Source organism: Hymenobacter negativus, from assembly GCF_016056375.1.
GTDB classification, from domain to species: Bacteria; Bacteroidota; Bacteroidia; order Cytophagales; family Hymenobacteraceae; genus Hymenobacter; species Hymenobacter negativus_A.
Window position 1 is genome coordinate 115,343 of sequence record NZ_JAEDAE010000010.1, and the last position, 57,671, is coordinate 173,013.

At 62.8% G+C, this 57,671-nt stretch carries 36 protein-coding genes and 2 riboswitches (1 of these 38 cut by a window edge); of the genes, 15 read left to right on the plus strand and 21 right to left on the minus strand.

Features of this window, described 5'->3' with window-relative positions:
- Positions 1-76: the end of a four-helix bundle copper-binding protein gene (locus tag I7X13_RS18340; protein WP_232342442.1), read on the plus strand. 278 nt of this gene lie to the left of the window's left edge; only the last 76 of its 354 coding nucleotides appear in the window; its start codon lies off the left edge, out of view; its stop codon occupies positions 74-76.
- A gap of 78 nt (positions 77-154) precedes the next feature.
- On the opposite strand, the gene I7X13_RS18345 is transcribed toward I7X13_RS18340, so the two are convergent.
- Positions 155-727, minus strand: coding sequence for a helix-turn-helix domain-containing protein (locus I7X13_RS18345; RefSeq protein WP_198069765.1), 573 nt, complete (start codon positions 725-727; stop codon positions 155-157).
- A gap of 419 nt (positions 728-1,146) precedes the next feature.
- Positions 1,147-1,749 (minus strand): thioredoxin family protein, encoded by a 603-nt coding sequence (locus tag I7X13_RS18350; RefSeq protein WP_198076591.1) that lies wholly within the window; start codon positions 1,747-1,749, stop codon positions 1,147-1,149.
- A 168-nt stretch (positions 1,750-1,917) separates the two neighbouring features.
- Between I7X13_RS18350 and I7X13_RS18355 the strand changes: the two genes are divergently transcribed.
- Complete coding sequence (locus I7X13_RS18355) at positions 1,918-2,190, plus strand: hypothetical protein (protein ID WP_198069762.1); 273 nt, start codon at positions 1,918-1,920, stop codon at positions 2,188-2,190.
- A gap of 107 nt (positions 2,191-2,297) precedes the next feature.
- Here the strand turns inward: I7X13_RS18355 and I7X13_RS18360 are convergent, their stop codons facing one another.
- The 5 genes from I7X13_RS18360 to I7X13_RS18380 form a co-directional block, all read right to left on the minus strand.
- Entirely contained in the window at positions 2,298-3,425 is a 1,128-nt protein-coding gene (locus I7X13_RS18360; protein WP_198069761.1) for a DUF5074 domain-containing protein, read from the minus strand.
- A 43-nt stretch (positions 3,426-3,468) separates the two neighbouring features.
- A complete protein-coding gene (locus tag I7X13_RS18365; RefSeq protein ID WP_198076592.1) occupies positions 3,469-5,460 on the minus strand; it encodes a TonB-dependent receptor plug domain-containing protein in 1,992 nt (663 codons plus the stop codon).
- A gap of 161 nt (positions 5,461-5,621) precedes the next feature.
- Positions 5,622-5,836: riboswitch (cobalamin riboswitch) on the minus strand.
- Positions 5,837-5,906: 70 nt separating this feature from the next.
- Positions 5,907-6,761 carry a transporter gene (locus tag I7X13_RS18370; protein ID WP_198076593.1) on the minus strand — a complete coding sequence of 285 codons (855 nt, stop codon included), beginning with the start codon at positions 6,759-6,761 and terminating at the stop codon, positions 5,907-5,909.
- Between the two features lie 81 nt (positions 6,762-6,842).
- Positions 6,843-9,302 carry a TonB-dependent receptor gene (locus tag I7X13_RS18375; protein WP_198076594.1) on the minus strand — a complete coding sequence of 820 codons (2,460 nt, stop codon included), beginning with the start codon at positions 9,300-9,302 and terminating at the stop codon, positions 6,843-6,845.
- A 187-nt stretch (positions 9,303-9,489) separates the two neighbouring features.
- Positions 9,490-10,854 (minus strand): Nramp family divalent metal transporter, encoded by a 1,365-nt coding sequence (locus I7X13_RS18380; RefSeq protein WP_394368603.1) that lies wholly within the window; start codon positions 10,852-10,854, stop codon positions 9,490-9,492.
- 275 nt (positions 10,855-11,129) lie between these two features.
- Between I7X13_RS18380 and I7X13_RS18385 the strand changes: the two genes are divergently transcribed.
- Positions 11,130-12,125, plus strand: a complete 996-nt coding sequence (locus I7X13_RS18385; RefSeq protein WP_198069756.1) for a cation diffusion facilitator family transporter — start codon at positions 11,130-11,132, stop codon at positions 12,123-12,125.
- Positions 12,126-12,217: 92 nt separating this feature from the next.
- On the opposite strand, the gene I7X13_RS18390 is transcribed toward I7X13_RS18385, so the two are convergent.
- Complete coding sequence (locus I7X13_RS18390) at positions 12,218-14,836, minus strand: gliding motility-associated C-terminal domain-containing protein (RefSeq protein WP_198069755.1); 2,619 nt, start codon at positions 14,834-14,836, stop codon at positions 12,218-12,220.
- A 783-nt stretch (positions 14,837-15,619) separates the two neighbouring features.
- On the opposite strand from I7X13_RS18390, the gene I7X13_RS18395 reads away from it, so the two are divergent.
- Positions 15,620-21,142 (plus strand): fibronectin type III domain-containing protein, encoded by a 5,523-nt coding sequence (locus tag I7X13_RS18395; protein ID WP_198076596.1) that lies wholly within the window; start codon positions 15,620-15,622, stop codon positions 21,140-21,142.
- A 94-nt stretch (positions 21,143-21,236) separates the two neighbouring features.
- On the opposite strand, the gene I7X13_RS18400 is transcribed toward I7X13_RS18395, so the two are convergent.
- Positions 21,237-22,640 (minus strand): PQQ-dependent sugar dehydrogenase, encoded by a 1,404-nt coding sequence (locus tag I7X13_RS18400; protein WP_198076597.1) that lies wholly within the window; start codon positions 22,638-22,640, stop codon positions 21,237-21,239.
- A gap of 134 nt (positions 22,641-22,774) precedes the next feature.
- On the opposite strand from I7X13_RS18400, the gene I7X13_RS18405 reads away from it, so the two are divergent.
- Complete coding sequence (locus I7X13_RS18405) at positions 22,775-23,233, plus strand: GNAT family N-acetyltransferase (protein ID WP_198076598.1); 459 nt, start codon at positions 22,775-22,777, stop codon at positions 23,231-23,233.
- A gap of 4 nt (positions 23,234-23,237) precedes the next feature.
- On the opposite strand, the gene I7X13_RS18410 is transcribed toward I7X13_RS18405, so the two are convergent.
- From I7X13_RS18410 to I7X13_RS18425, 4 genes are all read right to left on the minus strand, one after another.
- Positions 23,238-23,849: a DNA-3-methyladenine glycosylase gene (locus I7X13_RS18410; protein WP_198076599.1), complete on the minus strand. Its 612-nt coding sequence runs from the start codon at positions 23,847-23,849 to the stop codon at positions 23,238-23,240.
- 5 nt (positions 23,850-23,854) lie between these two features.
- Positions 23,855-25,807 (minus strand): carboxypeptidase-like regulatory domain-containing protein, encoded by a 1,953-nt coding sequence (locus I7X13_RS18415; protein ID WP_198076600.1) that lies wholly within the window; start codon positions 25,805-25,807, stop codon positions 23,855-23,857.
- 140 nt (positions 25,808-25,947) lie between these two features.
- The gene (locus I7X13_RS18420) at positions 25,948-26,556 is read right to left on the minus strand and encodes a porin family protein (RefSeq protein WP_198076601.1); all 609 of its coding nucleotides are present in this window, start codon (positions 26,554-26,556) and stop codon (positions 25,948-25,950) included.
- A gap of 60 nt (positions 26,557-26,616) precedes the next feature.
- Entirely contained in the window at positions 26,617-27,615 is a 999-nt protein-coding gene (locus tag I7X13_RS18425) for an aspartate-semialdehyde dehydrogenase (RefSeq protein WP_198069748.1), read from the minus strand.
- A gap of 119 nt (positions 27,616-27,734) precedes the next feature.
- Here I7X13_RS18425 and I7X13_RS18430 point away from each other — a divergent pair, with 119 nt between their 5' ends.
- From I7X13_RS18430 to I7X13_RS18440, 3 genes are all read left to right on the plus strand, one after another.
- The gene (locus tag I7X13_RS18430) at positions 27,735-31,151 is read left to right on the plus strand and encodes a lamin tail domain-containing protein (protein WP_198076602.1); all 3,417 of its coding nucleotides are present in this window, start codon (positions 27,735-27,737) and stop codon (positions 31,149-31,151) included.
- Positions 31,152-31,389: 238 nt separating this feature from the next.
- A complete protein-coding gene (locus tag I7X13_RS18435) occupies positions 31,390-32,961 on the plus strand; it encodes a DUF1800 domain-containing protein (RefSeq protein WP_198076603.1) in 1,572 nt (523 codons plus the stop codon).
- A gap of 23 nt (positions 32,962-32,984) precedes the next feature.
- Positions 32,985-34,202: a DUF1501 domain-containing protein gene (locus I7X13_RS18440; RefSeq protein WP_198076604.1), complete on the plus strand. Its 1,218-nt coding sequence runs from the start codon at positions 32,985-32,987 to the stop codon at positions 34,200-34,202.
- 205 nt (positions 34,203-34,407) lie between these two features.
- Here I7X13_RS18440 and I7X13_RS18445 read toward each other — a convergent pair whose 3' ends face one another.
- From I7X13_RS18445 to I7X13_RS18455, 3 genes are all read right to left on the minus strand, one after another.
- Entirely contained in the window at positions 34,408-35,262 is an 855-nt protein-coding gene (locus I7X13_RS18445) for a hypothetical protein (protein WP_233454846.1), read from the minus strand.
- A 342-nt stretch (positions 35,263-35,604) separates the two neighbouring features.
- Complete coding sequence (locus I7X13_RS18450; protein ID WP_198076605.1) at positions 35,605-36,372, minus strand: alpha/beta fold hydrolase; 768 nt, start codon at positions 36,370-36,372, stop codon at positions 35,605-35,607.
- Between the two features lie 36 nt (positions 36,373-36,408).
- The gene (locus I7X13_RS18455; protein WP_198076606.1) at positions 36,409-37,488 is read right to left on the minus strand and encodes a LacI family DNA-binding transcriptional regulator; all 1,080 of its coding nucleotides are present in this window, start codon (positions 37,486-37,488) and stop codon (positions 36,409-36,411) included.
- Positions 37,489-37,692: 204 nt separating this feature from the next.
- Here I7X13_RS18455 and I7X13_RS18460 point away from each other — a divergent pair, with 204 nt between their 5' ends.
- A complete protein-coding gene (locus I7X13_RS18460; RefSeq protein ID WP_198076607.1) occupies positions 37,693-40,518 on the plus strand; it encodes a bifunctional transaldolase/phosoglucose isomerase in 2,826 nt (941 codons plus the stop codon).
- 174 nt (positions 40,519-40,692) lie between these two features.
- Here the strand turns inward: I7X13_RS18460 and I7X13_RS18465 are convergent, their stop codons facing one another.
- Positions 40,693-41,130: a hypothetical protein gene (locus tag I7X13_RS18465; RefSeq protein ID WP_198076608.1), complete on the minus strand. Its 438-nt coding sequence runs from the start codon at positions 41,128-41,130 to the stop codon at positions 40,693-40,695.
- Positions 41,131-41,200: 70 nt separating this feature from the next.
- Positions 41,201-43,144 carry a 1-deoxy-D-xylulose-5-phosphate synthase gene (gene dxs, locus I7X13_RS18470; protein ID WP_198076609.1) on the minus strand — a complete coding sequence of 648 codons (1,944 nt, stop codon included), beginning with the start codon at positions 43,142-43,144 and terminating at the stop codon, positions 41,201-41,203.
- Positions 43,145-43,456: 312 nt separating this feature from the next.
- On the opposite strand from dxs, the gene I7X13_RS18475 reads away from it, so the two are divergent.
- Complete coding sequence (locus tag I7X13_RS18475) at positions 43,457-46,408, plus strand: TonB-dependent receptor domain-containing protein (RefSeq protein ID WP_198076610.1); 2,952 nt, start codon at positions 43,457-43,459, stop codon at positions 46,406-46,408.
- A gap of 139 nt (positions 46,409-46,547) precedes the next feature.
- Positions 46,548-47,630 carry a lysylphosphatidylglycerol synthase transmembrane domain-containing protein gene (locus I7X13_RS18480; RefSeq protein ID WP_198076611.1) on the plus strand — a complete coding sequence of 361 codons (1,083 nt, stop codon included), beginning with the start codon at positions 46,548-46,550 and terminating at the stop codon, positions 47,628-47,630.
- A gap of 83 nt (positions 47,631-47,713) precedes the next feature.
- On the opposite strand, the gene I7X13_RS18485 is transcribed toward I7X13_RS18480, so the two are convergent.
- Complete coding sequence (locus I7X13_RS18485; RefSeq protein ID WP_198076612.1) at positions 47,714-50,257, minus strand: erythromycin esterase family protein; 2,544 nt, start codon at positions 50,255-50,257, stop codon at positions 47,714-47,716.
- A gap of 163 nt (positions 50,258-50,420) precedes the next feature.
- Positions 50,421-50,840 (minus strand): hypothetical protein, encoded by a 420-nt coding sequence (locus I7X13_RS18490; protein ID WP_198076613.1) that lies wholly within the window; start codon positions 50,838-50,840, stop codon positions 50,421-50,423.
- 187 nt (positions 50,841-51,027) lie between these two features.
- Between I7X13_RS18490 and I7X13_RS18495 the strand changes: the two genes are divergently transcribed.
- From I7X13_RS18495 to I7X13_RS18510, 4 genes are all read left to right on the plus strand, one after another.
- Positions 51,028-51,309, plus strand: a complete 282-nt coding sequence (locus I7X13_RS18495) for a LysM peptidoglycan-binding domain-containing protein (protein ID WP_198069735.1) — start codon at positions 51,028-51,030, stop codon at positions 51,307-51,309.
- Positions 51,310-51,623: 314 nt separating this feature from the next.
- A riboswitch (SAM riboswitch) is annotated at positions 51,624-51,739 on the plus strand.
- Positions 51,740-52,129: 390 nt separating this feature from the next.
- A complete protein-coding gene (locus I7X13_RS18500) occupies positions 52,130-53,509 on the plus strand; it encodes an O-acetylhomoserine aminocarboxypropyltransferase/cysteine synthase family protein (RefSeq protein ID WP_198076614.1) in 1,380 nt (459 codons plus the stop codon).
- A 262-nt stretch (positions 53,510-53,771) separates the two neighbouring features.
- Positions 53,772-54,800, plus strand: coding sequence for a homoserine O-acetyltransferase family protein (locus I7X13_RS18505; RefSeq protein WP_198069733.1), 1,029 nt, complete (start codon positions 53,772-53,774; stop codon positions 54,798-54,800).
- A gap of 189 nt (positions 54,801-54,989) precedes the next feature.
- Positions 54,990-56,249, plus strand: a complete 1,260-nt coding sequence (locus I7X13_RS18510) for a homoserine dehydrogenase (RefSeq protein ID WP_198076615.1) — start codon at positions 54,990-54,992, stop codon at positions 56,247-56,249.
- A gap of 77 nt (positions 56,250-56,326) precedes the next feature.
- Here the strand turns inward: I7X13_RS18510 and I7X13_RS18515 are convergent, their stop codons facing one another.
- The gene (locus I7X13_RS18515) at positions 56,327-57,565 is read right to left on the minus strand and encodes an alpha/beta hydrolase (RefSeq protein ID WP_198076616.1); all 1,239 of its coding nucleotides are present in this window, start codon (positions 57,563-57,565) and stop codon (positions 56,327-56,329) included.
- Positions 57,566-57,671 lie beyond the last annotated feature (106 nt).

The window sequence follows — 57,671 nt, forward strand, 5'->3', positions numbered from 1 at the left end:
CAAGCACGAGCACTGCCAGCAGTGCGCCGCTGCCTGCCAGGCCTGCGTGGAAGCCTGCAAAGCCTACGCTGCCTAGCCATACAAAAACTAGCCAAACAAAAAGCGGCTCTCCGAATCGGAGAGCCGCTTTTTGCTGCTATCAGCCTGAATCCTGCTACGCCAGCGCATCGAGCGACATACGCTCGGGCAGCATCAGGCGGCGGAACTCACTTACAGAGTAGCCCGTCACCTGGCGGAACTGGTTGCTCAGGTGCTGGCCGGAGCTGTAGCGCATCTGGTCAGCTATTTGGTTCAGGGTCAGTTCGCCGTAGCTGAGCATTTCCTTCACGCGCTCAATTTTGAGGCGAATGAGGTACTTCTCAATGGTGAGGTGGGCGGTGCGCGAAAACACCTTGCTCAGGTGCGAGTAGGTGGCTGCAAACCGGTCCGTGAGGAAAGCCGAGGTGGTAAGCGGCGAGCGCGCCGTACGCAGGTGTTCCAGGTATTCGGCCAGGGTGCTTTTGATTTGTTCGGTGAGCTGCTCGGCACGGCCGCGCAGCAATTCGAAGCCGGCGGCGTGCAGCAGCGGGGCCAGGTCTTCGGGGTCGGCGGGGGTATTCTCATCGAGTTCGGCCACGCCCAGCGTTACGGCTTTGGGGCGGTAACCAGCGCGCTCCAACAGGTTGTGCACGGCTTCTACGCACCGGGGGCACACCATATTTTTGATGTGCAGTAGGTTAGTTTTCAATGGCTTTAACGTGTTTGGGGCCGCCGTGAAGCAGCCGGTGGAGAAATAGAACGCGCTGCTGATGCGCCGGGGGCCGCCCGACGGGCGCGCGGGGCCGACGTCGAGACTTCGGCCCACCCACGCCCGAACCAATGCGCGGTGGCCCAGGTCACGAAGGGCACCACGGCGAGGAACGTAACGCCCAGCAGCCAAACCAATACGAGAAACGCAAAAAAAAGTCGACTAAAAAAATGGTCGCTTACGCCGAACAAATATCCCACCAGCATTAGTGCCAGCACCAGGCTGACTCCGGCCAGCACGCCCACCCGCCGCCAGGGCCAGGCGGCAACGTGTTTTTGGAGGCGACGGTGCAACGGCAAGGGCATATAATTCGGAATTGGGAAGGTGAAAATAGGGGAAATTTTGATTCAACCCCAATCTTAGCCCAGCAGCGCCAGCAGCTCGTGCTGCATAGCCTGGCCATTATCGGCCTCGTACCACATATTCATGCCCTTTACTACCTGGTTGGTATGCAAAGATTTGTCGGCGTGCAGCTGCTGGCTCAGCCGCTGCGCCTCGGCCGGGCGCGGGCCCCAGGTGCCCAGCTCGGCGCCGGAGGCCGCGTCGTAGCGGATGAGCTTGGGAATGCTGTTTTTGCCGTCGGTCTGGTGGGTGGCCATGAGCTCGGGGTGCTCGGAGCGCAGGGCTACGTGCAAGGCGACGAGGCCCCGGCTTTCTTCGGCCAGATGCGCCAGGATGGGCAGGGTGTGGGCCGTGTCGCCGCACCAGGTTTCGCCCAGCACCAACCAGTGCTCGGGGCGGGGTAGCTGCCGGAGTTTTTCGACCAGCGCGGGCAGCAGCGGGCGGGCGTAGGCGGTGTCGAGGTGCTGCTGGTTCTGGGCAGTGTAGCGGATGAGGCCCGGCAACTGCTCGGGGCCGGTGGTGCGGCCCTCAACGGCCAGCGTACCCATCAGCTCCCGGAACTCCGGATATGTGTAAGTCGACCCAGGCGCGGGCAAGTAAGCGGAAAGTGGATTGGACATCAGACGGATAAGGAAAAATGAAGGGGGAACGCGCAGCCTGGGGCAACCCTGGGCCTGCCCGCGCCGGTACAACCGTACCCGCGCCCAGTGGTTCGGGTTGCGCGCGGGCGGGTTATTTTTCTACCTTGCGGCATCGCTTATCATTTACCCCCTCACCTTCGCTCTTTCATGTCTCTGAAAAACTTCCTCCGCCCGCTCGCCGTGGCCTGCGCCCTCACCGCCACGTTTAGCGCCTGCAGCTCGGGCACCAAAGACGGCGACACCAACGTGGAGCGCGGCTACACCAAGAAAGGCCCCGCCGCCGGCACCGACGGCGTAGCCAACGGCGACTCGGCCACCGCCGGCCTCTCCCGCGACACCACCCACCACGTCACCGGCAAAGACCTGTATAAAGCCGCCGGCGACGCCAAAGACCGCAACCACGACGGCATTGCCGACTAGTTTCCGGCCAATAGGCTTCAAATCAAGGCCCGCAAAAAAGGCCCGCTCCTTCCGGGGCGGGCCTTTTCCATTTTTTGCAGAAGGAAAGGAGAAGTAGCGGAGCAGGCCTAGAAGAATACAAAGCCGTTGGGGGCGGCACCCACCACGGCTTCGTCGATTTTGCTGCCATCGGGCTGGTAGCGCGTCATCTTATCGGCCGAGAACGTGCCCGTGCCTGTGTAAATCGTCCCATTGTCGGGGTCGATGCCCAGGCCATAGAACAGCCCGTTGATGAAGGGCGTACCGGTCAGCGATGGCAGCGCGGCATCGGCGATGCCCAGGCGCACCACGCCGCCCAGGTAGCTAGCGGCATCGGTGGCGCGGAAGTAAAGCTGGTCGCCCGCCGGGTTGGTGTGAATATCGACGGGCACGCGCTGGTTGGAAGCAAACGTGCGCGACGTGCCGCCGCTCGTTGGGTTGGCCGGGTCGAGGCCGTAGAGGCTGCCCGCGGTCGTGTTGGCGTAATCGATTCCCAAGTATTTTCCGTTCGCATCGTAGAGGTAGGCCACGAAGCCGCCGCACAGCACCCACAGGCGGTTGTTTTTGTCGAGCGCGAAGCTGTTGGGGGCGTCGCCCACGGTCAGGGTATTGGTGACGCGGTTGGTAGCAGGGTCGATGACGGTTACCGTGTTGCTGCCGTAGTTGGCTACGAATACCTTACTGCCGGCCATGGTCAGGCGCTCGGGCATGCTCCCGGTGGCAATGCTGTCGACCACCGTGTTGGTAATCAAATCCACTACCTTGATGCCCGCGCGAATCGGGTTGTAGACCGAGTTATAAGTGCCCCATTGCGTTACGTAGGCCCGGCTCGTGCTGATGGGCAGGAAATAGCGGGGGCTGCTGAGCCCGGTCACCACGCCCACGGATTTAAAATCGGGCAGCGACACGACTTCCACTTTGTTCGAGCCGTTCATTACGATGTAGCCGCGCTTGTCGCGCACGGCCATGCTCTGCGTCAGGTTACCCAGCCGGCGGCCGTTCACGCTCTGGAACACGTCGGCCGTCACCGCCTTCGTGCTTTTATCAAACAGCGAAATGGTACCGTTGCCGGTGCCACTGGAAAAAGCGCCTTCGTTGAGGACATAGACATTGTTTTTTTCCGCGGCCGGAGCCACGGTTACTTCCTTGTCGGGGCTGCAACCGGCCAAGCTTAGCAAGGCCAGCGCCGGAGCAATCAGATAGTTGGAAAAACGCATGGAAAAATAAAGAAGAGAAAAATGGGTGGTTGAATACAAGAAATCAGAGCCAGCTCAGGCGCAGGCTAATGCCCAGAGCACGGGGCGGGGCCGGGCGCCCTTCATAGCTCTCGTAGGCGTGGTTGAGGAGGTTGGAGCCTTGCAGCAGCAGCAGCGCTTCGGCTCCGTGCAGGCGCACGGCGTAGCCCACGCTGCCGCCCAGCAGGCCGTAGCCAGGCAGGAAGGTTTGGGCAGTGGCATCGGTGTAGCGGTAGCTGGCGGCGCTGGTGGCAGCAGCCACGCGCCAGGCGTGCCAGGCGTAATCCAGGCTCAGGGTGCCGGTGTGAGCGGGCACGTAAGGCAGCGGCTGGCCTACAGGCACGAGGTCGTCGGGGGTGGCGCGGCGGGTGCGGGCCTGGGTGAAGGCGTAGGCCGCCCGGGCTCCGAGGCGGTGCGCGCCGCGCCGAAGCGTGAGGGCCGTGCTGGCTTCGAGGCCCTGCGTGAGCACCTGGCGCAAGTTGCGCGGCCGCCAGTAGCCTTCGGGGCCGGGCGTCCATTGCACCCAGTCGTCCACCAGTTGGCGGTAGCCGGTTAGCTCGGTTTGCAGGCTGGCGCGGGGCGCAAGCTGGGTGCGGTGCAGCAGCCCAGCCTCGTAGCCCAACCCGACTTCGGGGCGTAGGCTGGGGTTGCCGCCGGGGTTGAAGAACCGTTCGTTGAGCGTGGGGGCGCGGTAGCTGCGGGCTGCACTCGCTTTCAGCGTGAGTGCCTGAGCGGCGGAGTGACTGAATGAATCCGGAGTTACACCATTCGTCCACAGGTCCCATTCCAGGCCAGCGGTGGGCGTGAGGGGGTTGCCCTGGGGCAGGGTGGCCTGGCGCAGGTTGGCGGTGAGGCGCAGGCGGGGCTGCGGGTCGTAGCGCAACAGGGCAAAAGCGGCGGCGCGGTTTTCGGTGGTCAGCGGGCTGGCGTATTCGCGGAAGGTGGTGCTAAAATGCTGCACCTCGGCCCCCACGCGCAGGGAGCCGCGTGCGCCCACGGCGGCCGTGTATTCGGCCTGGCCCTGGGTGGTGCGCACCCGCGAGTCGCTCGTCAGGCCGTCGTCGTGGTAGTTCAGCACGTCCTCAAACGCGGCGGCACGCACCAGCCACTGCGCCCGCGCCGAGGCCTGGTGACGGTAGCTGAGCACCAGTCGGCGGCTTTGGTCGAGCTGCTCGGCGTGGCGGTTGGTACCGGTGGTGATGCCGGGCTGCACCTCGCGGTCGGTATCAGTAAACCACGCGCTGGCCGTGAGCTGGCCGGCCTGGCCCAGGCGCAGGGCCACTTCAGGGGCCAGGCTCCACTGGTGGCGCAGGGCGGCCCCGGCCAGCGTGCGCCGCACCGGCCCGCCAAATTCCTGGGTGGTGTAGGGGTAATTGTTGAGGGCCTGGCGGTAGCTGGCGGCCACGCGCATGGCCACGGCGGCGCTGGCGGTGCTCACCTCCGCGCTGCTGCCGCGCAGGCCAAAGCTGCCGGCATCGACCTGCACGCTGCCCCGCAGGCCGGGCCGCCAGTCGGGCGCCGTGCTCAGGAGCACGGCCCCGCCGATGGCACCGCTGCCGTAGAGGGCGGCGGCCGGGCCGGGCTGCACGGCCAGGCCGCTGTTGGCCCCCACGGGCAACAGGGCAAAGTCGTTCTGGCCCAGGGTGGGCAGCATGATGTTCAGGCCGTTCCAGAGCACGGCCGTTTGCTGGGCCGAGGTGCCCCGCATGCTGATGGAAGCCAGTTGGCCCGGTCCGTAGCTTTTGATGTATAGCGGGGTGCGGTCCTGCAGCAGCTCGGCCACGGTGCCGTTGCGGTACTGGCTCAGGGTAGCGGAGTCGGCTTCGTAGTGGCGGCTGCCGGTGGCAAACCGCTCGGGGCCCACGGCGCGCACGTTCACCTCGGCCAGCCGGTGCAGCCGCCGGCTGAGCCGAGCCGAATCGGGCGGCGCGGCACGCGGCTGCTGGGCACGGGCCGCAGGGGCTCCGGCCAGCAATCCGCCGACTGCCGCTAACCAGGTGAATAAAAGACAACGCATCCGAATCAAATTTTCGATTAAGAAAATTCGATTCAAAATCTGTCGAAAGCCCTCTTCAAACGAAGAGAACCAGCACCAGACCGAGGCCGAAAAACAGTGGTGAAACGGGCCTGCCGAAACCGGCCCCTGTTCTCTTTCTCCATTCGTCCTCCGCGAATGCTGAACCTGTGAATGCCCGGGCAGGTCTCCTGGCTTGCTTCGCCGAGCAGGCAGCCTTCCCATTTAGTCGATTGATAATCAATCAGCAAACAGTGGCATTCGTGGCCCGCTCCGATGTGAAGCGTACAGTTGCGGGGACAGCTCCGGCATTGAACCGGATTCCCTTTTCAGCCGCGCCCCGCGCTTGGGGTCTGGCACCTTGACGAGGCAAAGGTACGGGAAGGACAGTTAGCAGTGAACAGTTCGCAATTATGGCCTTTGCTCACTGCTCACTGTTCACTGAATTATCACCGGCGCAGCGTGAAGCCAACGAAGTACTGGTGGTCGCTCAGGTTGTTCAGGGCGAGGTGCGTGCCGAAATCGAGTTGGAGATTGTCGGTGACTTTGATGATGGGAGCAATATTAGTGGAGGCCTGCCAGCGGCGCTGTTCGGTATTCCACTGCGTCACCCCTTCGATGACCATGCCCAGCTTTTTGGCAAAATCCCACTCTATAGCGGCCGAGGGCATGAGGCCGAGGTAACGGCTACCCTGCTCGCGGTCGTAGTTGAGGTCGGTTTCGAGCTGGGCTTCAAGATTTATTTTATCGCTTAGCTCCACGTCGATGGGCAGCACGACGCCGTACTCGGGGGCCCCGTCGCCTACCTGCCCGCCGGTAGGCAGGCGCACGTAGCCGATAACCGACATGGCCAGCTTGCCGGCCTGGTCGTCGCCGAGGAAGTTGTGCTTCACGCGCACCGTCAGGTCGCCAAAGCCGGCGTGGCGCTCCTGCCACTCGTCGGAACCAGCGGGGCGCTGTTTGGCCACGCTGTAGATGGGCACTTCGAGCTGCACGTCGGTGCGGCGGCTCAGGCCCAGCTTGAGCATGGTGTAGGCGGCGTGCAGCTCGCGGGTTTTGTCGTCGTTGCCACTGCCACTGTTCAGCAGGCGCAAGCCGTCTACCTCCAGCTGGGCGTGGCCGGCATCCACGGTAAACGGACTTTCGGTGATGCCGGGACGGTCGGGTTGCAGCTCGCGCAGGCGGTTGCGCGGCACGGGCTTGCGCCAGCTGAAATGGGCCGAGTCGTAAGGAGAGCTTTTAGCCGGAGCTTGGGCCCAACTGAGCGAAGGCAACAGCAGAAGTAAGAGAAAAAAGTGCTTCATGGGCGCATCTACGCAGAAAATGAACCGTGGTGGCATTTTCTGAACACTATGTTAGCCCAAGCCCGACAGCAGCCTTCGGTTCTAAAACGGCACCAGCATTTTCACCGCCACGTTCCGGCCAGGGTTGTAGATGCCCGAGCGGCCGTTGGGCGCAGCCGCGTAGTATTCGAAGTATTTAAGGCGGTTGAGGTGGGCCTGGTAGGCGGTATCGAACACGTTGTCGACCTGCACAATGAGCTGCACCACCGGCCGGCCGCCGGCAGTAGCCAGGGTGGTGCCCGCCCCCAGGCCCAGCAGGGCGTAGCCGGCCGTAGCGGTTTCGGTATTGTCGAGGGCGTAGAAGTGGTTTTGGCGGGCGCTGCCGTCCACCGTGGCCCGGAAGTAGGTGCCCGTGAGGCGGCCCTGGCCGCTGGGCAGCGTGGCACGCACTTCGGAGCGGGCACGTAGTGGGGGGATGAGCGGCAGGTAGCGGGCGGATTCGCCCTGGCGTTCGAGCAGCTTGGCATCGGCGTTCTGGCCGTTCACGAAGGCCACGCTGTTGTTGAGCGCCAGCCACGGCAGGGCGGCGGGCCGCCAGTTCAGGGTCGCCTCCAGGCCGAACAGCCGGGCGGCCGACTGCTGGAACTGGTAGGTGGTGTTGCCGGGCACGATGACGACCGGCTGCCCGGCCTCGTTCAGCAAGCGCCCCTGATAAATGAAGTTCTGCACGTAGTTGTGGAACACTTCCACCGAGGCATCGAGCGTGGTTTGGTGCCAGAGCACGCCCACGTCCTGCTGCCAGCTGAACTCGGGCCGGAAGTCGCGGTTGCCGAGGTACACGATGTGCGCGCCGGGGTCGAGGCCATTGGAGCCGGTTTCGGGGATGTTGGGGGCGCGGTAGCCCCGGGCCAGGTTGGCGCGCAGCGTGAGCTGTGCGCTGGCCACGTAGCTCGCCCCCACGCTAGCCGATACGCCCTGGTAGCGCTGCCGAAACGCCGGAAACGGCAGTTCCGCCCCCACCGCGCCGGGCCCGGCCGCGCCCACAAAGCCGGTGGCCGGGTTGGGGGCCAGGTGGAAATCATTCCAGGTCACGAGGCGGGTATCGTAGCGCAGGCCGCCGCTCAGCTCCAGCTTGCCCAGGGGCTTTTTCAGCAGCAGGAAGCCGCCCGCGTCCAGCAGGTTGTAATCGGGAATAGGGAAGTCGGTGGCGTTCTGGTGGCGGTTGAGCTGGCCCATGCCGTTGCTACCCAGGCTGATTTGCAGGCCCTGCCAGTCGGGCAGGTGGTAGCGCACATCGTAGGTGTAGGTGGTGAGGCGCAGGGCCAGGCCGGGCTGCCCGGGCGCGGTGGGGTGGTTGAATTCCTCCCGCGTGTTCTGCTGCGCGCCCAGCAGCAGGTGCAGCTCGCCCCCGCTCAGGTGCAGTTGCGTTCGGGTGAATACCCGATAGTGCCGGATGCGCTGGTGCAGCGGGCCGATGGCGTAGGAATTCAACTCGTCATCGCTCACCAGCGGCCGGCTTTTGACATCATCCAGCCCGCTCTCCGCCACCTGCCGGGTGAAACGGCGGCTGAGCGAGTCGCGGCTGCCGTCGGGGATTTCCTGCCGGTTGTCGTAGAGCGTGAGGTACCAGTGCGAGCTGCCCCATACCTTGCTCACGCCAGCCATTCCAGTCAGCGTCAGCTCCCGAAAGCCCGTGTTGTACACCGCACCGTCTAAGCTATTGCGGTAGTCGCGGGCCAGACGGTGGCTGGCGCGGAAACTGGTTTGGAAACCACTTTTCTGATAGTTCAGTCCCAGCGAATTCCCCACCAAACCATTAGCCGATTGGTACTCGTTGAGTGCTTCGCCCCGGAGCCGGCCCTCGGGGCCGCTGGGCAGGGCGGGCAGCAGGTTCACCACGCCGGCCACGGCATCGGAGCCGTAGAGCAGGCTGGCAGGGCCTTTCACCACTTCCACGCGCTCAATGTCGTAGCCGTCCACCTCCACGCCGTGCTCGTCACCCCATTGCTGGCCTTCCTGCCGCAGGCCGTTGTAAAGGGTCAGCACGCGGTTGTAGCCCAGCCCCCGGATGAATGGCTTAGAAACGTTGGGCCCGGTGGTGACGGCGCTCAGGCCGGGAATGCCGCGCACGGCTGCGTCAATCACGTTGGTGTTGGCATTGAGGCTGATTTCGCGGCGGCTGAGCGTGGCAATGGGCACGGGGCTGCGCCGAATTTCGGTGGCCCGGCTCACGCCCGTCACCACCACTTCGCCGAGGTCAGCGGCCGCAGCTTGCAACAGGAAATCAACCGTTTGGGGCTGGCCGGCGGTTACCTCAGCGCGCTGCTCTATCGGCGCAAAGCCCACGGCGCTGGCCCGCAGGCGCACCGCCCCGGCCGGCACGCCGGTTAGCTCGTAATGGCCCGCCGCGTCGGCTACGGCTCCCAGCGTGGTGCCCACCACCGCTACACTGGCAAACGGCACCGGCTGGTGAGTGGCACCACGCACTATACCATTAAGAGTAGATAACTGAGCAAAAGTCAGTTGCGGCAATAAAAAAATCAGTGTCAATAATATTTTCATAAATATTTTATTAGATATAAATGGACGCAGTGATTCTGTGCCGCAAAAGGTGCGGGTGCTAAGGGTGAAGCCCAATGCTGATTGGAATGGGAGATGAACTACGACGGCGAGTTATCTACCCGCCTCACCCATTGGCTCGCTACCTACGATTTCGCGCACAAGCTGAGGCCAACAGGACTACAAGAAATTATCCGGCAAAGAAGGTTTGCCAGAGCAAAAACACGTTGAGGATGATGATGATACCGGACACTACCCAGGCCACCATTTTCACCCACGGCCGGTTCACAAACACGCCCATCTTCGCCTTGCTACTGGTGAACAACACCAAAGGCACTACCGCAAAGCTGAGCTGGAATGATAGAATTACCTGGCTGAGCACCAGCAGTTGCCCGGTGCCCTTTTCGCCGTAGAGCAGGGCCACTATCAGGGCGGGTATCACGGCAATGAGCCGCGTAATAAGCCGCCGCACCCAAGGCTTTAGCTTCAAATCGAGGAAGCCTTCCATTACAATCTGGCCGGCCAGCGTGCCGGTCAGCGTCGAATTCTGGCCCGAAGCCAGCAAGGCGATGGCAAACAAGGCGCTGGCCGCGCCCGCGCCCAGCACCGGTGTAAGCAGCTTGTGGGCATCGGCGATGTCGGCCACGTCTTCGTGGCCCTTGCCGTGAAAGGCCGCTGCCGCCGTCACCAGAATGGCCGCATTCACAAAAAACGCCAGAAACAGCGCCACCGTCGAGTCGATGGTGGCGAACTTGATGGCCGAGCGTTTGCCGGCCTCGTCCTGCGGGAAAGCCCGCGTTTGCACGATGCTGGAGTGTAAGTACAGGTTGTGCGGCATCACAGTAGCCCCCAGAATGCCGATGGCCACGTATAGCATTTGCGGGTTAGTCACCACTTCGAGGCGTGGGACCAGGCCCTTACCCAGCGCCAGCCAGTCGGGGTGCGAGGCAATAATTTCGTAAAGGAAACACCCGAAAATCAGCACAATAAGCCCCGCCACGATGCTTTCGATGATGCGAAAGCCCTTGTTCTGAAAGTACAGCACCACCAGCACATCCAGCGTGGTGAAGACCACGCCCCAGGCCAGCGGCAGGCCAAACAATAGCTTGAGTGCAATGGCTGAGCCAATGACTTCGGCCAAATCGCAGGCCGCGATGGCAATTTCGCACAATGCCCACAGCATCAGGCTAATGGGGCGCACGTAATGGTCGCGGCAGGCCTGGGCCAGGTCGCGCCCGGTCACGATGCCCAGCTTGGCCGCCAGGTGCTGCAGCAGCATGGCAAACAAATTGGAAAGCAACACCACCGATAGCAGCGTGTAGCCGTAGCGCGCCCCGCCGGCCAGGTCGGTGGCCCAGTTGCCAGGGTCCATGTAGCCCACAGCCACCAGCAGGCCCGGCCCCCAGAATGCCATCAGCTTGCGCCAGAACGAGGCATCGGCCGGCGGCACCTTGATGCTGGCGAAAACCTCGCTCAGCGAGTTGCCCCGGCGGGCATGACGCCAGCCGGTTTCAGTGGCCGGTTGCTTGGGTTCGGTAATGGTGGAAGGAGGCACGTTGGATAATTGATTCAATTCAAATTTACGCATTTTTAGGTTAACCTAAAAATAATTTTCGACCACCTTAAATACAGAGCTAAGCGAAAAAAGTTGCGCTGGCCCGGTAATTATTCGCTGCATTGGAAAAGCCCCGCACCGGCGCAGGCATCGGCTGCCGAACCATTTAGCTTTCATCGGGCATTAGCAACGCTGGTGGCCGGTGCAGGCCCGGTCGGATTCCGTTGCCTCGCTGGCGGCCGGCGCCCGACCTTTGCGCCGTAAAATTTCGCTGCATGACGCCCTCCCAAACTAAGTACCGCCTCGGCCTGCTGTCCCTCGTGGTCAGCATTGGGCTCGTGGGCATTAAGTTCTACGCCTACCACCTCACCCGTTCGCAAGCGGTGCTCACCGATGCCCTGGAAAGCATCATCAACGTGGCGACCAGTGGCTTTGCGCTTTACAGCCTTTACCTGTCCAGCCTGCCCAAGGACGAAAACCACCCCTACGGCCACGGCAAAGTAGAAAACCTGTCGCTCGGTTTTGAGGGGGGCCTGATTTTCATGGCTGGCGCATTTATTCTCTACAGCGCCGGCCTTAGCCTGCTTCACCCCCACCCCGTGGCCCGGCCCGACTGGGGCGTGCTGCTGCTGGCCAGTACCGCCGTGGTGAACCTGGGCGTGGGCCTGCTGCTGGTGCGCAGCGGCAAACGCCTGAAATCGGTGGCACTGGTGGGCGATGGGCAGCACCTGTACATCGATGCGCTTACTTCTATTGTGTCGTCGGGGGCGCTGGTGCTGGTGGCGGCCACGGGCATCGTGCGGTTCGACTCGGGGGCGGCGCTGCTGCTGGGCGGCTTCATTCTGGTGAATGGCGGGCGGATGATGCGCCGGGCCGTATCGGGCCTGATGGACGAAACCGATACCGCCGTGGTGGCCGAGGTAATTGCCGAGCTCCAGGCTCAGCGCCGCGCCCCCTGGATTGACGTGCATAACCTGCGCGTGCAGCGCTACGGGTCCAACCTGCACATCGACTGCCACATGCAGATGCCTTACTACTTCACCCTGGACCAGGTGCACACCGAACTGCACGACATTGAAGAACTCATCCGGGCGCGCTTTGCGGTGGAAGTTGAGATGTTCGTGCACGCCGACCCCTGCACCTTTGCGGCCTGCTCGCTGTGCCTGATGCCCGCCTGCCCGGTGCGGCAGTTTGCCTTGCAGCACGAAGTGACTTGGACCGTGCAGAATGCCGTGAAGAACGAGCGGCACCACCTCGGGCAGCCCGCCTGAGCCAACCACTGAGTAGGCATCGACCACAACAAAAAAGGGTGCCGCGATAATCGCGGCACCCTTTTTCGATGCATCTGGTAAGAAGCGCGTGCTTAGCGCACTATCTCAATCCAGCCTTTGGTCTGCGCACCGTTGGACGAGGTGAGCAGGTAGTAGTACACGCCAGCAGGCTGGTTGTCGCCGCCCCAGTTGTTCTGGTAGTTGGCTTGCTCATACACCTTGCGGCCCCAACGGTTGTAGATTTCCAGCTTGCTCAACGTGCCAGCCGTCGACACCTTGAACACGTCGTTCTGGTTGTCGCCGTTTGGCGTAATCACGTTCGGTATCTGCAGGTCAGGCACCAGCACGATGCGCTCCTTCACCGAAGGCGTACAGGCCGTAGTCACGCCACCATTGACGATGGACACAAACGTGGTGAGACGAATGCGGTAGTATCCGGATACACCCAGCTGCAGCGGACCGGGCGTAGCCGTAGTCGTGCCGAAAGTGGTTTCCGTGCCCGACACCCGGTTATTAGCGATGTCCTTGATGCGCTCGTAGGTCCACTTGTATGTAGTGGTCGAACCCTGCGGCAGGCCGGTAAAGTTCGTGGCATCCTTGAAGGTGAAGATTACCGGCGGACGGTTGGTACGCTGGCCGTTGAGGCCTACCGAGTCAGCAGTGGTAAAGTCAGCTTTCACACCGGGCAGCACCCGTACCAGTACCGAAGTCGTATCCGTGCAGCTCGTAGGGGCGCTGCCCGAAGCCGTTACATAATAGCGGGTGGTTACCGTGGGGGTTACCGTGGGGTTAGCTTTCGTCAAATCAGCAGCGGCCAGGCCGTTGGCAGGGCTGAAGCGGTAAGTGTAGGTACCAGGGGTGCCGCCGCCAGCAGGAGTGGCCGAAGCTTGCAGCGTAGCTGTTCCACCGGGGCAGATGTAAGCATTGTTGGTAACCAGGCGGGCTACCGGCGGAGCGACTACACGCACCAGAATGGAGGTGGTATCGCCGCAAGCTCCCTGTGCAAAACCCAGGGTAGGCGCAATGCGCAGGAAATAACGCGTGGTGGTGGTGGGGTTCACCGAAATGTTCTGCACGTTGGTCACCGCTGGCAAGCCAGTACCGCCGGCCGAAGCCGTCCACTGGAAGGTGTACACCTGCGGCTGGGTAGTATTGGTGGCCAGGCGGCGCACCGAGTCAGGTCGGATTACCCGGCCTTGCAGCGACAGCGAGCTGCCGCGGCAGATTGCCGCCGCGCCCTGTACCGTGGAGCCGCCCACGGCTGCTACGGCCGAGGCGAAGTTGCCGCGTAGAATTTTGATTACAATCACCCGGTTCTGCAGGCCCTTCACCGGGCAGGCATTGTCTTCAACCCGCACGTTGATGCGAATGGTGCGGCCCACCTGCGAAGGCGAAGGCTGGAAGAAGAACACACCGCGGGGGTTCTCGGTGCCGTTGCCGGTTAGGGTAAACGTTCCTACATCGCCTGAAGCCAAGTAGTTGGGGTCGGTGTTGATGTTCGAGGGCAGCGTCACCGTCAGTTGCTGGTGGGCGCTGGGGGTGCGCAGGTTGTCGGGGTCGGTGAAGTTCACCAGTACGCGCGAGTAGTTGCACGAGTACACGCTGATTTGGGTAGTATCAGCCGTGTTAACGGTGCCAGTGTTGGAATTAGGCGTCTGGTTGGTAGCCTGCACGGGGTTAGGAGTCGTGTTGCCACCGCAGTTAATAACGATGAGCACGGCCTCGCGACGCACGCGGCCCACAATGCGGCGCGCGCCGTTGATGCGGCGATACTCGGTTACTTCCACTACTACCTGATACTTGTTGCGGCCATCGGCGGCCGACGTAGCCGGGCTATACACGTTCGGGGTGAACGTAACCGTGCGGGCCGTCTGGTTGAGGCCGAAATACGGCACGCCTTGCTTGATGGGGCAGGTGCCCGTAGTATCAGTAGCTACCGGAATAGGCAGGCGGGGCGTAAACAACGTACCACCCGTGAGGCCGGGAATTTCCAGGATGCAAAGCGGGCTGCGGGTGATGATGAACACACCACCAGCGTTGGCGCCGGGGTAAGCGGTGTAGGTAACGGGCGTGCCGCAGGCACCTAGGGGGGCAGCCAGGGCGTACACCAGCGAGTCACCATCGGGCTCAATGGCCGAGAAGCCGAACGTGGTGCGCTGGTTCACGCACACGTACTGAATCGGAATATCCTGCGGGTCGAACTGGGGCGAAGTGTTGGCTACCGTGGTAGTGCCGCTGTTGCGGTTGTCGAGATAGGCTTCAGCATAGAGGTCGGGCGAGCCAACGATGTTGGCGATGGTGGGGCGCGAGCCCTGGCTCGTGCTCATCGTCCACTGGCCGGGGGGCAGCGTAACGGTGGCTTCGTAGTTAGTAAAGTCGTAGAGCGGGTAGAGCGACGACGGGCTGGCGCAGGAACCGGGTGTGCTGGGGCACAGCGGCGTTGCAGCCAGCGTGTTGCCTTGCTGCACAAGCGGGGCCGTTACGGTAGCCGAGGCGTTGCAGCCGCCGTTGCGGCACTCCAGCACGAAGGGCGAAGCCTGGATACCGGAGCAGTCGCGATAGAGGCGGAATTTCACCCGGTACTGGTTGTTACCCAGCGAGGTGTAAGTCATGTCGCAACCCAGCAAGTGGGAGGCCCGCGCCGACGGCAGTCCGCCCAGCAGACCACACGCAAAAAGCAGGATGATGAATGATTGTAAGATTTTTCTCATGGGTGAAAAAAGAGGGGTGTGAGGGTGTGAAAAAACACAAATCGGGTGGTTACCGACGAATCGGCGAACCAAGATACAGGTAGAAAGAACGAGTTCAAAAAAAGCCGCGAAACTATTGATGCATACAGCAAATTAAGGGCCAGAAATAACAATTTTCACCCCAAAAGGAACTTATTTTCAATTCCGTATCCCATCATCTTCACCCAAGTAAGCTTAACACTTATAAAATGGTGTAGAATGACGCTGCAACAATCGCAACTCATTGCTTATAAGAACCCTAAAACAATGGTTGGCATCGTGCCGCAAAGCAGGGCCACTTGACTATAACTGGATGTACCGGGCCAATGCACCAGCGCCGGATGCGCAAGTAAGTAGGCAGCTATTTCGGGAGCGTAGCAGGCCCTAGGTCACTCGAGCAGGAATTGAATCCTGGACGTACACCTGCTCATCTTCAATTACAACAATTACAATTGATGTTCAGCAATATAGACCATTTAATTACTGCACATAAAAAGGTAGTTTTCCCAGCGGCCAATTTGGAAGCTTTACAAAAATTGCCCGCAACGAGGTGATACTTTATTTGTAAGTAAATGGGAGAAAGCACGAAAGGAAGTAAAACATTCGAGCTTTGTCTCTACATTACGACATCAAACCAGTAGTAACGGCTGTTGGCCGTTATTCTATTCCTCCACCTTTTTCCCATTTTCCCCATTCACCCTATTCACCTTTATGACAACACTCCTACGTTCCTTCACGAGGCGGCACTGGCCTCAAGCGGGAGCTATGCTGCTTGCAGCACTGCTCTTCGGTAGCGGGCCAGCCCAGGCCCAGACTACTGCCTATTGCGCCACGGGCCTGGGTGGCGTTTGCGGCGGCAACGACATCACCGATGTGGGCTTGTCGGGCACTACGCTCAACGCCACGGGGCTTACCTGCGCGGCTACCGGTGGGCAGTCGTACACCAGCTACCCCGCTACCGGCAACTACACGGGCACAATCTCGGGCGGGGTGCCCTACACGCTGAGCGTGACCCTGACCGGCAGCAGCATTGTATCGGTGTGGGTGGATTACAACCACAATTTCGTGTACGAGGCCAGCGAATGGACGCAGGTCACCACCAACTCTCCAACCGGTACTCCGGCCAGCGTAACGCTGCTGGTGCCCACTAATGCTGTACAAGGCACTACGGGGATGCGCATTCGCAGCCGGGGAGCGAGCAACGCCAACGGCGCGACCGACGCCTGCACGAACTTTGGCAGCGGCGAAACCAAGGATTTTACGCTCACGGTTGGAGCCCCGGCGGCTTGCCCAAGCGTAAGCGGCTTGGCGGTTTCGGGCATCACGGCGTCGGGCGCTTCGGTGGCTTTCACGCCTTCCTCGTCGGCCACTTCCTATACGGTAACGGTGACGCCGGCTGGCGGCACGCCCACTACCCAGACGGCCACGGCTTCGCCCATTGCGTTGACCGGCCTGACGGCCAGCACGAGCTACACGGTGAGCATCGTGGGCAACTGCGGCGCCGGCCAGACCTCGGCGGCTAATACCATTACCTTCACCACGGGGTGCGCCACGGCGCCTTACGCAACGGTGAACAACACGACGGCTTACACGCAGGACTTCGAAGCTACCTGGCTGAACGTGTGCGCTACCCGCGATGCACCAGATGCTAACTGGCGCACCCTGCCCCTGACGGGCAACAACACGTGGCGTCGTGAAGACGACGGCGCCAGCGCCGCCTGGACCGGCCCGACTTCGGGCGCTTACTCGCCCACCGGCAGCCCCCTCAACGGCGGCACCAGTGCGCACTCGGCCCGCTTCCACTCCTACAACGCCAGCAGCGGCACCCGCGGCACCATGGACCTGTCGGTGAACATGGCCGGCACGGCCGGTACGCCCACGCTGCAATTCGACTACATCAACACCTCGGGCACGGACTCGCTGAAGGTGTTTGTAAGCACCAACGGCGGCACTTCGTTCAGCACTTCGCTGCTGAGCCTGACCACGGCCAGCACCTGGACCCGCCAGTCGGTGAACCTGCCGGCCACTGGCCTGACGGCCACCACCATCATCCGCCTGCGCGCCACCAGCGACTTCGGCGTGACGGACATCGGCGTGGACAACGTGCGCGTGAGCTACATCACCTGCCCCGCTGTAACGGCCGCGACGGCTACCGGCATCACGGCCACTGGCGCAACGGTGAGCTTCACGCCCGCCTCGGCGTCGACGAACTACACGGTAACGATAACCCCAACCGGCGGCACGGCCACGACCCAGACCATCACGGCTTCGCCCCTGACGCTGACCGGCCTGACGCCCAGCACGAGCTATACGGTGAGCATTGTGGGCAACTGCGGCGCGGGTTCGACTTCGCAACCGACGGTTGTGACTTTCACCACCGGCTGCTTGGCCGCGCCCTATGTTACGGTGAACAACACCACGCCCTATACCCAGGATTTTGAAGCCACCTGGCTGAGCCAGTGCGGCACGCGCGATGTGCCCGGCGTGAACTGGCGCACGACCCCGCTCACCGGCAACACTTCGTGGCGCCGCGAAGACGACGGCACCAGCGCCGCCTGGAGCAGCACCTCGGGTGCTTACACGCCGGCCGGCAGCCCCCTGGGCGGCGGTACCAGCGCGCATTCGGCTCGCTTCCACTCCTATGATGCTACCAGCGGCACCCGCGGCACCATGGACCTGTACGTGAACATGGCCGGCACGGTAGGTACGCCCTCGCTGGAGTTTGACTACATCAACACCTCGGGCTCGGACTCGCTGAAAGTGTTTGTGAGCACCGACGGCGGTACCACGTTCGGCCCCGCCCTGCTGGGCCTGAACCTGGCTAGCACCTGGACGCACCAGCTGGTGAGCCTGCCCACTACCGGCCTGACGGCTACCACCGTTATCCGCCTGCGCGGCCGGGGTGACTTTGGTGTGACGGACATCGGCGTGGACAACGTGCGCGTGAGCTACATCGCCTGCGCGGCCATCACGGGCCTGACTTCTTCGGGTGTGACGGCCACCGGTGCGGTCCTGACCTTCACCCCGCCCGCCGGCCCCACTACCTATACCGTAACGGTGACCCCGGCCGGTGGCACGGCTACCACGGTTACGCCCGCGCCTTCGGCTTCGCCCATCACGCTGACGGGCCTCACGCCTAACACGGTTTACACCGTGAGCATTGTGAGCAACTGCAGCGGTGGCACCACGTCGACGGCAACCACCACGACCTTCACCACGAGCTGCGCAGCCGCGCCGTATGTGCTCATCAACAACACGACGCCCTACAACCAGGACTTCGAGGCGGCCTGGACCAGCCAGTGCGGCACCAACGAAATTCCGGCCGTGAACTGGCGCAACACGCCGCTGACGGGCAACAACTCGTGGCGTCGCGACGACGACGGTGCCAGTGCCGCCTGGACGTCCCCGGCTTCGGGTGCTTACGCGCCACTCGGCAGCCCGCTGGGCACGGGCACCAGCCTGCACTCGGCCCGCTTCCACTCCTACAATGTATCGGGCCGCGCCCGGGGCAGCCTGGACCTGTTCGCTAACATGGCTGGCACGTCGGGCACGCCCGTGCTCACCTTCGATTACATCAACACGTCAGGCACAGACTCGCTAAACGTGTTTGTGAGCACCAACGGCGGCACCACGTTTGGCGCAGCACTCATCCGCCTCGGCCAGTCTGCCACCTGGACTCGCCAGACGCTTAACCTGCCCATCACCGGCCTCACGGCTACGACCATCATCCGCCTGCGCGCGGTGGGTGACCTCGGCCTCACCGATATTGGCCTGGATAACGTGAACGTTACGTACGTGGCCTGCGCCGCCGTGACGGGGGTTACGGCAACGGGTATAACTGCCTCCACTGCCACTATCAACTTTAACCCCACCTCGGGCCCGACCAACTACACAGTGACGGTAACGCCGGCCAGTGGCACGCCCACGACCCAGACCGTTACCACGTCGCCCGTTTCCCTGACGGGCCTGACGGCCAGCACGAGCTACACGGTAAGCATCGTGGGCAACTGCGGCGCCGGCCAGACCTCGGCGGCTACCACGGTGACCTTCACCACCGGCTGCCTGGCTGCTCCTTACGCCACGGTGAACAACACGACGGCTTACACGCAGGACTTCGAAGCCGCCTGGCTGAGCCTCTGCGGTACCAACGATGCTCCGGCTGTAAACTGGCGCAACACGCCGGTCACCGGCAACAACTCGTGGCGTCGTGAAGACGACGGCGCCAGCGCCGCCTGGACCGGCCCGACTTCGGGCGCTTACTCGCCGGCCGGCAGCCCACTGGGCACCGGTACCAGCGCACACTCGGCACGCTTCCACACCTACAACGCCAGCAGCGGCACCCGCGGCACGCTTGACTTGTCGGTAAACATGGCCGGCACGGCGGGCACGCCCACGTTGGAGTTTGACTACATCAACACCTCGGGTTCGGACTCGTTGAAAGTATTCGTGAGCACCAACGGCGGCACTTCGTTCAGTGCTTCGCTGCGGAGCCTGACCACGGCCAGCACTTGGACGCACCAGACGGTGAACCTGCCGGCTACCGGCCTGACGGCTACCACCATCATCCGCCTGCGCGCCACCAGCGACTTCGGCGTGACGGACATCGGCGTGGACAACGTGCGTGTAAGCTACATCACCTGCCCCGCCGTGACGGCAGTGACGGCTACTGGCCTTACCACGACCGGAGCTACGGTAAACTTCACGCCTTCCTCGGCGTCGACGAACTATACGGTAACGATAACTCCAGCCGGCGGCACGGCCACGACGCAGACCATCACGGCTTCGCCCCTGACGCTGACCGGCCTGACGCCCGGCACGAGCTACACGGTGAGCATCGTGAGCAACTGCGGTGGCAGCCAGACCTCGCAACCCGCTACGATTACCTTCAACACGCTGGCCGTAGCGCCGGTGAATGATGACTGCGCCGGTGCTCTCAACGTGCCCATTCAGTTTGGCACCTGCATCACGCAGACGACTTCCGATAACACCGCCGCCACGACCTCGGCGGGTGCCCCCACTCCGAGCTGCAGCACGACCCTGAACCGGGACGTGTGGTTTAAGGTGACGGTGCCCGTAAGCGGGTCGGTAACGGTGAAAACCGTGGCCCCCACCGCTGGCAGCAACATCACGGATACGGTTCTAAGCCTGTACTCCGGTACCTGCGGCAACCTGACGGAGATTGGCTGCAACGACGACACCAACGGCCTGTACTCGCAGGTGGCTCTGACGGGTCGCACGCCGGGCGAGGTGCTCTACATCCGCGCCTGGTCGTACAGCACGACCAATGCCGGCCTCATCGCTGTGTGCGTAACGGCTCCGTCGAACTGCGCGGCCCCCAGCGGCCCCACCGTTACCGGCTTGACCAACACCACGGCTACCCTGAACTGGCTGGCCCCCACGGGCGGCCTGCCCGCCGGCAATACCTACGAGCTGGAATACGGCCCGCAGGGCTTCACGCAAGGCACCGGCACCAGTGTAACCGGCCTCACGGCCGCTACCTACGCGCTGACCAACCTGCAGGCAGCTACCGACTACTGCTTCTACGTGCGCCAGAACTGCGGCACGGTGAATGGCAGCAGCTCCTTCGTGGGCCCGACGTGCTTCACCACGCCGCTTACCGCTCCGGCCAATGATGAGCCTTGCGGCGCAGTTGCCCTGGGCACCACTACCGTTACCGGCTCGAACGTGGGCTCGACCACCAGCATACAGAACGGCATCAACACGCCCGCCTGCTCGCCGGCAGCCTTGCCCAAAGACGTGTGGTTCAGCTTCATTGCTACCACTACCAGCCGCACCCTGACCATCACGGGCACGGCCGCTGGCATGGTGCGCGTGTTCACTACCCCCAGCTGCTCGGCCGGTCCCTTCAACCAGGTGTTCTGCCAGGCGGCTACGGGTAGCAACCTGAACGTGGGCCCGGTTCGTCTCACGGGTCTCACCGTGGGTACTACGTACTATGTGGCTGTGAGCGGCTACGGCAGCTCCGACACCACGGGCTCGTTCACCATCCTGAGCACGCCCACTGCCACCAGCGCCCAGGCCAACACCGACGCGCTACTGGTGTACCCCAACCCGAGCAACACCGGCCAGCTCACGCTGCGCCTGAGCGGCTTGAACGCGGGCGGCCAGGCTACGCTGCTGAATGCTTTGGGCCAGGTAGTGGCAACCAAAGCGCTGAGCGGCACTGCCGAGCAGACCCTGAGCACCCGCGGCCTGGCCACGGGCCTCTACACGCTCCGCGTGACGGTGGGCGGCCAGGTACTGACCCGCAAAGTGGTGCTGGAATAACCCTCCGCACCACCCCAAAACGAAAAGGGCCGGCAAATTGCCGGCCCTTTTTTGTTGTCAAAACCTGAGCATCCAACTCCGTTTTATCAATGATTTATTCTACCACCAGCTTGCGGGTGCTGCGGCCGGCCGTGCCATCGGCCTGCACCAGGTAGGTGCCGGGGCGCAGGCCGGCAAGGTCCAGCGTGGCGGTAGTGCCTGTGGGCTGCACCGAATACACGGGGCGCCCCAGCAGGTCGCTCACGAGGAGGCGGCCGCCCGGCGCGGGCAGCTGCACGGTGGCCTGTCGGCGGGCAGGGTTGGGGAAAACATCAAAAGCAGAACCCGCGGCCAGGCGCGTGGCCGTGGGCACGTAGGCCCGGTTTTCGAGGGTGAGAATCCGGTCGTCGGTAGCGGCGGGGGCACCGCGGCCGTCGCGGTTGCTGGTGCCAATGTACACCTTGCCATCCGGCGATACGCAAATGGCCCGCAGCCGGCCAAAAGTGGAGAGAAAATCGGTGCGGGTGGGAATGGTAAGCCCGGCCGCGTCCAGCGTGAGCTGGGTGAGCTTGTGGTCTTTGAGCACGGCCAGCAGCAGGCTGCCGCGCCAGCCGGGAATGGCCGGGTGGTCGTAGTACGTGAGGCCGGCCGGAGCAATGGTGGGCGTCCAGACGGTGAGGGGCTCGCGCACGTTGTTGGCGGTGCAGAAGGTGGCTTCGGCGGGCAGGTCGCAGAGGCCTTCCACGTTGGGCCAGCCGTAGTTGCGGCCCGCTTCTATCTTGTTGATTTCATCGTCATTATTCGGCCCGTGCTCCGAGCTATAGATGCGACCATCGGGCAGCCGCACGATGCCTTGCGGGTTGCGGTGGCCCAGCGTGTAGATGGCGCTGCCGGCCGTGGGGTTGTTGGCAGGAATGGTGCCGTCGAAATTCAACCGCAGGATTTTGCCGTTGAGCGACGCGCGGTTCTGCGCTTCGGAGGCCACCAGCGCGTCGCCGGTGGTCATGAGCAGGGTGCGGTCGGGCAGCAACAGCAGGCGCGAGCCGCTGTGGTTGGTGGTGGCCACGATGTTGCCCAGCAGCACCACAGGGTTGCTCAGCGTGCCGTTGGCGTAGGAGTAGCGCACCAGCTTCTCCTTCAGCGTGCCCTGGTCGGTGTAGTTATACACCACAAACACGCCGTAGGTACCGGCCGGCTGGCCCGTGGGCGTAGCATCGATGGCCATGCCCAGCAGCCCGCTCTCGTTGCTTTCGGTCACGTCGGCAATGGTGAGCAGCGGCAGCACCTGCCCGGTGGCCGGGTTCACGCGGCTGATGCGGCCGCTGCGCTCCGTTACCCAGATGAAATTATCGGGCCCCCACACCAGCTCCCAAATGGTGCTCAGGTTGGAGGCCAGGGCCGAAACCGTGACCGTGGTAGTGCCCACCGGAAACGTGGTGAGGGACGGCGCCTGGGCACAGGCGGCGAGCGGCAGCCCCGTGGTGGACAGGGCCAGCAAAGCATTGCGTAGAGATTTCATGGCAATAGGCAGCAAATGATTGAATGAAAAACCGCTGTTTATCAAAAGATAACGAAACTCCGCCGTAGCCGGATGCCACTTGCCCTGCCCGGAGCCGATTTTGTAGCTTGCGGCGGCATTCACCGTCTTCCGCTATGGCTGATTTTTTCACCGCCGCCCACCCCGCCGGCTACACCCTCAGCACCGACCCCGCCCGGCTCGACCTCGCCGCCATTCACCGCTGGCTGAGCGAAGAATCGTACTGGGCTAAGCACATTCCGCGCGCCACCGTGGAGCGCGCCGTGGCCAATTCCCTCAACTTCGGCCTCTACACCCCCGATGGCCGCCAGGCCGGCTTCTGCCGCGTGGTGACGGACCGGGCCACGTTTGCCTGGCTCTGCGACGTATTTGTGCTGCCCGAGTTCCGGGGCCAGGGCCTTTCCAAGTGGCTGGTGAAGCAGATGCTGGCCCACCCCGACCTGCAAAACCTGCGCCGCCACCTGCTTGCCACCTTTGACGCCCACACCCTCTACCAGCGCTTCGGCTACAAGCCGCTGGACCGGCCCGACCGGTGGCTGGAAATCAAAAAGGACAAGCCGTACCCGGCACCATAGCCCGTTATTTCGCTGGGCTGGTCCACTTGCTGTCCTTCAGCCGAAACCGCCACGGTAGCCCGGCCGCTTCTGCCCCAGCATATTCCAACCCCACCCGCGCGCTGGCCACCACATCAGCATCGGCTACGGTTTCGGCATGGTCTTCAAACCAGATAATATCCTCGGTAACTGGCTGGCCGGTGAGGACCGGCGTGATGCCCAGCGCCTGGCTCAGCACGCCCGGCCCGGCCGTGAGGCCGCGTACGGGCTTAGCCAGGCCGCGCCGGCGCAGCATTTCTTTCACGCCAATCAATGGCTCGATGGCCCGAATGAGCACCGCATCGGGGTGGCGGGCGTCGTGAGTGGCAATGTTGAACAGCGCGTGTCGGTTGTACACGGTGTAAATGTAGGCATGGCCGCCGGGCACGTGCAGGCCCTGCGCCTGGTGGCGCTTGCGCTGCAAATGCAGCGTGAGGGAATGGTCGCCCTCGTGCCGGTAGGCCTCGGTTTCGACAATGCGGCCGGCCGTTATTACGCCGTCGATGTGGGTGTAAAGGTGCTTGCCCAGCAGGTCGCGGGCAATGGCCAGCACATCGGGGCGCTGAAAGAAGGTGGCGGGCAGCTTGAGTTGCGGCATAGATATCAGCGGACGCGGTAGCGCAGCCCGATGCTCAACAGCCAGGGTTGCTGCTGCCACGGCAGGCGCGTGGTGGGCTGGTCGTTCACGCGCAGGTCTACGGCGGCAGCGGGCAAATCGACGGTGGCGCTGCTACGGAACAGGAAAAAGCCGCTTTCCTCATCCAGCTGCAGCTGCGTTTTGCTGCGCAATGGCACCAGGTAACTAGCATCGGCCACCAGTTCGAACTTATGGCTCAGTTCAATCCCCAGTCCCAGGCTGGGGCGCAGGGCGTCGCTCACGGTTTGGATGCGGGCGCTTAGCTCGTCGGCCCCCAGGTGGGTGCCGCTCACGCGCAGGCCCGCATCGGGATTATCAAAAGTGCCTAGCGGTAGCCCCACCGTTTGGCGGATGTAGCCCAGGCCAGCGCGGCCGTAGAGCGGCCGGCGGTGCGAATTGAAGTTGTGCTCGTAGCTCAGGCCCACTTCCCAGCCATCGCCTTTGAACTGCCGGTACAGGCGCTGCGTGGCCAAGCTCACGGCCAGCTCCTGCGTTAGGGCATACTGGTACTCAAACTGGGTTATTATGGTTAAATCCTGCGCATTCACCCGGGCCGTACGCTGCACCTGCAGGCCGGAGCCAGCCGGCGCATACGCCACCGTCAGGCCAGCCGCGGGCACGTCCAGCGGCCAGGCCCCTACGTGCGAACCGTAGCTGAAGCGTTTCAGGAAGCGGTCGAAGGCACTCAATTGCTTCTGCTGCGGGTCCGTCCCGGCCTCAGCAGGTTTGAACAGGGAATCGGTTTGCTGCTGGCGCTGCTGGTCGAACAGGCTCTTTTGCAGCGCCGTAGACGGCAGCAGCGTGGTGTGGCCCTGCCAGAAGGCGGAGTCGTAGGCCACGGCGTTGTGCAGAAAAACGTCCCGGTACTGGGCCCGCTCGGTGTAGCCGGGCCGGGGCGTTTGGGCCGTGTCGATGGTCGTGGTAAGGAATTCGCCGAAATAGTTGAGCGGTGGCCCTATGGGCAAGCGGGCTTTGGTTTGCCACCACACGGTTTTGAGGTGCCAGCGGCCGGCGTAGAGCTGATAAGCCACACGCAGGGCGCGCGAGTCGGCCGAATTTGGCGAGCTTTTCAGACCGGCGGGCGTGTAGTGCCACTCGGCTCCGAGAAAGGCGTAGCTGTCCTGGTCGATGTACATGCGGCCCTCGAAGTCAGCGCGGCGGTTGCCGGCCTTCGGCGCGAAGGTGATGACGTACACCGGCCGGTCCTGGAAGGTGCTGCCCAGCGCCAGGCGATAGTCATAATCCTTGAAATGAGCGGGGTTGATGAATTGCGAGCGCCGGTGCACAAAATCGCCGAGGTGCACAATGAATGGCCCGCCCGCCCAGTCGATGCGAATGGGCTGCCGGTCGGGCCGCAAATCGACCTTGCGCGACTGCTTTATCTGCACTTCACCCTCGGCCGTGCGCCGCTGATACGGCTCCTTAAACGCCAGCAGCAGCCCCTCGGCCAGGTAGCGCGGCTGGCCGGCCGGGTCATTGTCTGACTCGCGGTAGAAGCCTGTGAGCTGCGTGGGCCGCACCGGATAGTTGCGCGGAATGCGCGACACCGCTTCCCGCACAATGCCCAGCACCGAGCCCGTTACCTGCACCTCCCCCAGCGCCGCCGGGCTTATTTTCAGCTCAACGACCAACTCCGGCCCCGGCAGCGGCGGCAGCAGCCGGCTGTAGCTTTTGTAGCCCAGCAGCGCCACGGTCAGCCTTTCCTGAGTGTAAGCCGGTGGGATGCTTAGGGCAAAGCGCCCGTCGTCGTTCGTGCTGGTACCGATGCGGTTATCGGCCACCCCCACCTGAGCGTTGGGGATGGGCTGATGGGTTTCGGCATCGAGCACCCGGCCGCGCAGCACAGTGTTTTGCGCACCAGCCGGAAGGGTGCTTACCAGCACCATCAACAGCCAGAAACTGCGCAGCCAGGCATTCATTATTTCTGATTGAGTCAAGCGTTTGCCATACGCAAAACCGGCTCATTTGGGCTGCCCACAGGTGGGGACGGCCAAGTTGCAGCTAGCACAGTGTGCTGAATCTCCTGTCCAGCCCGTGCCCCCGGCTTGCAAGCAATGCCCTACCGCCCCTTGCCCACCAGCGCGGACAGGTACAGCTGAAAAGCGCTATTACGGGCCGTATCGTCGTCGGTAGCGCCTTTGAGCACGTGCGTCAGCCCACCGTTGTAGCGCAGGCCAATGCCCAGCCCACTGTTCAGCTGGTAGCCGAAGCCCACAGCGTAGCCCACATCGAAGTGGGGGTAACTGCCCGCAAAATCGGTGGTGACACGCGCCAGCGGTTTGCGGGTGTCTACGCGGCTAGTAGAGCCGGCCAGGTAGCCAAGCTGCGGGCCGGCCTCAACAAACAGCCCACCGAGCCCAGGCGTAGCCCGCAGCACCACCGGCAAGTCCACGTAATTCACGTCGATGCGGGTGGTGCTGTTTTCCTCCTTCGTGCCTTTCTGGGAGTATAGCACTTCAGGCTGGAGGGAAAGCCGGTCGCTGAGCTTGAAATTGACCAGCACCCCACCATGAAAGCCCCACTTATAAGCAGCTCCATCTACGTTCTGGCCGACGACTGTAGTATAGGACGGCCCTCCCTTCAGGCCAACCCGTACGTTCTGGGCCTGGGCCTCGCCCACGCCACTGGCCGCCACAGCTAGCGTTGCCAGTAAAGAAAGTTGTTTCATCGTTTCTGGAAAGGAGTCACGGAGATGGCAAATGGCCTTGAGTCAAGTATTGGGCTGGCGTTATGCTTTCGCAGCTTGCTGGCTCAGCAGGTACTCGGCAATCTGTACGGCATTGGTGGCGGCGCCTTTACGCAAGTTGTCGGCCACCACCCACATATTCAGTGTTTTGGGCTGCGTTTCGTCGCGGCGCAGGCGGCCCACCAGCACGGCATCTTTGCCGTGGCTGTCTTTGGGCATAGGGTAAGCGTTGGTCGACGGGTCATCCACTAGCTCCACGCCGGGCGTGTGGGCCAGGATTTCGCGCACCTCGGCCAGGTCAAATTCTTCGGCAAACTCCACGTTGATGGACTCCGAATGGCCGCCCATCACCGGAATGCGCACGCAGGTGGCCGTGACGCGGATGCTGTCGTCGCCCATGATTTTCTTGGTCTCGTTCACCATTTTCAGCTCCTCCTTGGTGTAGCCGCTGGGCTCGAACACGTCGATGTGCGGCAGTACGTTCAAGTCGATGGGGTGCGGATAGGCGGGGTTGCTGGCGGGCTGGCCGGCGCGCTCTTCCAAGAGCTGGTCCACGGCTTTTTTGCCGGTGCCGGTCACGCTCTGGTAGGTGCTCACCACAATGCGGCGCACGTGGTACTTCTTATGCAAGTCATTCAACGCCACCACCATCTGAATGGTGGAGCAGTTGGGATTGGCAATGATTTTATCTTCCGGCGTGAGGGTATTGGCGTTCAGTTCGGGCACCACCAGCTTCTTGGTGGGGTCCATGCGCCAAGCCGAGGAGTTGTCGATAACGGTGGTGCCCACGGCGGCAAAGCGCGGCGCGTGCTCCTTGCTCACGGAGCCGCCGGCCGAGAAAATGGCAATTTCGGGCCGGGCCGCAATGGCGTCGTCCATGCTCACCACGGGGTATTTTTTGCCCTGAAATTCAATAAACTGGCCCACCGATTTGGCCGAAGCCACGGGCAGCAGCTCGGTGAGGGGAAACTGACGCTCCGCCAATACTTTCAACATCTCGGTGCCCACCAGGCCGGTGGCACCCACAACAGCAATTTTCATGGAAAAAGCAGAAAAATAAACAGGTGCCCCAACGGGCACGCGCCCGCAAATGTCGCCAGAAATGGATTACTTTAGACGCCGCGTCTGCATTTTGCCGACTTCACTTTCTTCTGCGCCCCTTGCTGAAACACCTCTACTTCCTCCTCCTGTTCCTGCCCGGCTTCGCGCACGCCCAGCTGGCCGATAATTTCACCGACGGCAATTTCACCGCTAACCCCACCTGGACCGGCGACGCGGCTAGCTTCCAGGTGAACGCGCAGGTGCTGCAAAGCAACGGCCCGGCCGTCACCACCACGCAGGTTGCCCTCAGCACGCCCTGCCAGGCCACCACCGGCACGGTCTGGGAATTCTGGGCCAACCTGAAGGTGGTCACTACCTCCGGCAACTACGCCGACGTGTGGCTCATCGCCTCGCAGGCCGACCTGAAGGCCACCAACAACTCCGGCTACTTTGTGCGCCTGGGCGGCACCGGCGGCAAAGTCAGCCTTTTTCGCAAAGACTCCACCCGCACCGCCGTGGCAGTCATCGACGGCGCCACGGGCAGTTTATCTACCACCAACAACCTGGTGCGCGTGCGCGTGACCCGCACCACCGCCAACCAGTGGACCCTGGAGCGCGACCTCGCCGGCAACCGCACCTTCGTAGCCGAGGCCACGCAGCCCATCGATGCCACCTACCAGCGCAGCGTGGCCGTGGGCGTATTCCTGAATTATTCCGCCACCAACAACCGCAATTTCTATTTCGACGACTTTGTGGTGACCGATGCCACGGCCCCGCTTCTCGCCCGCGCCGTGCCGGCCGATGCCCGGCAGGTCGACGTGGTGTTCAACGAGGCCGTGGCCGCCGCCAGTGCCGGCCTGCCCGCCAACTACCGTCTGCAAAGCGGCGCGGTGCCGGTTTCGGCGCAGCCCTCGGCCACCAATCCGGCCGTGGTGCGCCTGGTTTTCGCCGCCGATTTCCCGAGCCAGAGTGTGCTCGAAGTTCGTAATGTGGCTGACCTTTATGGCAATGTGGCGGCCGGGCCGCTCACTGCGGCCTTCACGGCGCTGCCCGTACCACCGGCCTTTGGCGACCTGATTATCAGCGAAATATTTGCTGATGAAACGCCGCAGGTAGGCCTGCCACTCTCCGAATACGTGGAGATTTACAACCGCAGCCTCACCAAAACCCTGAGCCTGCGCGGCGTGCGCCTAGGCAAAACCAGCACTACCACCTTCGCTGCTTTTGCCGACACGGCCAAGCTGCTGCCCGGCCAGTACGCCATTGTGTGCGGCAGTACGCGCATCAGCCAGTTTGCCACGCCCGGTGTGAAAGTGTACGGCCCCACCAACTTTCCCTCGCTCAGCAATGGCGGCGACCAGCTCATCCTGCGCGGGCGCGACGGCCGCACGCTGTTTGAAGTCACGTATTCCGATACCTGGTACCGTGACGTCGTGAAAAAGGATGGCGGCTGGAGCCTGGAAATGATTGACACGAACAACTTTTGCGCCGGAGCCAGCAACTGGATTGCCAGCACCGACCCCCTTGGCGGCACGCCCGGCCGCGCCAACTCGGTGCGCGCCGCCAACGCCGATGCGCAGGCCCCGGCCCTGCTCCGCGCCGAGCTGCCCGCCACCAACACGCTGCGCCTCACCTTCTCCGAAAAGCTGGACAGTGCCTCAGTGAGCAACGTGTCCCGCTACACCCTCGCCCCGGCCAATACCATCACCCGCGTCACGCCCATCGGGCCTGATTTTCGGCAGGTCGACCTCACGCTGGGCACAGTAGTTTCGACTTCAGCCGTCATCAGCGTCACGGTGCAAACGGCCTCCGACTGCGTGGGCAACGTGAGCGGCAGCCTGCAAACCGCTACCGTGGCCCCGCCCGTCGCGCCAGCAGTAGGCGACCTGATTATCACGGAGATTTTTGCCGATGAAACGCCGCCGGTGGGCCTGCCATCTGCTGAATACGTGGAGATTTACAACCGCAGCCTCACCAAAACCATTAGCCTGCGCGGCGTGCGCCTGGGCAAGGGCAGCACCGCCACCGTGGCGGTGCTGGCCAGTGCTGACACCGCCCGGCTGGCCCCCGGCCAATACGCCATTGTGTGCGGCAGCACGCATATCGCCGATTTTGCGACCTACGGCAAAGTGTATGGCCCCACCAGTTTCCCCTCGCTCAGCAACGGCGGCGACCAGCTCATTCTGCGCGGTGCGGACGGCCGCACGTTGTTCGAGGTTACGTATTCGGATGCCTGGTACCGCGACGCCAAGAAGAAGGACGGCGGCTGGAGCCTGGAGATGATTGACACGAACAACTACTGCGGCGGGGCCGAAAACTGGACCGCCAGCACCAACCCCATTGGCGGTACCCCCGGCAAAGTCAACTCGGTGAGCGCCGCCAACGCCGACGCGCTGGCCCCCACCCTGCTCCGCGCCGTGGCCCTGAACTCCACCACCGTTCGCGCGTATTTCTCCGAAAAGCTGGACAGTGCCACGGCCGTTGCCGTGGGCCGCTACGCGCTGGCCGCCCCCGGCCCGGCCATTACGCGGGCCGCGCCCGTGGGGCCCGATTTCCGGCAGGTAGACCTCACCCTGGCCGCTCCTCTGAGCCCCAGCCGCCCCATCACCCTCACTGTGCAAACGGCTACCGACTGCGCCGGCAATGCCAGCGGCGTGCTGCAGCCGGCCACCCTTGCCCTGCCCGAACCAGCCGTGAGCGGCGACGTGGTGATAAACGAGCTGCTCTTTAACCCCCGTGTGAGCGCCGTGCGGTTTGTGGAAATCATCAACCGCAGCAACAAATTCATTGATTTGCAGGGCTGGCAAATTGGAAACGTAAAATCAGACGCCAGCATCGATGGCGACGTGCTGAGCACCGGGCCGTTGCCGCTGGCCCCGGGCCAGATTCTGGCGTTTAGCACCAGCACGGCCATCATCACGGCGCAGTACCCCAGCAGCAGCGACGCCGCCAACCTGGTGCAAATCCCAGGCTTGCCCTCTTTCCCGGATGCGGGCACGGCAGTGCTAATCGACGGCAACAAGACTGAAATCGACCGGCTTGCTTACAGCAAAGCGCTGCACCTGAGCCTGCTGGCCACCCAGGACGGCGTGTCGCTGGAGCGCATCCGGACCAATGGGCCGACGCTGGGCAGCAATTTTCACTCGGCGGCCAGTGCCGTGGGCTACGCCACGCCCGGCCGCCCCAATTCGCAGGCCCAGGACGATGCCGGCGGCAACCAGGAGCTGACCGTGACGCCCGAAGTTTTCACCCCCGACGACGACGGCCAACAAGATTTCGCCACCCTCAACTACCACCTCGACGCGCCCGGCTACGCCGCCAGCGTGACGGTGTACGACGCCTTGGGCCGCCTCACGCGCCGCCTCACCCGCAACGAAACCCTGCCCATCAACGGCTTTATCCAGTGGGACGGCATCGATGATAAAGGCCATAAAGCGGCCGTGGGCTACTACATTCTGCTGGTCGAATTATTCCGCCCCACCAGCGGCGAGAAGCGCGAGTTCAAGAAGACAGTGGTGCTGGGGGCGCGGTTTTAGAAACGCCTTGTCATTGCGAGCGCAGCGCGGCAATCCGTCCTGTCGAAACCAGTCACTTTCTTTTACCAGAAAGCCCCGGCTCTACGAAGAGTCGGGGCTTTCTATTGAAAAAGACTTTGTCACATTATCAGGTGTCTGGGATTGACAGGACGGATTGCCGCGCTGCGCTCGCAATGGCAGATGTCCGCCGAGCCCTGCCCCTATTAAACCCCGCCCGCTGGCTCGCGTCTTACCAGACATGAACAGCACCCAGCAACTGCAGCACCTTTATTGGCGTGCCGGCTTTGGGCCGCGCCCGCAGGACGTGGCCGCCGGCCTCAGCCCGCGCAAAGCCCTGCGCCAACTGTTGCACGATTCGGAGCATTTCGAGCCCCTCGCCGGCCCCGCCCTGAACTACACCGACCCGCAGGGCATGGTGATGACCGACCCGGCCTCGACCAAAAACAACCCCGTGCCCAACGGCATGGTGACAACCCCCGACCAGCCCGCGCCTCCTGGCGCACCAGTTGCCCCCGTAGCTGTCCTGCGTCCGCGCGCGGCCTTCAAAGGCGGTACCATTGCGGCCGGCGTCCCGCGCCTGCGCCGCGCCGACCTCACGCCCGCCCAGCGCAAGATGCAAAACGAGGGCATCCGCGACGCCTTCAACAACATGAGCACGGCTTGGATGGAGCGCATGGCTACTTCGCCGGCGCAGCTGCGCGAGAAGATGACCCTGTTCTGGCACGGGCACTTTGCCTGCCGCGTGCGCCAGCCCGATGCCGCGCTCAGCCTGCACAACACCACCCGGCAGTATGCGCTGGGCAAATTCCCCGACCTGCTGCTGGCTGTGAGCAAGGAGCCGGCCATGCTGCAGTTCCTCAACAACCAGCAGAACCGCAAGGAGCACCCCAACGAGAACTTCGCCCGCGAAGTGATGGAGCTGTTCACGCTGGGGCGCGGCAACTACACCGAAACCGACGTGAAAGAAGCCGCCCGCGCCTTCACAGGCTGGGGCTACGACTACCAAAGCAACTTCAAATTTCGGGAGCGGGAACACGATGCCGGCACCAAAACCTTCTTGGGCAAAACCGGCAACCTGACCGGCGAAGACGTGCTGACGCACATCCTGGCCCAGCCCGCCGCCGCCACGTTCCTCACCACCAAAATCTACCGCTTCTTTGTGAACGACGTACCCAACCCGGCGCACATCGAGCCGCTGGCGGTAGCCTTCCGCAAAAGCGGCTACGATATTGCCGACCTCATGGAGCGCCTGTTTTCGGCCGACTGGTTTTACGAACTGGCCAACATGGGCACCCACATCAAGAGCCCCGTGGAGTTGCTGGCCGGCATCCGCCGCACGCTTAATGTGCAGGTCGACAATGCGCAGCCGCTGCTGGGCTACCAGCGCGCGCTGGGCCAGAACCTGTTTCAGCCGCCGAACGTGGCCGGCTGGCCCGGCGGCCGCAATTGGATTGATTCGTCGTCGCTGCTGCTGCGCTTGCAGTTGCCGGCCATCCTGTTCAAAAACGCCGAATTCGCCGTAGCCCTGAAACAAGACGAAAACGACATCGCCCCCAACCAGACCAAGGCTGAGCGCACCGTGCGGCCCGGCGCGGGTGCCCACCTGCCGCTGGCCCCGCTCCAGCAGCTGCTCGGAGCCACGCCCGTCGCCCAGCAGCCCGAAAAGCTCAGCGGCTTCCTGCTCCAGGCCAGCATCCGGCCCGAAAACCTGCAACTGGTGCAGCAGGCCGCCCAGCAAAAAGAGCCTGCTGATGCGTTACGGGCCACTTTAGTGAGCCTATTGAGCTTACCTGAATATCAGTTAGCATAAATCCTCTCCTTCCCGATACAGCTATGGCTTCCACCCGCCGCGAATTCCTCCGCACCTCCGCTTTGGCCAGTACTTTGTTGCTGGTGCCCAAGTTCCTGCACGCTCTGGACCGGGGGCCGGGCCTCGCGGGGCTGCGCGATGCCACCGGGGCACGCCGCCTGATTGTGGTGCAGCTGGGTGGGGGCAATGATGGGCTGAATACCGTCATCCCCTATCGCAACGACTTGTATTACAAGGCCCGACCCACGCTCGGCATCAAGGAAACTGAGGGAATTTTGGCTTTGGACAAAGATTTGGGCCTGCACCCGGCTTTGAAAGGGCTAAAAGGCCTGTACGACCAGGGCCAATTGGCCGTGCTGAACTCAGTGGGCTACCCCAACCCCGACCGCTCGCACTTCCGCTCGATGGACATCTGGCAGTCCGGCTCGGGCTCCGACCAGGTGGTGAGCACCGGCTGGCTGGGCCGCTACCTTGACTCCAGCTGCCCCGACTGCCAACGGCCCTACAACGCCCTCGAAATCGACGACACGCTGAGCCTGGCCCTGAAAGGCAGCCAGCGCAAAGGCCTGGCCTTGAAAAATCCGGATAAATTCCACCAAATCAACCAGAACCGCCTGCTAAGCAAAGTGAGTAAGGAAACCGCGCCCGCCCATCAGGAGCAGGTCGACTACCTCTACAAGACGCTGGCCGAAACCGCGTCCTCGGCTGACTATCTGTACGACAAGTCGAAAATCTACAAATCGGCCGTGACGTACCCGAATTCCGATTTCGGCAAAAACCTGAAAACCACCGCCGAGCTGATTAACTCCGGCGTGGAATCCCGCGTGTACTACCTGGCCCTGAGCGGTTTCGATACCCATGTGCGCCAGCACGAGCAGCAGCAACGCCTCTTCACCGACCTCGGCGACGGCCTGGCCGCCCTGGCCGACGACCTGCGTCAGCACGACCAATGGAACAACACGTTGGTGTTGATTTTCAGCGAGTTTGGCCGGCGCGTGGGCCAGAACGCCAGTAACGGCACCGACCACGGCACGGCCAACAACGTATTCCTGGCCGGCGGCGCGCTTCAGAAAAAAGGCGTAATAAACGACGCTCCAGACCTCGTAAACCTCGACCAAGGCGACCTGCGCCACCAGGTCGACTTCCGCAGCATCTACGCCAACATCCTCAAAGACTGGCTCGGAGCCGACGATACCGACATTCTGGGCACCGGCTTCGAGCGGATGAGCGGACTGGTGTAATCGCCTGTCATTGCGAGTGGAGCGCAGCGGAACGCGGCAATCTATCATCTCAATGCGACCAACCCTGAGATGCGGTGAAGCTTTTTTTAATAGTAAAAAGCCCCGGTACTGAGTAGTGCCGGGGCTTTCTGGTAAAAGAAATTGTCTGGTTATTACAGGACGGATTGCCGCGTTCCGCTACGCTCCACTCGCAATAACTGACGTCTTACAGCGGCACGTTGAATCCAAAGGCCCAAATGGCCTGCAACGACCCGAAAACATGAGTGGCGCGGCCCTGCCGGTCGTCGCCCAGGAAGGTGTTGGTGTAGTCGGCGAAGGCGCCCTGCACGTCGGTTTGCAGAAAGAAATAGCGAAAAATATCCGCTTTCAGGCCCAGGCTGCTGCCCACCACCAGACCGTGGTAGTGGAAGGGCCCTTCCTGGTGGTTGCCTAGCACGGTCGAGATGGTGTAGGAAACCAGGGGGCCGGCCCCCACCTTACCCACGGCGCTTACTTTCAGCAAGCGACGGTCCCACAGCACCTTGTGCTTCACCAGGTTCACCATCAGGTAATTGTTGCCGTTGGTGTGTTGCAGGTGCACGAAAGCGGGCGTTACCAGCGTGTCCTTATCAAGGTAACGCCCCCGAATCTGGCCTTTGACGTGGATAATCTGGTTGTCGTCGACCACGTACTTGAGGTGGTTCCAGCTCACTTCGATGCCGAGGTTGTGTTTGTCGTGAAACAGGTAGCCCAGCGTCATGTCGTACTGCGGAATGGTCCAAGAATTGAACCGCCAGAAGTCCTTAAAATCAGGCTTGTCGCTGGCATGCGCGTTCACGAAGGTGAAGTCGTAGTTATCGGTTTTGGTGTTTTTGAATCGGATGTCGCTGCGCGTGTACCAGTCACGGTTGTAGCCCCAACTAAAATACACGCTGCCGTGCGGTTTCAGCTCGGGCGGAATGGGCGCGGCCGTGGGCACTGAGGGAGTGGCAATTGGGTCGGTAGACGGAGCCAGGGGTTGGGCCATAAGCGGCCCGGCCAGGCCCATCAACAGGCCCGACAATAAGAGGGGGAATCTCATTGGAAGTGAATAAATAAATTCCGCGATAAAGCTCAACTATAAAAGCGCGCGAAGGTAAGCCGCAAGTCCGCCAATTGTTTAGCTTATTCGGATAATCGGGCATGGCGGCCCTGATAAGGCCCGGAAAACCATAGACTAACCTCTGACCGCGTGGCAGCGCGCTGGTAATTCCCTCTCCCTCCTATCCCGCGCTGGCCCGGCTTTATTACATGGCCCTTTGCTCTTCCGCGCAGGCCACAAAAGTGTCATTGGCCCCGGCAAGTGCCGACGGCCGCTGTTTCCCTAAACCCAGCATGATGCGGTGCCTGCCAGCGAGGCAAGACACGTTAGCTCGCGGCCGGCCTACCGCCCAAATACGGCCGCCGCCAGCGCCAGCACGGCCCGGCGCGTGGCCTCGGGCTGCTCCAGGTACGAGAGGTGCCCGCTGCCTTCCAGAAACAGCGCCGCGCCCACCGGCGGCAGGGCCGCCTGCCGCACAGCATCGTCGAAATGCACGGCCACGTCGTGCTTGCCGGCCACCATCAGCACCGGGAAAGGGGCTTTGGCCAGCACCTGGGTGCGCTCGGGGCGGGCGGCCATGCCGCGCAGCGCCCCCGTGATGGTAGTGGCCGGGGTGGCTTTGCCGATTTCTTCGAGCAGGCCGCGGGCCTCGGTCAGCCGGTCGCGGTTTGAGGGCGCGAAGAGCGGGCGCACGAACGACTCCATGAACTTGCCCACGCCGTGGCGCTCCACGAAGCTGATGTTTTTCTCGCGGTTCTGGCGCTTCTCGTCGGTATCGGGCAGGGCGGTGGAGTTGATGAGGGCCAAGCCGGCCACGCGCTGGGGCCAACGCTCGGCCAGGGCCAGGGCCACGTAGCCGCCCATGCTGTGGCACACCAACAGCACGGGGTCGGGGCAGCCTTTCTGGTTGAGGTAGTCGATGACGTGACGCGCCTGGGCCTCCATTGAAAAATCGGGCACGGGCGCGAGGTTGGTGCCGTGGCCGGGCAGGTTGGGGGCCAGCAGCCGGTAGCCATCCGGAAAAGCGCGGGTGAAATCGGTCCACACCTCGCGGCTTTCGGCAAAGCCGTGGAGGAAAACAATGGTGGGCGGGTTGGAGGCGGGCGTCATACGGGCAAAAGTAACGTTCTCCGCTTTCCGCGCCCCTTATTTATTTCCCGCCACTTCCGCCCCCCGCTGCGATGACTCCCGCACGAACAGCTGCGGCTGCAGCACCACCTGCCGCTGCGAAAACGCCGTGCCGTCGGCCGCCGCCAAATCGGTAAAGAGCCGGAAGGCGGCCTGGCCCATTTCCTCGCAGCGCTGGTCCACGGAGGTGAGGTGGGGCTCGGCCACCATGGTCAGGGCCTCGTTGCTGAAGCCGGCTAGGGCCACGTCCTGCGGCACGCGCACGCCCCGGCTTTTCAGCACCTGTAAGGCTCCGAGAACGGCCCAGTCGCCGGCCGAGAACACGCCATCGGGCGGGTTGGGCAGGGCCAGCAATTGCTTCATGCTTGCCTGGCCGCCTTCCAGGGTCATGTCGCAGTCGATAATCAGGCTTTCATCCGGGGCGATGCCCTGGTTTTGCAGGGCATCGAGGTAGCCCTGGCGACGGTTACGATAGATGTTGAGGTGTTGCGGGCCGGCCAGGTGCGCCACGCGGCGGCAGCCTTGCTCCAGCAGATGGCGCGTGGCCTGATAGGCCCCGTCCTGGTCATTCAGCACCACGGCGTTCACGCTGTCGCCCTCCAGAATACGGTCGAAAAACACCAGCGGCACCCCGCGCTTGCGCACCTTATCAAAGTGCCGGAAGTCGAGCGTGGTGCGCGAAACTGACACCAGAATACCCGCCACCTGCGCGCTGAGCAGGGTTTCGAGGTTTTTGCGCTCCTGGGCCACGTCTTCGTTCGACTGGCAGATAATGATGCTGTAGCCGGCCTTGCTGGCGGCGGTTTCGATGCCGTGCACCACCGACGCAAAAAAGCGCCCTTCGATGTAAGGCACAATCACGCCCAGCAGCGTGCTGGTGCCCTTTCGCAGGGCCGAGGCCATGCGGTTGGGCTGGTAGTTCAGTTTTTTGGCCAGCTTGAGCACGGCCTGCTTGGTAGCCGGCCCAATGCTGTGGTGGTCGCTCAGGGCCCGCGAAATCGTGGTCATCGACACGCCCAGCTCCCGGGCCAAATCGGCCATGGACACGGGGCTATGGGCCGCGTCGGAAGGCTTTACAGAAGGACGGCGTCCGGCCATTTTAATGATGCGATAGATAGAACTACCCGGCGTAAAGCTAGTATAAGCGCCGCAACGATTGCGCGGCGGCGCTGTTCTACCCAGCAGGTTTGCCGTAGAAGAACGTAATTTTTTACGCCAGATTCCGTAATTCCGCCGGCCGGAACGGTACAACAACGCCCGTCTTTCCGGACCTTTGGCCCCATCAGAACCAATTGCGACTCCATGAACCCTCTCGTTGACATCCGCCAGTTCGACCAAAGCCTCTGGCTGGACTTTATCAGCCGCCCCATCATCATCGACGGCAAGCTCCAGCGCCGCATCCAAGACGAAGCCTTGCGCGGCGTAACCTCGAACCCGGCCATTTTCGCCAAGTCCATCGGCGATACGGCCGACTATGATTCGGCCATCAAAGCGCTGGCTTTGCAGGGCAAAACCACCAACGAAATCTACACCAACCTGGCTGTATCGGACGTGCAGGCCGCTACCGACCTGTTCCGGCCCCTCTACGACGGTGCGGGCCACGGCTCCGACGGCTACGTGAGCCTCGAAGTATCGCCCGAGCTGGTGAACGACACCGAAGGCACCATCGCCGAGGCGTTGGCCCTCTGGAAAGCCGTGAACCGCCCCAACGTAATGATTAAAGTGCCGGCCACGCTGGAAGGCCTGCCCGCCATCCGCCGCCTCATTTCGGAGGGCGTGAACGTGAACGTGACCCTGATTTTCGGCCTGGAGCGCTACCGTTTGGTGGCCGAAGCTTTTATTGCCGGCCTCGAAGACCGCGCCGCCAAGGGCGAGCCGCTGGCCCGCATCGATTCGGTAGCCAGCTTCTTCCTGAGCCGCATCGACGTGCTGATTGACCCCATGCTGGAAAAAATCGCGGCCGATGGCGGCGAGAAAGGCAAGCTGGCCGAAAGCCTCGTGGGCGAAGTGGCCATTGCCAGCGCCAAGCAGGCCTACCAGATGTACAAGGAGATTTTCTCGGGTCCGCGTTGGGAAGCCCTCAACGCCAAAGGTGCCGAAACCCAGCGCCTGCTGTGGGCCAGCACCGGCAACAAAAACCCCAAGTACGACAACCTGCGCTACGTTGACGGCCTCATCGGGCCGCACACGGTAAACACCGTGCCCGTGGAAACGCTGGACCTCTTCGGCAAGAGCGGCAAGGTGGCCGCCACCATCGAAACCAACTTGGAGCACTCGAAAGAAGTGCTGGCCCGCCTGCCCGAGCTGGGCATCAACCTCGACGAGCTGACCCAGCACCTCGAAGAAGACGGCGCGCAGAAATTCAAGGAGCCCTTCGCCAAGCTGATGCAGTCCATCGAGAAGAAGCGCGCCCTGGCCGTGGAAGAAAAAGTGGACGACTCCAAAATGGAGCTGGGCCAGTACCAGGCCGCCGTGGATGCGCAGCTGGCCAAGTTCAAGGCCGACAACTTCGTGGCCGGTTTCTGGGACAAAAAGGCTGATTTGTGGACCGCCGACGAAGCTGGCCAGCACAGCATCCGCAGCTACATGGGCTGGCTGCGCGTGGCCGAAACTATGGTGGGTGCGGTACCCGAAATCGAGCAGTTTGTGCACGAGGTGCAGGCCGCCGGCTTCAAGCACGTGGTGGTGATGGGCATGGGCGGCAGCACGATGGCGCCGATTGTGTTCAAATCCTCGTTTGCGAAAGATGAAAACGGCTTGCCGATGTCGGTACTCGACACCACCGACCCCGGCACGGTGCGCGAGATTGAAGCCTCCGTGCCGCTGGCCGACACGCTGTTCATCGTGGCCAGCAAGTCGGGCACCACGGCCGAGCCACTGGCTTTCGGTGATTATTTCTACGCCAAAGTCAAAGAAATCAAGGGCGACAAGGCCGGCGAAAACTTCGTGGCCATCACCGACCCGGGCTCCAAGTTCGTGACCGATGCCACGAACGCGAAGTACCGCCGCATCTTCCTCAACTTCCCCGAGGTGGGCGGCCGTTTCTCGGCCCTCACCTACTTCGGTCTGGTGCCGGCGGCCCTCTACGGCCTGCCCATCGGCGAGATTCTGGAACGCGCCATTCTAATGATGCGCGCCTGCGGTGCCTACGGCCCGACCGACAAAAACCCGGGCCTCGAATTCGGCACCGCCCTGGGTGTGCTGGCCTCGCAGGGCCGCGACAAGCTTACTATCGTGGTGCCCGATGCCCTGCACGACCTCGGCCTGTGGCTGGAGCAGCTCATCGCCGAAAGCACCGGCAAGGAAGGCAAGGGCATTCTGCCCGTGGCTGGCGAGCCGCTGGGCGAGCCCGGAATCTACGGCCAGGACCGCGTGTTTGTGTACGTGGGCTACAAGGACCAGCCCGACGAGGCCAACGCCAGCAAGCTCGAAGCCCTGAAGCAGGCCGGCCACCCCGTCATCACCCTGCTGATGAAGGACGCCTTCGACCTCGGCCAGGAGTTCTACCGCTGGGAAGTGGCCACGGCCGTGGCCAGCGCCGTGTTCCGCATTAACCCCTTCGACCAGCCCAACGTGCAGGCCGCCAAAACAGCCACCGACAAGCTGATGAAGGCCGTGGAAACCGAAGGCAAGCTGCCCGAGGGTGAAAAACCTGCTGCCAGCGAAAACGGCTTGGACTACTACACCGCTGCCCACGGCGAGGGCGCGGCCGGCGTGCTTAAGTCCTTTTTCGCCCAGGCCAAGCCCGGCGACTTCGTGTGCCTGCAAGCCTACCTGACCGAAACGCCCGCCGTGAGCGCCAGCCTGCTTGAGCTGCGCCAGCGCGTGATGCAGCAGCTGCACCTGGCCACCACCTCGGGCTACGGCCCGCGATTCCTGCACAGCACCGGCCAGTACCACAAGGGCGGCCCCAACACCGGCCTGTTCATCCAGTTCACCGACGACAATCCACAGGACCTGGCCCTGCCCGGCCGCTCCTACACCTTCGGCACCTTCAAGAATGCCCAGGCCCTCGGCGACCTGCAAGCCCTGCTCGACAACGGCCGCCGCACCCTGCGCGTGAACCTCGGCAAGGATGCCGAAGCGGGGTTGAAAACCATGCTGGCCGCCCTGCCTGCGCTGAAGTAATTCCCGTAGCTTCGGCTACACCTGCCACGCGGCGGTTCCCGGCAACGGGGGCCGCCGCGTGTTGCTTTTGGTTGTTCACTACTGGGAAATCAAGTAGCACAAAGAAGCCCCCACAGCATATGCTGTGGGGGCTTCTTTCATTGTTGCCAACCGCTGGCGGCAGGAGAGCAAATACTAGAACTGAATATTAGCAAACGTTCCTACCACCTCCCCAACGACGGGGAACGTGGCGCGGAAATCCCCGTTCACGAGTTTCGTTTGCGGGTCATAGGTTGTCGTACCAGTATAGTTTGTGCCCGCTACGCCGTCCAGAGTACCGGTCAGGGCGTTGGTGGTGTAGTTGGTGGTGGCGGAGCCTTTGGTGAAGTTCAGCACCATGGTTTTGCCACTGCCCAGCTTACCGGTAATACTTAGGCGTGGGGAGCCGGTGAGGTAACCGCCGTCAACCACACGCGCCTCGTTCAGGTCGTAGACCGGGGCTCCGGCTTCGGAAACCGTCACCTTGATGGTAGATGCCGTGGGAGTTGGGGCCGGCGTCGGGGCATCTTTCGAGCAGCCCATCAGGAAGGTACCGGCCAGCAGCACTGGGGCCAAAAAATTAGCAGTTTTCATAAAAGTTGGTTAGGTAGAATCATTGCCGCGTTCGTCGCACAATCCGGCAAATGTACCGGCGCAGCAATGGTTAAACCAACGATTGCAGCACTTGATTCCCCACCTTGGCGCCCAGCTCGCGCACGGCTTGGGCGATGCCGGCCGCATCGAAGCCGCACTCCTTGTAGAGTTCGTCCTGGGTGCCGTGCTCCACCACGCGGTCGGGAATGCCGAGGCGGATGATGGGCAAGTGGAAACCGTGGTCGGTCAGGAATTCGAGCACGGCCGAGCCGAAGCCACCGGGCAGGCAGCCGTCTTCCACCGTCACGATGGCGCGGTAGCGGCGGGCCACGTCGCGCAGCATCTCCTCATCCAGCGGCTTGCAGAAGCGCATGTCGTAGTGCCCCGCGTCGATGCCTTCGGCTAGCAGCGTTTCGGTAGCCTTCACGGCATAGTTGCCGATGTGGCCGATGCTGAGGATGGCCACGCCACCGGCTTCGCCCTCGCGCACCACGCGGCCCGTGCCAATGGCCACGCGCTGCAGCGGCGTGCGCCACTCGGGCATCACGCCCTCGCCGCGCGGGTAGCGGATGCTGTGCGGGCCGGCGTTTTCGGGCAGGGTGGCGGTGTACATCAGGTTGCGCAGTTCCTGCTCGTTCATTGGGGCCGACACCACGATGTTGGGGATGCAGCGCATGTAGGCCAGGTCGTAGCAGCCGTGGTGGGTGGGGCCGTCGGCCCCGGCAAAGCCGGCGCGGTCGAGGCAGAACACCACGTGCAGGTTTTGCAGGGCCACGTCGTGCACCACCTGGTCGTAGCCCCGCTGCATAAACGAGGAGTAGATGTTGCAGAACGGCACCAAGCCCTGCGTAGCCAGGCCGGCCGAGAACGTGACGGCGTGCTGCTCGGCAATGCCCACGTCGAAGGCGCGGTCGGGCATAGCGGCCATCATGATGTTCAGCGACGAGCCCGAGGGCATGGCCGGCGTCACGCCCATGATTTTGTCGTTGGCCTCGGCCAGCTCCACCAGCGTGTGGCCGAACACGTCCTGGTACTTGGGCGGCTGGGGCTTGTCGGGCGTTTTCTTGTAAATCTCGCCCGTGATTTTGTCGAACAGGCCCGGCGCGTGCCACAGCGTCTGGTCCTTCTCGGCCAGCGCGTAGCCCTTGCCCTTCACTGTCACGCAGTGCAGCAGCTTGGGGCCGGGAATGGATTTCAGGTCGTTGAGAATGGTGACGAGGTGCTGCACGTCGTGGCCATCCACGGGGCCGAAGTAGCGGAATTTCAGCGCCTCGAACAGGTTGCTCTGCTTGAGCAAAGTCGCCTTCATGGCGGCCTCCACTTTGCGGGCAATCTGCTGGGGGTTGGGGCCGAACTTTGAGAGCTTGCCCAGCACATTCCACAGTTCGTCGCGCACCTTATTGTAGGTGCGCGAGGTGGTGATGTCGGTGAGGTATTCCTTGAGCGCGCCCACGTTGGGGTCGATGCTCATGCAGTTGTCGTTCAGCACGACAATCATGTTGTTGTTGAGCACGCCGGCCTGGTTGAGGGCCTCGAAGCTCATGCCAGCCGTCATGGCCCCGTCGCCAATTACAGCGATGTGCTGGCGGTCAAACTCGCCTTTGTAATCCGACGCCACGGCCATGCCCAGCGCCGCCCCGATGCTGGTGCTGCTGTGGCCCACGCCGAAGGCGTCGTACTCGCTTTCGCTGCGCTTCGGAAAGCCCGACATGCCTTTGTAGCGGCGGTTGGTAGGGAATTTCTCGCGGCGGCCGGTCAGAATTTTGTGGCCGTAGGCTTGGTGGCCCACGTCCCAGATAAGCTGGTCGTAGGGCGTATTGAAGACGTAGTGCAGCGCCACCGTGAGCTCGACCACGCCCAGCGAGGCGCCGAAGTGCCCGCCGTAGATGCTGACGGAATCGATGATGAAGTCGCGCAGCTCGGTGCTGAGCTGGACTAACTGCTCGGGAGCGAGCTTTTTGAGGTCGGCGGGCGAGTCAATTGCCGCGAGTAGCGGGCCGGGTTCAATTATCATCAGGTCAGGCGTGGTGGGATGGGTGACGGAAGGTAACCGCCTGACCCGCTAAAAGATTATCGGGCTGGCACAAAGGTACGACGGCGGACGAAGTGCGGTTGTTGCGCTCGATGGAATTCGGGACTTGGTCGGGGTTAGACGTTTGATAATCTAGTTTTCTGCCAGAAAGGTGTTTGCAATGAGGACCTTTGCGTAATGCGCAGGCGCCGGATAGCGATATAGCCGCCAAACAACTTGCCCCACAAACAACAAATATGCCGGGAGGATGCAACCCCCGGCCCCGATTACGGCACTTTGGCCGTTATGAATTGTATGAAACGAACCTTACCGGCTTCGGCCGTAGTGCTTACCGCCCTACTGGGCATCAATCAATTAGCCGCTGCGCAGCAAGGCCCGCCCACAGGTGCGCGGCCGGCTGCGGCCGCGCCGCGCGCGGCAACTGGTCGCGTGAGCGGCACCGTAACCGATGCCACGACCGGCAAGCCGGTATCTTACGCCACGGTGGCGGTGCTGGACGCGGCCGGCAATCCCGTGAATGGCGGCGTGGCCGGCGACGATGGCAAGTTTGTGCTGGCCGGCATTCCGGCCGGGACCTACACGGTTCAAATCAGCTTTCTGGGCTATAAAAACGAGGACCGCGCCGGCGTGGTAGTGCCCGCGGGCGGAGTCATTGCGTTGGGCACCGTAGCGCTGGGCACTTCGGCCCAAAAGCTGGGCGAAGTTGTGGTAACTGGCCAGAAGGCCATCATCGAGGAGCGGGTGGACCGCACGGTGTACAACGCCGAAAACGACCAGACTGCCCGCGGCGGCGATGCCACCGACGTGCTCAAGCGCGTGCCGCTGCTGAGCGTGGACCTGGACGGCAACGTAAGCCTGCGCGGCTCCAGCAACATCAAAGTCCTCATCAACAACAAGCCGTCGACTATTGCGGCCAATAGCATTGCCGACGCGCTGAAGCAGATTCCGGCCGACCAGATTAAGACCGTGGAGGTCATCACCTCGCCCTCGGCCAAGTACGACGCCGAAGGCTCGGGGGGTATTATTAACATCGTCACTAAGCAGAACAACCTGCGCGGGGCCACGCTGGGCATCGACGCCAGCGTCGGCACCCGCAGCAGCAACCTGAGCCTGAACGGTAGCCTGCGCACCGGCAAAATGGGCTTCTCGCTGGGCGGCTTCGGCCGGGCGCAGTACAACGTACCCGGCGAGTTTTCGAACACTCAGGTGACGCGCAACATTGCCGACGGCTCGGCCACGACCACGCTGCAATCGGCGGATACGCGTCTGCAACAGATTTTCGGGCGCTACACGCTGGGCTGGGACTACGACATCAACAAGTTTAACTCCATCCAGGCGTCGGTGGCCTACGGCACCCGCAACGGCCAGAACTACCAGGACGGCCTGCTGCGCACCAGCTACGCCGGCGCTTTCGCCACCGGCACGCCCCGGAGCACCGACCAGCGCGACACTTACTCGAAAGACCTGTCGGGCACCGTGGATGCCAGCCTGAACTACACGCACAGCTTCGAGAAGCCGCAGCATGAAATCAGCCTGCTGACGCTATTCAGCCGCAACGACCGCACCAACAGCTTCACCAACACCATTCTGAGCACCTCCGATGCAACCAGCCTGGCCCGCCGCATCGTGAACGACAACCCGAGCTACAATGAGGAATACACGGTGCAGCTCGACTACCAGAACCCCATCAGCAAAACCCAGATTCTGGAGATGGGCGTGAAGAACATTCTGCGCCGCGTGAATTCGGACTACAGCACGACCTCCTACGGGGCCGATGGCGCGGTGGTGCCATCGGTAGGGCTGTCGTCGAGCAACGTGTTTACTTACCGCCAGAACGTGACGGCTGCCTACGCGGCCTACACCTTAGGCCTGCCTAAGGGCTTCACCCTAAAGCCGGGCTTACGCTACGAGTATACGACCATTAAGGCCGATTTTGCCCAAACCGACACGGCCAAAACCAACATTCCCAACTACGACGTGTTGGTGCCCAGCGTGAACTTCTCGCGCAAGCTATCGAATGGCAACGTGCTGAAACTGGCGTATAATAAGCGCATCCAGCGTCCGTCATTGCAGTTCCTGAACCCTAACCGCAATGCCCAGAACCCGAAGAACATCAGCTACGGCAACCCCAATCTGGACCCCGAATACACCAACAACTACGAGCTGGGCTACAGCACCGCCTACAAGCGCCTAAACCTAAATTTCAGCGCCTTCATGCGCAACACCACGGGCTCCATCGAGGCCCTGCGCACGGTGGAGGGTGCTGATATCGTGACGACCACCTACGACAACATCGGCAAGCAGGATGCCTACGGCGGCAGCGTATTCGCCAACATCAACAACGGCAAGCTCAGCCTGAACGCAGGCACCGATTTCTACTACGTGAAGCTCACCAACAACGTGCCCGACGCCCGCTTCAACGCCGCCAATGAAGGCTTTGTGATGAGCGGCCGGGTGTTTGGCTCCTACAATTTCACGCCGATATGGGGCCTGCAGGCCTTCGCCTTCTACCGCGGCAACCAAGTGCAATTGCAGGGCAGCCAGAGCGGCTTCGGCGTGTACAGCCTCAGCGTGAAGCGTGATTTTGCCGAGAAGCGCGGCAGCATCGGCTTCGGGGCTGAGAACTTCTTCACGCCCAGCATCACCATCCGCAACACCGTGGTGTCGCCGCTCATCGACCAGAGTAGCCGCAACGTGCTGCACAACATGAGCTTTAAGGTGAACATCAGCTACCGCATTGGCAAACTGTCGGTGGCCCCGCCCACCCGCCGCGGCAAGAGCATCAACAACGACGACCTGAAAGGCGGCGGCGAAGGCGGCGGCGACATGGGCGGTGGCGGCGGCGCTCCCGGCGGGGGCGGTGGTGCCCCTGGCGGCGGCGCACGCCCCGCGGGTGCGCCAGCAGGCGCAGCCCGCCCCGGTGGTTACCCTGGCGGCGCTCCCGGCATGGCTCCGGCCGGCGCAGGTGCCCGCCCGGGCGTCTACCCCGGCCAGGGCCAGCAGCGCACCGCGCCGGCCGACAGCACTTCCGGCAAGCCGGCGGCTGACAGCACGGGCCGCCCCCTGCCCGGCCAGCGCCCCGGTGGTTATCCCGGCCTGCGCCCCGCCACGGCTCAACCAGCCGACACGACCAAGCGCCAAGCCCCGGTTGGTAACCCTGTGAACGCGCCGGCCAACGCGCCTTCGCCCGGTACCAGCACGCCCAACGGCACGGTGCCGGCTGGCAGCCCCGGCGGCCGCCCCTAGCCTAACAGCTTAGGCCACCTCTGAAAAACGTCATGCTGAGCTTGTCCCGGCATGACGTTTTTCATATCACCTTAATCCTATTTTAATCAGTCGCCCGCCCGCTACCGCCTACTTTTGCCGGGCTGCTTTATTTCCTTCGATGACCGATAAATCCCTCGCTCCCCTGCCCGAAGACGACGCGCATTTTCTGCAGCGCTTGCAGCCCTCGCGGCTCATTCTGCCCGTCGTGATTGGCCTGAGCGTGGTGGGATTCATGTTCTGGCGCAGCTACAAGCCCGGCGACCTTGCCCCCCTAGCGCATGCCCGCTGGGAGTGGCTGCTGATTACGCTGGGTGTGCTGCTGGCCCGCGATTTCGGCTACATCTACCGCATCCGGCACATTGCCGAGCGCGAGCTCAACTACCGCCAGAGCCTCGACGTGATTATGATTTGGGAGTTTGCCTCCTGCGTGCTTCCCTCGGCGGTGGGCGGTACGGCGGTGGCTTCCTTTATACTGAACAAAGAAGGCATTCCACTGGGCAAGTCGCTGGCATACATCATGGTTACGGCCCTGATGGACAACCTGTATTACGTCATCATGGTACCGCTGGTGGTGCTCATTGCCGGGGCGGGCTTGTATCCACACGAGGCCATGCAGGGCGCGTTCATCGCCACGTTGCGCATTGCATTTGTCATTAGCTATGTAGCCGTGACGGCTTACGCGGGGCTGATGCTCTATGCCATTTTCATTAATCCGAAATCGGTGCGGCGGCTGCTGGTGCGGCTGTTTTCGTTCCGGCTGCTGCGGCGCTGGCAGCGCTCGGCCTACAAGCACGGCCAGGGCATGATGGATGCGTCCATCCAGCTGCGCGGCAACCCGGCCATCTACTGGTGGCGGGCGGCGGCCAGCACGTTCTTCGTCTGGACGGCCCGCTACCTCGTCATCGGCTGCCTCATCGCCGCCTTCGTACCGATGGATGCCGATACCTTCCTGTTCATCTTCGCCCGCAACCTCACCTACAAGGTGCTGCTGCTGCTGGCCATCACGCCCGGCGGTGCGGGCATTGTGGAGGGCGCGTTTCCCACATTTTTTGGCAAGTTCATTGGCACGGCTACGCTCACCAGCTTCATGGTTTTACTCTACCGCGTGGTGACCTACTACCTGTATCTGGTGCTGGGCACTATTTTCCTGCCGCGCTGGGTGGCGCGGGTTTTTGCGAAACGGCCAGCAAAGCTGACGTAGCATTCTTAAAAAGAACGTCATGCTGCGGCTGCGCTCAGCATGACGTTCAGACTTTCGGACTACTTCCGAAACCGCTTCAAACCTTACTTCCCCGCTGTGGGGCGCTGGTATGTTCGCCAGAATTCAGGGTGAGGCTTGGCTTTAAACAGCTGGTATATTTCGCCGTCAGCCAGGCGCGGGTCGAGCGTGGGGTCAGGCGGCAGCGGTGGGGTGACGGCGGGCTGGGGCGTGAAAAACGCCTCGCACACTATCTGGTGGTGATGCGGGGCCTTTCCCAGCACGCGCCCGGCGCTCACGGCGTGGGCCACGCTATGCGCCACGTGGTAGCGCCCGTTGGCCCCGCGCTCGTACTCCACAAAATGGTCGGTGCGGTCATCGGAATAAATGGTGTTGTAGAGCGGCGCAATGCGGTCGTGGCGGCCGGCGTGCTGCCGGGCTATGGCATTCATCGTCAGCGTATCGTGTTCCCACAGGGCCTGGTAGCGCCGCAAGGCGTAGTCGCGCTGCTGTACATAGAAGCGGCCCGATAGCCGGCCCGTGAGGTAGGTGCCCGTGCTGCGGTGGTTGGCGCGCCTGGCCACGAAGCTCAGCACGTACACGGTTTCGTCATCCTGCTGCTGCACACTATCAAGGTGCAGCGTGAACTTGCGCCAGGTGCCGGGCTTGAACAGCGGCACTGTGCGCACCGGGTCGGCCGCCGCTGTGTAGAAGCCCTGCCCGCCGGCGCTCAGGTCGAACCAGCCCAGCGGCTTTTGGGGCTTGGTGAGTACCTGCGCTTCCCGCACGCGGTGCTTCTCACGCGGCCCCAGGCCCAAAAAGCCGCCGGTGAAATTGCGGTAGCCGGCCGGCTCAAATACCTGACTCACGTACTCCGCCTCGTACCGCAGCGTATCGAAATTGCTGAGGCGGCGGTGGGTGTACACTTCGGCCACGTAGTCGGCCTGCTCGTAGTTTTTGGGCAAAGCGGCCAGCACTTTTTTCATGATTTTGCGCGGGTCCAGGCTTTCGCCGCGCACCTGCACGCCCGCCAGCTCGTAGGCCGCCGGAGCCAGGCGCACCGTCAGGGGCGCGGCGCTGGCAGCCACGGTGGCCGTGGCGTAGCCCACGCTGCTCACTTGGATTTCGCTACCCGCCGGCAAAGCAAAGCGTCCCTGCGCATCGGCCACCGTGCCCATACCTTTGGCGGATATCGAAACCGACGCGTATGGCACCGGCTGGCCGGTCTTTTGGTCCCGCACCACGCCGCGCACGGTGGCGGTGCCCGCCGCTGCGCGCACCTCGCGCGGCCGGCCTGCGGGGTTCAGGGCAGTGGGCACCGGGCGGGCTAAGGCACTGTCGGTCGGGGTTGCCGAAGCAGCCGCTATCATGGTTGGAGCGCCATGTGGTGGGTTCACGCTCCGCAGAAACAGGAAGCCGTCCACGGCCTCGCTCCACGGGCCGGCCAGCGGCTGGTAGTCGAAAGCGTAGGTGGTGAGGCGCTGGCCGGGCGCGTCGTGTTTCAGGCTCACGAAGGCATAGTCGGCGGGCTGGGCCAGCAGTTCGGCTTCGAGCGAGCCAGCGGCGGGCGCGGGCACCGCCTTGTAGCCCAGGGCCGGAAACCCATGGGTGCCGCCGCCGGCCAACGTGCCCAGAATGTACACCTGGTCGGGGCCGAGGCCCTCTTTCACGGCGCGGCCCATGGGCCGATAGGTCTGGATTTCGGCGTTCTCGAAGTGGTCGGTGCGGTTGGCCAGGTGCGGTAGCGCCGCCCAGCACACCACTTTTTCCTGCGGGTGCTGGCGCAGGTACCACAGCAGGTTGTCGGCCATCTGGGCATCGCGCGGGTTGCTGTCCACGGCCACAAACTGCTCTTCCAGCTTGGCATTGGCGTCGTGGGCGGCATAGTCGCGGGCCTGGGCCAGGAGGCTGCGCAGGTTCTGCTGCCAGAAGGTGGCTTCGGCGCGGCGCTTGGGGTCGGGGCTGGCGGCAGCTTTGTCAATCAGGCGCGTTGCTTTGGCCATTTCCTTCTCAAAATCGGCCAGCTTGGTGGTGGGCAGAAACGCAAACTGCTCGGCCATGAAGCTGATGACTTCGTCGAGGTAGTCATAATTGGGCAAAGCTCCCGCCTTTTGCGGAGCCAGAAACGCTTCCAGGTCGTCCACCAAGTCGCCGCTGTAGCCCTCGCTCATCAACTGCGGGTCGAAGCCGGCCACGCGCAGCTTGCCAGCCCCCAGCAGCGGCAGCACGCTTTGGAATTCCTGCGTGCTGGTCCACACCGGAAACACGCTGTTGCCAATGACCTCCGGCACCGGCCGCCCGGCTTCCAGCGCCTGCTGGGCCTTGTGCAAGTCATAAAATCCGCTCTCAAACGCCACTGTGGTAAAGCCCATCTGCTCGCGCAAGAACCGCATGAGCCGGATTTTGGCTTCAAACACGTTGCCTTCGCCGTGGGTGGGCTCGCCCAGCATCACCACCCGCGCCGGGCCAATCTCGGCCTTGAGAAATTCCAGGTCCCGAAAGTCCGCGTCCGTTGGGGCAATGCTGCGCACCGCGTGGGTGGGCAGGGGCATCGGAGCCTGGGCGTGGGCCCACGCCGTCGCAAATAGCAGCGCCCCAGTCAGGGCACTAGCCGCAAAGTCAAAACGCATCGGTAGCAGATAATGGTGGAACAGCCGCATGATGCGACCGGTAAGGAGGTTGCAAGTTACCCGCGTTCCGCTGCCGCCAACGGCTGCTGCCAAAATTCAACTCACAAAAAAGCCCCGAACCAGCTTGGTCCGGGGCTTTCCAATCGATTGACTTTCGAAAGAACTATTCGGCTTCGAGCATTAGTGCGGCGCCATCAGCCGATTTCAACGTGAGCTTCTTGTCGGTGAGGGTTTCTACGGCGAAGGTGTTGCTGGTGGTGGCACCATCGGGGGTCAGGGTGATGGTTTTGCCGGTCTGGTCGAACGTATATTTGCCCGACACTGCGCCGCTGGCGCCGGTCATGTTGTAGGTGCCGTTGGCGAAAATGCGCAGCTCTTCCTGCTTCTGGGCATCGGTTTGTTTCACTTTATCGCCAGCGGTGTCGGTTTCCTTGGCGGTTTTCCACACCTTGCTATCGGTGCCGTACAGCATGTTCACGCCTTCTACCTTGCCTTTGTCGTTGCTGCACGAAGCGGCAAACAGCGACACAAGCAGCAGCAGGCTGGCGAGGTAACGGAACGAAAAAAGGGACTGGAGTTTCATGTGCACAAAGGGTAATGGTGAAAGAATGAAAACATGACGCACGGGGCGCAGACTCGTCGGCTTACGATGCAGACGCAAAAGAGTTTAGCGTGTAACCCCGGCCGTACTTGCCCGTATAGCATCCCGGTCGGCCCGCTCGCAAGCGTTTCCGGCAGAATTTATCTCTCCATTTAACTTCACCGAAACCATGGGACTCTTCGATTTCATCAGCGACAAAGGCGAGCAAAAGCCCGTAGAGCCCGCGGCTAAGCCGGCGGCTGGCGGCACCGATTTTTTTGGCAACGCCAAACCAGAAGCGGCCGGCGACACGTATACCGTTGTTAGCGGCGATTCCCTCTCCAAAATAGCCAAGCACCACTACGGCGACGCCGCCAAGTGGCACCAGATATACGACGCCAACAAGGCGCTCATCGGCGACAACCCTGACCACATTGAAGTGGGGCAGGTGTTGACCCTACCTAGTCTCTAGGTACTTTTTTGCAGAAAAAAGGTGAGAAAAGCCACTCTGTTTCAGGGTGGCTTTTTTGCGTTTGGTGAGGTTGAAACCTGAGGTTGTTACCACGCGCAAAATCTGTCATCCTGAGCGCAGCGAAGGACCTTATCGCGGCTGAACGGAAGTAGTTACCCGAACGTGATAAGGTCCTTCGCTGCGCTCAGGATGACAGGTGCTTTACTCATTGCCAAAAAAATATTTTTCGCCTCACCGCTTGCCATTCTCAAAAATCCTCTTCTACCTTTGTATTACCAACCCGGTACTCCCCGCTAACGGTGGGCAGTTTTTAAGTTTTATACAGAAGTGGCGAGAGACTAGGCTCCCTGACCCACTGGCAACCTTCGCTCAACGAAAGGTGCCAATTCCTACCCACCCGCAGCTTTGGCTGCGCTGGGACAGATGAATCGAGTGCCATGGAAAATTCTTCAAATTCTGCTTTTTATTTCCCGACTGCTCCGGCTGCGTCGCGCGCTGTGGTGTCGGGTTTCTTTGTTTCGGCCGCTGGTGGCCGGCATGTAGCCGCCCTCACTTCGCATCGAATGCGAATGTGCTGTTGCCGCCCGTGTTGTTGCTAAGCTGATTCCAGCTTAGAACCCCTCCCCCAACTCTTCTGGTTTTTTTGGTGGCCCCGTGGGTCTGCCGCATGCCCTTTCGGGGCTGCGCGGTGGGTTTGGGCCACACCGGCAGCACGGGCTATTTCGGGGAGTTCCGGCGCTAAAAAGGGCTTTTGTAAGGCCGCAGCGCACTTTTTCCAATTGTCATTTCGGTTTTTCAAAACGTCAAAACCTCCCCCATCATGTCTGTTCAGCCCCAACACTTCGAAACCCTCCAACTCCACGCCGGCCAGCAGCCCGACCCCACCACCGGGGCCCGCGCCGTGCCGCTGTTCCAAACCACCAGCTACGTGTTCAAGAGCGCCGAGCACGGTGCCAATCTGTTTGCCTTGAAGGAGTTCGGCAACATTTACACCCGCCTGATGAACCCCACCACCGACGTGTTTGAGCAGCGCGTGGCAGCCCTCGAAGGTGGCGTGGCGGCCCTGGCCACCGGCTCGGGCCAGGCGGCTCAGTTCATTGCCCTCAACAACATCCTGCAGGCCGGCGACAACTTCGTGAGCACGGCTTACCTCTACGGCGGCACCTACAACCAGTTCAAGGTGGCTTTCAAGCGTTTGGGGATTGAGGTGCGCTTCGCGGACGGTGACAACCCGGCTTCGTTTGAAGAGCATATCGACGAGAAGACCAAGGCCATTTACCTCGAAACCATTGGCAACCCCAGCTTCAGTATTCCTGATTTTGAGGCCATTGCGGCCATCGCAAAGAAGCACGACTTGCCGCTGATTGTGGACAACACGTTTGGGGCGGGCGGCTACCTGTTCCGGCCACTGGAGCACGGTGCCAACATCGTGGTGGAGTCGGCCACGAAGTGGATTGGCGGGCACGGCACGAGCGTGGGCGGTGTGATTGTGGACGGCGGCACCTACGACTTCGGCAACGGTAAATTCCCGCAGTTTACCGAACCCAGCGAGGGCTACCATGGCCTGATTTTCAACGACGTATTTGGCAAGGGTGGGCCGTTTGGCAACATCGCTTTCATCATCCGGGCGCGGGTAGAAGGGCTGCGCGACTTTGGGCCGGCCATCAGCCCGTTCAATTCCTGGCAGCTGCTCATCGGCCTCGAAACCCTGAGCCTGCGCGTGGACCGCACCGTGGAAAACGCCCTCAAAATTGCCACCTGGCTCGAGGAGCACCCGCAGGTGGAAAGCGTGAATTACCCCGGCCTGCCCAGCAGCCCGTACTACGCCATCGCCAACAAGTACCTGAAGCGCGGCTTCGGCGGCGTACTCTCGTTCCGGGTGAAAGGCACCAAGGAAACGGCCACGCAATTCATTGATAACCTGAAACTCATCAGCCACCTAGCCAACGTGGGCGACGCCAAGACGCTCATCATCCAGCCCTCGGCCACCACGCACCAGCAGCTAAGCGAGGAGGAGCAATTGGCAGCCGGCGTCACGCCGACGTCGCTGCGTCTCTCGGTGGGCATCGAGCATTTCGACGACATCAAGGCTGATTTGCAGGCGGCGTTTGATGCCATCGGCAACACGGCCAGCCTGCCGACCGAAGGCGAGGAAGTGGGCGAGCCCGAACTGGAGCACGCCCAACCACTGGAAGCCTAGTTATTGGTGGTTAGTGGTGAGCGGTTAATGGTCAATGGCAATCCGTCACTAACCGCTCGACACTAACTGCTATTAAAGTATTGCCGCCAGCGGGCCACCCCTGGCGGGTCGGTGCCAGTCTCGCTGGCGGCCAGGTTTTATCGCAGCTTTAGAATCAGTGCATCGGCCCGGGCCTCTTCCGTGATGGGAGGAGATATGGGAGTGAGAAACTATTGCGCCGGGCCGGTTCGCTGGTTCTGAAGCTGTGCTAGTGTATTGCATTATGCCAACCCAAGTATTTGAATTACCTGACCTGAAGCTGGAAAGCGGCGAAACTCTGACCGGGGCGCACGTGGCCTACCAGACCTGGGGCCAGCTCAACGAAGACCGCGACAACGTGGTGTGGGTGTGCCATGCCCTCACGGCCAACGCCGACGTGCTGGCCTGGTGGCCGGGCCTGGTGGGCCCGGGCTGCTACTACGACCCGGCCGACTGGTTTATCGTGTGCGCCAACGTGCTGGGCTCGTGCTATGGCAGCACCGGGCCGCTGGATGCCGACCCGGCCACCGGGCAGGCCCGCTTCCAGCACTTCCCGCTGCTGAGCATCCGGGACCTGGTGCGGGCGCACGAGCTGCTGCGCCAGGAACTGGAGCTGACGGACATCAACACGCTGATTGGCGGCTCATTGGGCGGGCAGCAGGCGCTGGAGTGGGCCGTGCAGCGGCCCGACTTGTTCGACCATCTGGTGGTGATTGCCACCAACGCCCGGCATTCGGCCTGGGGCATTGCCTTCAATGAGGCGCAGCGGCTGGCCATTGCGGCCGACCCGACCTACGCCGCCGGCCAGCCCGGCGGGGGCGACGAGGGCCTGCGGGCCGCCCGCGCCATTGCCCTGCTCAGCTACCGCAGCTACTCGGCCTACGGCGAGACCCAGACCGACCCCGACGACGATGACCTGCTGCGTGAGCACCGTGCCAGCACCTACCAGCGCTACCAGGGCGACAAGCTGGTGTCTCGCTTCGATGCCTACAGCTATGTGGCCTTAAGCCGGAGCATGGACACCCACCACCTGGGCCGCAACCGGGGCGGGGTGCCGGCGGCGCTGGCTCGCATTGGAGCGCGCACGCTGGTGCTGGGCATCACGTCCGACGTGCTATTTCCGCTGGCGGAGCAGCGCGAGCTGGCGGCCCATATTCCGGGGGCGATGTACGGCGAGCTGGACTCGCGCTACGGGCATGACGGCTTTTTGCTGGAGACGGCGGCCATCACCCACTTTCTGGAGCTGTTCTACGCGCCTACGTTTGTGCACTAGATTACAGAATGCCTTATTAGGGTATTTGAAGCCACTTTTCATATGTGCTCATTAGCACAAGCATCCCGGCGATAGTACAAGCATCCAGTTGGCAGTACAACGCTAATCTCAAAGGCACAAAACGCCGATGGCGGGTACAAACAACTTGCCTGTTCGGAGTTCCTTCCAGCTAGCCGAAACACCTTTTCCATGAATCATTCTGAACACCCTTTGCGGCTAGGCCTGATTGGCTTTGGCTGCGTGGGCCAGGGCTTCTACGACATTATCGAGCAGCAGCCGGGCCTGGGCCTGGCTGTCGCCCGCATTGCGGTAAAAAGCCCAAACAAGCCGCGCACGCTTCCCCCCGATCGCTTCACCTACCACGCCGACGACCTGCTGCACGACCCCACGCTGGACGTGCTGGTGGAAGTAATCGACGACGCGGCCGAGGCGTTCCGGCTGGTAAGTACCGCCCTGCGCCAGGGCCGCCGCGTGGTGACGGCCAACAAGGCCATGCTGGCCCGCCACCTGCCGGAGCTGGTGCAGCTTGAGCAGGAGTTCGGCGGCACACTGCTGTATGAGGCGGCCGTGTGCGGCAGCATTCCCGTGGTGCGGACCCTGGACAGCTACTTCAGCCACGAGCCGCTGCGGGCGGTGCGGGGCATTTTCAACGGCTCGTCCAACTACGTGCTCACGCGCATGAGCGAGGCGGGCTCCGACTATGCCACGGCGCTGGCCGAGGCGCAGGTGCAGGGCTTCGCTGAAACCGACCCGTTGCTGGACATGGGCGCGTTCGACCCGCGCTCGAAGGCGGTGATACTGGCAGCCCACGCCTACGGAGCATTTCTGAACCCGGACGAGGTGCTGAACCTGGGCATTGAGGCCGTGGGCGCGGCCGATATTGCCTACGCCGCCGCGCGGGGCCAGAAGGTGAAGGTGGTGGCCAGCGTGGAGCGCCTGCCCAATGGCCGGGTGGCCGCCCTGGTGACGCCGCAGCTGCTGGGGCCGGAGTCGCCGCTCTATGCCGTGGAGCAGGAGTTCAACGGAATAATCATCGACGCCGAATACGCGGGGGCCCAGTTCCTGGCCGGGCGCGGGGCCGGCGGGCACCCCACCGGCTCGGCGGTGCTGGCCGATGTACTGGCGCTGCGCAGGGGCCACCGCTACGGCTACGCCAGGCGTGCCGCCGCGCCCGCTGCTCAGCTCACGGAAGGCCTGGAGCTGGACGCCTACGTGAGCCACCCCGACGCGGGCGTACTGCGCGAGGTGCTGACCTGGCTGGAGCTGCCCCCCGACGCCCTGCATCCCGACAGCGCCCACCCCTACGCCACCGGCCCCGTGGCCCTGCAGCAGCTCTGGGCCTGGCGCAAGGAGCTGCGGGCCGCCGGCATCTTCGTGGCGCGGCGGGGCGCGGTGCGGACGGTGGCCGACGCGGTGCCGGCCCACGCCGAAGTGGCGGCCGTGGCTTAGCCGCCCCATACGCAGGAGGCCCCGGAACGCCAGCGCGGTTCCGGAGCCTCCTAGTGTTTTGGCAGGAAAGCCGGGCCCTACCGGAACTCGATGCGCACGGCCGGCTGACCGGGGAGCTTCAGGGTATAGACGCCCCCTTTGAGGGTGCCGCGCGGCACGCTGAGGGTGCGGGAGGTGGGCTGGATGAGGCGCACCACGCGGCCCGCCGCGTCCAGCAGCTGGGCCTCGGCAGCAGTAGTCCAGGCGGTGGGCAGCTCGATGCGAATGGCGTCGTCGGCGGGGTTGGGGTAGGCCAGGGCGGCGGGCGCGGCGGTGGCCGGGGCCTGGGCGGCCGTCACTACCAGGCCGGGCAGGGCCAGCACGGGCCGCAGAAAGTCGCGGATGGTGCGGAAGGTAGTATCGGCGTAGGCGGCGTTGCTTTCGAAGGGAATGTGGCCCGCGCCACGCAGGGGGCGCAGCGTGTTGCGGATGCCCAACGCAGTGGCGCGGGGGTTCAGCCGGCCGCTGCCGTACACGTACTTGGGCGGCAGCAGCGAGCCCACCCGCCCCTGCAGGTAGGGCACGGTGGCATCGGCGGTGCCGTGCACGCTCAGCAGGGGGGCGTTGCCGGCCTCGATGTAGTTGGGGGTTTCGGTGGCCCCGCTCAGGTTGAGCACGGCCTGGGGCAGGCTGCTGTAGCCGGGATTGCCGCTCACGCCCTCCACGCCGCCCAGGGCGGCAATGCCCACGTAGGCGGGCACCTCCGCGGCTTTGTCGAGGTAGCCGACTTCGAGCGCCGCGAAGGCACCGGCCGAGGAGCCGCCCACAATGACGTAGCTGGGGTTGACCCGATACGTATTGGTAGTGGCCGCGTCCTTGCGGAAGAAGCGCACGGCGGCGCGCAGGTCCTGCATGCCCCGAATGGCCGACTTGGCGATGTTGACGGTGTCGAAGCCCCCGCCGAGCACGATGCTGAAGTCCAGCAGCCGGTAGTCGATGCTGGCCGTGACGTAGCCGAGCCGGGCAAATTTCGTGCACACGTCCACCATGTAAGCATCGGTCTTGGAGCCCGATATGAAGCCGCCCTGGTGGGCAAAAATGATGACCGGCCGCCGGGCCAGCGCATCGCCGGTGGGCTGATAGATGTCCATGGTCAGCGTCTGATTGCTGCCCACGGAGTTCACGGCCGCGCCGTAGGTCACGTTGGATGTCACGGTGACGTTGGCAAATACCGGGCGGTAGTAGCGCCCGCCGGTGGTGTCGATGACCGCCTGGGCGCTGGCGGCCTGGGCGGCCGTGAGCAGCAGGGCCACGAGGAAGAGGAAAAGTGTTTTCATCACGAAAGCATTTAAAGAATGAGCCGGATAAGCAACGCCCCTCCGATTTCGGTATCAACGCCGGATAGCCGGCCAGAGTTGGAGGAGCCGCCAGCGGCGGACTGGT

Bases quoted from the DNA above. Each gene is read 5' to 3' on its own strand.
- I7X13_RS18350 (WP_198076591.1), bottom strand. From the start codon at position 1,749: ATGTCCAATCCACTTTCCGCTTACTTGCCCGCGCCTGGGTCGACTTAC.
- I7X13_RS18355 (WP_198069762.1), top strand. From the start codon at position 1,918: ATGTCTCTGAAAAACTTCCTCCGCCCGCTCGCCGTGGCCTGCGCCCTC.
- I7X13_RS18360 (WP_198069761.1), bottom strand. From the start codon at position 3,425: ATGCGTTTTTCCAACTATCTGATTGCTCCGGCGCTGGCCTTGCTAAGC.
- I7X13_RS18365 (WP_198076592.1), bottom strand. From the start codon at position 5,460: ATGCGTTGTCTTTTATTCACCTGGTTAGCGGCAGTCGGCGGATTGCTG.
- I7X13_RS18370 (WP_198076593.1), bottom strand. From the start codon at position 6,761: ATGAAGCACTTTTTTCTCTTACTTCTGCTGTTGCCTTCGCTCAGTTGG.
- I7X13_RS18375 (WP_198076594.1), bottom strand. From the start codon at position 9,302: ATGAAAATATTATTGACACTGATTTTTTTATTGCCGCAACTGACTTTT.
- I7X13_RS18385 (WP_198069756.1), top strand. From the start codon at position 11,130: ATGACGCCCTCCCAAACTAAGTACCGCCTCGGCCTGCTGTCCCTCGTG.
- I7X13_RS18390 (WP_198069755.1), bottom strand. From the start codon at position 14,836: ATGAGAAAAATCTTACAATCATTCATCATCCTGCTTTTTGCGTGTGGT.
- I7X13_RS18395 (WP_198076596.1), top strand. From the start codon at position 15,620: ATGCTGCTTGCAGCACTGCTCTTCGGTAGCGGGCCAGCCCAGGCCCAG.
- I7X13_RS18400 (WP_198076597.1), bottom strand. From the start codon at position 22,640: ATGAAATCTCTACGCAATGCTTTGCTGGCCCTGTCCACCACGGGGCTG.
- I7X13_RS18405 (WP_198076598.1), top strand. From the start codon at position 22,775: ATGGCTGATTTTTTCACCGCCGCCCACCCCGCCGGCTACACCCTCAGC.
- I7X13_RS18410 (WP_198076599.1), bottom strand. From the start codon at position 23,849: ATGCCGCAACTCAAGCTGCCCGCCACCTTCTTTCAGCGCCCCGATGTG.
- I7X13_RS18415 (WP_198076600.1), bottom strand. From the start codon at position 25,807: ATGAATGCCTGGCTGCGCAGTTTCTGGCTGTTGATGGTGCTGGTAAGC.
- I7X13_RS18420 (WP_198076601.1), bottom strand. From the start codon at position 26,556: ATGAAACAACTTTCTTTACTGGCAACGCTAGCTGTGGCGGCCAGTGGC.
- I7X13_RS18425 (WP_198069748.1), bottom strand. From the start codon at position 27,615: ATGAAAATTGCTGTTGTGGGTGCCACCGGCCTGGTGGGCACCGAGATG.
- I7X13_RS18435 (WP_198076603.1), top strand. From the start codon at position 31,390: ATGAACAGCACCCAGCAACTGCAGCACCTTTATTGGCGTGCCGGCTTT.
- I7X13_RS18440 (WP_198076604.1), top strand. From the start codon at position 32,985: ATGGCTTCCACCCGCCGCGAATTCCTCCGCACCTCCGCTTTGGCCAGT.
- I7X13_RS18445 (WP_233454846.1), bottom strand. From the start codon at position 35,262: ATGAGATTCCCCCTCTTATTGTCGGGCCTGTTGATGGGCCTGGCCGGG.
- I7X13_RS18450 (WP_198076605.1), bottom strand. From the start codon at position 36,372: ATGACGCCCGCCTCCAACCCGCCCACCATTGTTTTCCTCCACGGCTTT.
- I7X13_RS18455 (WP_198076606.1), bottom strand. From the start codon at position 37,488: ATGGCCGGACGCCGTCCTTCTGTAAAGCCTTCCGACGCGGCCCATAGC.
- I7X13_RS18460 (WP_198076607.1), top strand. From the start codon at position 37,693: ATGAACCCTCTCGTTGACATCCGCCAGTTCGACCAAAGCCTCTGGCTG.
- I7X13_RS18465 (WP_198076608.1), bottom strand. From the start codon at position 41,130: ATGAAAACTGCTAATTTTTTGGCCCCAGTGCTGCTGGCCGGTACCTTC.
- dxs (WP_198076609.1), bottom strand. From the start codon at position 43,144: ATGATAATTGAACCCGGCCCGCTACTCGCGGCAATTGACTCGCCCGCC.
- I7X13_RS18475 (WP_198076610.1), top strand. From the start codon at position 43,457: ATGAAACGAACCTTACCGGCTTCGGCCGTAGTGCTTACCGCCCTACTG.
- I7X13_RS18480 (WP_198076611.1), top strand. From the start codon at position 46,548: ATGACCGATAAATCCCTCGCTCCCCTGCCCGAAGACGACGCGCATTTT.
- I7X13_RS18485 (WP_198076612.1), bottom strand. From the start codon at position 50,257: ATGCGTTTTGACTTTGCGGCTAGTGCCCTGACTGGGGCGCTGCTATTT.
- I7X13_RS18490 (WP_198076613.1), bottom strand. From the start codon at position 50,840: ATGAAACTCCAGTCCCTTTTTTCGTTCCGTTACCTCGCCAGCCTGCTG.
- I7X13_RS18495 (WP_198069735.1), top strand. From the start codon at position 51,028: ATGGGACTCTTCGATTTCATCAGCGACAAAGGCGAGCAAAAGCCCGTA.
- I7X13_RS18500 (WP_198076614.1), top strand. From the start codon at position 52,130: ATGTCTGTTCAGCCCCAACACTTCGAAACCCTCCAACTCCACGCCGGC.
- I7X13_RS18505 (WP_198069733.1), top strand. From the start codon at position 53,772: ATGCCAACCCAAGTATTTGAATTACCTGACCTGAAGCTGGAAAGCGGC.
- I7X13_RS18510 (WP_198076615.1), top strand. From the start codon at position 54,990: ATGAATCATTCTGAACACCCTTTGCGGCTAGGCCTGATTGGCTTTGGC.
- I7X13_RS18515 (WP_198076616.1), bottom strand. From the start codon at position 57,565: ATGAAAACACTTTTCCTCTTCCTCGTGGCCCTGCTGCTCACGGCCGCC.